This is a genomic window from Acinetobacter sp. AND/436 (genome assembly GCF_049546925.1).
GTDB lineage: Bacteria > Pseudomonadota > Gammaproteobacteria > Pseudomonadales > Moraxellaceae > Acinetobacter > Acinetobacter indicus.
Map to the genome: position 1 here is coordinate 1 of NZ_JBMXBO010000012.1, position 57,179 is coordinate 57,179.

Below are 57,179 nucleotides of genomic sequence, written 5' to 3' on the forward strand. Positions count from 1 at the left end.
GGCCTGAGCCTCTTTTTTAAAATTCTTCCGCTTTGGCCAAATTCCACATACGGAAATAAAAGTTTTCTTCATCTTTATTTTCACAGCTCAGTAATTCGCCTTCTTTCAACCAGAAATGCAGCTGGGCATAGTTTTTAATTTCCCGGTCGTTAATCCGCTGCGCCAGATGATGGGCACGAATGTCGGCCGGGTGTTTTAAACCGGCTGCCGCAATCATTTCCGACAGGGCATGCATGGTATTTTTATGGAAGTTGTAGACCCGTTCTGCTTTGGAGGGTACATGCAGTGCTTTTTGACGGTCTTTATCTTGGGTGGCGACACCGACCGGACATTGGTTGGTATGACAGCTTTGTGCCTGAATACAGCCAACGGCAAACATAAAACCGCGAGCGGAATTGACCCAGTCTGCGCCTAAGGCAAAGGTACTGGCAATATCAAAGGCACTGATAATTTTACCGCTGGCCCCGAGCTTGATTTTACTGCGCAGGCCGGCGCCAACCAAAGTGTTATGCACAAATAGTAAGCCTTCACGCAGCGGCGTACCAATATAGTCACTAAACTCAATCGGGGAGGCACCGGTACCGCCTTCCGAGCCATCCACCACAATAAAGTCAGGCACAATTTTGGTCACCAGCATGGCTTTGACGATACTCATAAATTGCCAGGGCTGACCAATACATAGTTTAAAACCCACCGGTTTACCGTCCGATAAATCGCGTAACTGCTGTAAAAACTGCAGCATTTCAATTGGGGTGCTAAAGCTTGGATGGCGCGAGGGCGATACACAATCGCGGTCACGCGGCACGCCACGAATCTGCGAGATTTCTTCTGAAATTTTATGTTTTGGCAAAATACCGCCATGACCCGGTTTGGCACCTTGAGAGAGTTTGAGCTCAATCATCTTGATATTCGGATTACCGGCCTGACGGGCAAATTTTTCCGGATCAAATAAACCTTCTGCGGTGCGGCAACCAAAGTAGCCACTGGCAATTTGCCAGACAATATCGCCACCATATTCCAGATGATACGGGCTAAGGCTGCCTTCACCGGTGTCATGATAAAAGCCACCAAGTTTGGCACCTTTATTTAAGGCACGGATGGCATTGGCACTCAGGCTGCCAAAACTCATGGCAGAAATATTTAAAATTGACGCGCTATAAGGCTGGCTGCATTGTTCATTGCCAATATGAATCCGAAAGGTTTTCGGATCAGCCGGTGGGCAGGGGCGCAAGGAATGCACAATAAAACGGTAGTCGGCTTCGTACACATCCAAAATCGAACCAAAAGGTTTATCGGCATTTTCATTTTTGGCACGTTGATAGACCAGACTGCGCTGCATGCGGGAAAAAGGCTGGGCATCCTGATCGGCCTCAATAAAATACTGGCGAATTTCGGGGCGGAAATCTTCAAAAATAAACCGGAAATGCCCCATAATCGGGTAGTTTTTCAGAATGGAATGCTTGGTCTGAATGACATCATACAGACCGACCAGACTCAGCAGCGTGGTGATTAGCCAGAGTGAATTAATTACACCATCGGACAGAAAATAATAAATATAATGTGGCTCATAAAATAGCCTAAGCCATGTAATCCCCAGCGCAATTAAAATACAGGCAAACCAGACCGAGTGACGGGAGAAGAACGTATTTAAAAGTTTATGGCGAATGGCTTGGGCTGGACTTGGCATTGTTATGATTTTTCCATTGCGAATTCAATCTTGTATTACTGTGCAGATTCTGAATAGGGCATACAAGTAATGATTTGTGAAATTTGGCAAGGGCTTTAGCACAGCTTAAAAATGAGCAATAAAATCTATAAAAATTAAAAAATAGCTGCTATGCTGAAATCATAAAAATAACAGTGCTAACACTCTGAAATTCCTTAATTCTAGGGATAGAGAACCGTTTAATAATATTGCTATATTGAAAGTTAAAAGATCGGGGAAGACAGTGGACATTACAGAATCAATATTACCGGCCCCTGTGCTGATTGTGGAAGATGAACCCATGATTCAGTCACGCCTCAGACATATCCTCCTTGAAATGGGCTACAGCAATGACATGCTGATTTTTGTTAGCCATTTAAAAGCAGCATTACAGAAAATTGAAGAACAGCCGGTGTCTTTGGCACTGGTCGATTTGGGGTTGCCAGATGGCAATGGGATTGAACTGATTGAACAGCTTCGGGCCAAAGACAGCAGTGTACTAATTTTGGTGATTTCGGCCTGGAGTACGCAAAACAGCCTGTTTTCGGCCATTCAGGCGGGCGCTACCGGTTATGTGTTAAAAGAACGCGACGATACTGAAGTGATCATGGCCATTCGCAGTATTTTAAGAGGCGGCGCACCGATTGATCCCTTTATTGCCCGGGAAATACTGTCACAGATTTCGGTGCAGAAGCCGCAGGAAATTGCCAAGCCGTTTAAAAAGCCCGATGAAGATATTGAACAGCTGACCAACCGTGAACATGAAATTCTAAATCTGGTCGCGCAGGGCCTGAGTAACCGGGAAATTGCTGAGCAGCTGTTTGTGTCGCGCTATACCGTGGAAAGTCATATCAAGCATATTTATCGCAAGCTCTCGGTGAGTAAACGCACCAAGGCAGTCAGTACAGCGCGCTCATTAGGCATTTTATGATCTACAGATTGCTCCAGTTTTGGTGCGGCTGTTGTCTTTATCTTTGTCTATCGAGTGCGTATGCAGAGCAAAGCTATGCCATAGACCCGTATTGTCAGGTTAATATTCAGTCGGTCAGCACCGTACAGACACCGGATATTCATAGCCATCCACATACAGGATGGCAACCTGTGACGTTGCCTGATCGCTGGAGTGAACGCTGGCCGGATTATAACGGTGGGGTGTGGTACAAAATTGTCTGGAACTGGTCCTGTCAGGAACCGGCCGTGCTGGATCAGTCGATTGTATTTTCTATTAATTATTTAAACAGTGCGGGTGCGGTGTTTTTAAACCGCGATTTAATCTGGTCAAACCGGCATCTGGAAGAACCACTCTCCAAAAGCTGGAATATGCCACGCTACTGGATTTTACCGATTAGCGGCCTGCGTCCCGACCAGAATGAAATTTTAGTTTATGTGCGGGGCTATGCCTTTCAATCTGCCGGTCTTGGTGATGTTTCCTTCCATAATGTCTATAACAGTTATACGGAATATCAGCAACAGATCTGGGATCGTCGTACCTTATTTGTGATTAATGCAATTTTATCGGCGACCTTGGGTGTGTTGTGTCTGGTAATCTGGCTGTTTCGGCGTAAAGAAGTTAGTTATGGCTGGTTTGCCTTAAGCTGTTTGCTGTGGCTGTTATTCGTCTCCAATATTATTAGTACAGAAACTTATCCCTTCCCGAATACCGTGATGGCGGCACAGGCCAATATTGCCTTTTTTGTACTGTATATTCTGTCGTTCATTGTCTATTTGCTACGTTTTGTGGATAAAAAATTTCCGATACTGGAAGAAACCGCCTTTATCTGTTCGGTGGCGGTGATTATGGGCATTTTCGTAACGCCACTCGATTATGCACAAACCGTTTTCGGGCTGGTATTTTTAGGCTATAGCCTGTTATTTTTCGGGGTTTTCCTGTACCTGCTGCGTTTAACCTTCCGCGTACCACGTGTAGAAAATATCCTGCTGGTGATCTGTTTAAGCCTGATTATTATTTTTGCCGCTTTAGATATTGCACTTTTGGCTGCACCGTTTGATACCGATTTACAGCCCTTATCGCCGTATACCTCACCGGTGGTGACGCTGTTTATTGCCTTAATTCTCGGGATTCGCACCACCAAAAGCATGCAGAAAATTGAGCAGTTTAACCAGCAACTTGAATATCGCGTGTTTGAGGTTCGTGAAGACTTAAAACAGAGCATGTCGGAAAAGCATTATCTGGAATTGGAAAATGTGCGTTTGCAGGAGCGGATTCATCTTTCGCATGATTTGCATGATGGCTTGGGTGCTTCGCTGGTACGCTCGATGATTATGGTCGACCAGAGCGAGCAGCCCATGAGTAACCGCCAGTTTCTGTCGATCTTGAAATTGCTACGTGATGATTTGCGGCAAATTATTGACAGTGGTTCCTCAATTGGTGCCAAAGTGCCGGAAACGCCGGTGTTGTGGATTGCGCCGGTGCGACATCGGTTCAGCCAGCTCATGGATGAAGTTGAGATGCGGGCCACCTGGAATATTGCCAGTGAATGGGTGGTGCAACCGACACCGCTGCAATGTCTGAACCTGATGCGGGTGCTGGAAGAAAGTCTGACCAATGTGGTGAAGCACAGTCAGGCCAAGCATGTACAGGTGACGCTAGATTTTCCCGATGAACAGACTTTATGTTTAAGTATTCAGGATGATGGAATTGGATTTGATACCCATGGAGTGCTCGATCATGGGATGAGTATTGGCGTACGCAGTATGAAGCTGCGTCTGGCGCGGATAGGTGCAGAGTTAAAGGTGAACTCTACACCCGGTTATACCTTAATCAAGGCGATTTTAGTGGTATCACCTCAGGATTAGGCCCTTATTCGGCCTCATCTTCTGCATCTTCGGCAGGCAGCAGCATCAGCACAGAATCATTGAGTAACTGGGCCACATCTTCCAGAATGTCTTCATGGTACAGGTCTTCATTCAGCTCGACCAATTCACCATCAGCAATCTGCTTCAGTAGCGGCGCAAACTCATCCGAAATATACAGACCTTCACCGTTGGCCCAGAACAGTAACTCGCCATCTTCTTCGGTATAGAGCAGGCGTGAAGCCGGTTCTAAAATCAGTTGATAGCCCTGATCTAGCGCATCTTCCAGATCGCCAGTACCAATTTCTTCTGCTTCTGGAATATTGTCTGGATATTTTGGCTCTGACATCAGGCTCATGATGGCATCTTCCAACACGGTCGAGTTGTGCAGTTGTGCCAGCAATTCGGCTTTTAAATATTCCAGTTCCGGCTGGGTAATTTGTCCAATCGGGCTGATCTGGTCGCGGATCAGATCTTGCAACGGATTTTTTAGCAACTGGTTGTCAGAAAACTTGTCACTGACGCGATCCATCATGTCGCTGATATTTGGCATACGGAAACCGAAAGAGAAGGTCAGGCAGTCATCTTCGGCCACGCCATAGTGCGATAAACCTGGTGGTACGTAAAGCAGGTCACCTGGTGCCAGCACTTCATCAAAATTGACGTCAATTTCTGGCAGTAATTTCAGCGGCTGGCCTGGAACAAATTCGGTTTCGGCATCACACATCTGGCCCAGTTGCCAGCGGCGATGACCATAACCTTGCACCAGAAATACATCATAAAAGTCGAAGTGTTTGCCGACCGAACCACCTTTCGGCGCATACGACACCATAATATCATCACGGCGCCACTGCGGAATAAACGGGAATTTTTTCCACAGTTCCGCCAGATCAAAAGAGTAGTGATCTACCGCTTGGACCAGCAGCGTCCACAGCTTTGGCATTTTCTGGAAATCGGCCTTTAACAGCGGTGAAGATTTTACAGACCACTGGTTCGGATCACGATCTTTCTGTTTAATTAAGCGGGCGCTGATATTTTCGTCCAGTGCCAGCTCCATGACATCACTCGGCTCAAGAATATTGGCGATTTCAGGCAGGGCATTACGCACCAGCAGCGGTTTTTTTTGCCAATATTCGGCAAGGAATTGTTCAGCGGTGATTCCGCCTAAAACGTCTAAAGGTTGAGACATGTCAAATAACTACAACATAAATTTAGCTGTTATTGTCCCTTGAGTTGTGCGGTGGTGCAAGTGATGAACTTCATCTTAAGGAAATTTAGAAAAGTGGCAGAAGGGAAAAGGTGGCGCAAAAAATGATCAGGACAGGCACCTGATCATTTTGGGTATTGCATTACCGTGTTTAGGGAATCTGCAGATTAAGCTGGCGGAGAATCTGGCACAGCTGAATTATTGGCATACCCATCAAGGTGGTCTGGTCCTGGCCAATCATCTGTTCAAACAGGCTAATCCCCAGACTTTCGCATTTAAAACTGCCGGCACAATGCAGCGGCTGTTCCAGTGCCACATAGCGCTCGATTTCATCCAGGCTCAGTTTACGGAATTTGACCTTATAGTGTTCAACCAGGGTTTGTTCAAAGCCGCTGGATTTTTGCTGTACGCTTAATGCGGTACTAAAGTAGACAATTTTGTCCGAGTTGGCCTGCAGCTGGCGAATGGCTTTTTCCGGGCTTAAGGGCTTGCCAATAAAAATATCGGGCGCACCTTCACGCCACGCCACCTGATCGGAGCCAATCACAATGGCTTCAGGATATTGCTCGGCAATACTCTGGGCTTTTTCAAAAGCCAGCCGTTTGGCCAGATCATCGGCATGGTTTTCACCTTGCGGTGATTCATCAATGTCGGGTGTCATGCACTGATAGTCGAGCTTTAAACGGTCCATCAGCTCTTTACGGGTCTGGCTGCTGGACGCCAGAATAATCGGACGCTTCATTAGACAGCATATTCCATCAAAATATCTAAGGGAACGTAAGACAGTACCGCCTGATGGCAGGCCTGAATTTTTACGGGTGGTGCTTTACCGGCCTGATAGGCTTCAACCCAGCGGGTCACACAAATACACCAGAAATCACCCGGTTTTAAGCCCGGAAATTCGACTTCAGGCAACGGTGTGATCAGGTCATTGCCAATTTTCTGGGAAAAGTTCAGAAATTCCGAGGTCATTTGTGCACAAACAGTGTGCTGGCCCAGATCCGTGGGCGCCGTATGGCAAAAGCCATTACGAAAATAGCCGGTAATCGGGTCAAAACAGCAGCTGGCCAAAGGCTCGCCTAAAACATTTAAACGGTTCAGGGTTGGATCTGGATGTATAGACATAGGCATAAAAATTATCAGGTCTGTTTTTTTCCTATCATAACAAAACTTTGGCAATCGTTAGCTTTTCTGCAAAAGAAGCTAACCTTTTTCTGCATAATCATTTAGAATCTTGGCGATTTTAATATCTAAAAAGTGAGCTATACATGAATTTTCAGCGTATGACTGACCTCGACCTGGCACAAAAGCGTGTTCTGATCCGCGAAGACTTAAACGTGCCGGTGAAAAATGGTGTGATTACCAGCGATGCGCGTTTACGTGCTGCCTTACCGACAATTAAAGCGGCTTTGGAAAAAGGCGCAGCCGTAATGGTGTATTCTCACCTGGGTCGTCCTGTTGAAGGTGAACCTAAAGCTGAACAATCACTTGCGCCTGTCGCAGCTTACCTGACCGAAGCACTGGGCCAGGAAGTCAAATTATTGACTGACTACCTGGATGGTGTAGAGGTAGAAGCAGGTCAAGTGGTGTTACTTGAAAACTGCCGCTTTAACGTGGGTGAAAAGAAAAACAATCCTGAGCTGGCAGCAAAATATGCAGCGCTGTGTGATGTATTCGTAATGGATGCATTTGGTACTGCGCACCGTGCAGAAGCGTCAACTGAAGGTGTTGCGCGTCTTGCTAAAGTTGCCGCAGCAGGTCCTTTACTGGCTGCTGAACTGGATGCCTTGGGCCGTGCACTGCAAACCCCAGAAAAACCAATGGTGGCCATTGTAGCCGGTTCTAAAGTATCCACCAAGCTGGATGTATTGACATCACTGTCTGACATTTGCGACCAATTGATTGTGGGTGGTGGTATTGCCAATACTTTCCTGGCTGCTGCGGGTTACAACGTGGGTAAATCACTCTGTGAAAATGATTTGATCGACACAGCCAAAGCCATTGCTGCCAAAGTATCTGTACCACTTCCAACGGATGTGGTAGTTGCTGATGCGTCTGAAATCAACTTTGATGACTTCTTGGGTTCACTGGCAGCTGCCAAAGCAACCGTGAAAAAAGTAGAAGATGTGGCAGACAACGACATGATTCTGGATGTCGGTCCAGAAACAGCAAAAGTATTTGCTGAGATCTTGAAAACTTCTAAAACCATTCTCTGGAATGGCCCAGTTGGCGTATTCGAAGTGGATCAGTTCGGTGAAGGGACCAAAGCCCTGTCTTTAGCGATTGCTGAATCAGAAGGCTTCTCAATTGCAGGTGGTGGTGACACCTTGGCTGCCATCGACAAATATGAAGTTGCAGACAAAATTGGTTATATCTCTACAGGTGGCGGTGCTTTCCTTGAGTTTGTAGAAGGCAAGACCTTACCAGCAGTTGCCGTATTGCTAGAACATGCTTAATTCACACACGCTTGCAAGATGACAAAAGGTTGACCTCGGTCAGCCTTTTTTATGCACTTCATTTTTTAGTCATAAAACTGTCATGTTTCTGAAATATTATGATCAAAAATCACCGGGTTGTAGGATATTCTGATGAACCAAAAATTAACTCTTGCCGCGTTACTTGCTGCATCTTTAGCTTTCACTGCATGTGCTAAAAAAGACGACAATGCAACAGCGACCACTGCAGATGCATCAGCAGCTGTAGCGTCAGAGCAAATTTCTGCAGAACAGCAAGCGGCGATTGATGCAATTGATCAGCCAGTACTTGATGAAAACAATACTGATGTGCCTGAAGAAGTGGCCAATGCACCAGCAGATGCCGCAACCTCAGACAGCGCAGCAGCGCCAGCATCTGAAGCGCAATAATTCTAAAAGCCCCGCAAATTGTAGTAATTTGTATAAAAGTCCCTGCATTGGCAGGGATTTTTTTTAAATACGACGTTTTGTTGCTGAATTGAAACAAATCCCCATGTAGAATATGCAGCATTACCTGGGAGGATATTATGGCTCTTATTTCAATGCGCCAGCTATTGGATCACGCCGGTGAACACGGATACGGCGTACCAGCGTTTAACGTAAACAACTTAGAACAAATGCGCGCAATCATGTTGGCCGCAGATGCGACGAATTCACCTGTAATCGTACAGGCATCTGCAGGTGCCCGTAAGTACGCAGGCGCACCATTCTTACGTCATCTTATTTTGGCTGCAATTGAAGAATGGCCACACATTCCGGTGGTGATGCACCAAGATCACGGTACCAGTCCTGACGTATGTCAACGTTCTATCCAGCTTGGCTTCTCATCAGTCATGATGGATGGTTCACTGGGTGAAGATGGTAAAACTCCGACCTCATATGAATACAACGTAGATGTGACCCGTCGTGTGGTACAAATGGCGCACGCATGTGGCGTTTCTGTTGAAGGTGAAATCGGTTGTCTAGGCAGCCTTGAAACAGGTATGGCCGGCGAAGAAGATGGTGTCGGTGCAGAAGGTGTACTGGATCACTCTCAATTGCTGACTTCGGTTGAAGAAGCACGTTCTTTCGTAGCAGACACCAATGTAGACGCACTGGCAATTGCAGTGGGTACTTCACACGGTGCGTACAAATTCACCCGTCCACCTACAGGCGATATTCTGGCGATTGACCGTATTAAAGAAATTCATGCGGCACTGCCAAATACGCATCTGGTGATGCACGGTTCAAGTTCTGTGCCACAAGAATGGCTGGCAGTCATTAACCAGTATGGCGGTGACATCAAGGAAACTTATGGTGTACCTGTTGAGCAGCTGGTTGAAGCGATTAAGCACGGTGTACGTAAAATTAACATTGACACCGACTTGCGTCTGGCCTCTACTGGTGCAATGCGTCGCTTCATGGCTGAAAAACCAAGCGAGTTTGACCCACGTAAATTCTTCGCTAAAACTGTCGATGCAATGAAAGATATTTGTGTTGCACGTTATGAAGCGTTTGGTACTGCGGGCAATGCCGACAAGATCCGTCCAATTTCTTTAGAGAAAATGGTAGATCGTTATAAATAATTCCTGGTGAAGTATTTATAAAAAAAGCCCACATTGCGTGGGCTTTTCTGTATCTGAACCGCTATAGTGCAGCAGAGCAGATCACATAATGCATATAAATAAGAGTAGATCATGGAACTGATTTTAGCAGCGGCCATTTGTAGTGTGGTGGTGTCGATTCTCTTGAAAGTCGCAAAGAATCGCGGCTATTCACCTTTGCAGATGATCAGCTGGAATTATGCCTCGGCCAGTGTGCTGTGTTTCTGGTGGTTTCAGCCTAATGTACAACAGCTGTCCCTCACCGAAACGCCGTGGCTGCTGATTCTGGCCTTAGGGGTATTATTGCCAAGCGTATTCCTGTTTTTAGCCAAAGCATTACAAACTGCCGGAATTTTAAAAACCGAAATTGCCCAGCGGCTGTCGGTGGTGCTGTCTTTAACTGCGGCCTATTTTATTTTCCAGGAACAGTTTAATAGCCTGAAAATTGTCGGGATTGCGCTGGGGATTGCAGCGGTACTGTGTATTTTATATTCGCATCGTGGCGGTGCATCGTCCGCCCAGGCGGGTATGCTGTATCTGGCTTTGGTCTGGGTCGGTTATGCGCTGATTGATGTGTTGCTGAAATACACTACCGGTTTAGGCCTGCAGTTTGCGCTGGTACTGAACCTGATGTTCATCTGCGCTTTTATTTTATCGTTGGGGTATATTCTGATTCAGCACAAAAGCTGGGGCAGTGGCAAAAATATAGCGGCAGGCTTAATTTTGGGGATGCTGAATTTTGCCAATATCGCGTTTTATGTCAAGGCGCATATGGCTTTAAAAGATTCACCGGCGGTTGTATTTGCCGGCATGAATATTCTGGTGGTGATTTTAGGGGTAATCAGCGGTTTGCTGTTCTTTAAAGAAAAATTAAAACCCAGCACCGCCATCGGGCTGGGTCTGGGTATCATCAGTGTGATGTGTTTAGCTTATGCGATGACGGCTTGAATTTGATGAAGCTGGCAGCAAAAATCAGCGGATGTTTGATCAGGTCCTGAAGTTCGGCAATGCCCAGTAGCAGACCGGCTTTCTGGCAGCTCGGACAATGAGGATAATGGCGTTTTTCCTGCTGATATTGATGCAAATACAGTTTATTGCATTGACGACATTCAAACTTCATTGGGAGCTGGGCAAGGATAGACATCTTTCTTCTCCGGTCTATTATTATTGTGTTGTGAAAGGGAAAGCAAAAATCAGGCCGAAATCAGGGACTTTCGTCCCTGTATTATGTAATGTAGTTCTTACAATTTGGTGAAAATTTCATCTTTATTCAGGCGTGACTTGGGAAGTTTAGCATTAAAGTCCTGCTCACTGCGATAGCCCAAGGTCAGCAGCACCGATGGAATTAAACCCTTGTCCTGTAATTCTAGTTCTTCTGTCAGAATCTGTTCATTAAAGCCGCCAATCGGGGTGGCATCTACACCTTCAATACCGGCAGCCAGCAACATCTGACCCAAGGCAATAAAGGTCTGGTTTTCGGCCCAGCGCTGAATATCACCTTTTTCATTGCGGTAATAATCCACATATCCGCTACGGCTGTCTTTCTGGCCCTGCTTGGCGCTGGCATCTTTAAAACGGCCGCTGACATCATCTTGCTGCAACAAATTGTCCAGATGTTCATCGCTAATATCGGCTTTGGTACAGAACAAAATGGTGTGAGAAGAATCTAAGACTTTAGGCGCATTGTAGGCATATTTCCCGACCAGGGCTTTGGCAATGCGCTGCTTGGCTGCATCATGCTCGGCAATAAAAAAATGCCAGGGCTGGATATTAATAGAAGAGGGGGTAAAACGGAGAATTTCGAGAAAGCGTTCAAACTGCTCTTGAGGAATTTTTTTTGCAGGATCATAGGCTTTGGTGGTATAGCGGCTGCGTACGACGTCGAGCAAATCCATAAAGATACTCCAGCAATAAGGATAAATTGAGAAAGGCTGAACCTTCAGCATCATACGCCATTTTGATGGCTTTGATGGCATATTCGCTGCAATTTTATTGTCAAAATTAACCTTAAAATGTGCTCATCGTATTTTCAGTTATTGCCCGATTAAGTGTTAAATCAAATCACAACAGCGGTTTTGAATATTGGCAATTTTTAAAAATCGGCATTTAATGGAAGTAGGTGTGGACTATAGCGAGCCTGTCGATGGACTATCGTAATCACTTTAAACATAAATTAAAAACCCAGCAGCAGATTGGTTTATGGGTCGGTCTGGCCGATGCCTATGGCACTGAAATTGCGGCCAATGCCGGTTATGACTGGTTGCTGATTGATGGGGAACATGCGCCCAGTGATTTAAGAACCACACTGGCCCAGCTGCAAAGTATTGCGGCCTATCCGTCACAGGCGGTGGTCCGTCCGCCAATTGGCAGTGTGCAGCTTATTAAACAGTTGCTGGATATTGGCGCACAAACCTTATTGATTCCGATGGTGGAAACCGTGGAGCAGGCCGAACTGATGGTTAAAGCAGTGCGTTATCCACCGGAAGGGATTCGCGGTGTAGGTGCGGCTTTGGCACGTGCCACACGCTGGAACAGTATTCCGGATTATTATGCCACTGCACATGAAAATATCTGTTTGCTGATTCAGATTGAGTCAGTTACAGGGCTGGAAAATCTGGATAACATCTTAAAAGTCGAGGGCATTGATGGGGTATTTATTGGCGCAGTAGATTTATCTGCCACTATGGGTTATGAAGGCAATCCGAACCATCCTGACGTGCAAAACGCAGTGGTTGATGCAATTCAACGAATTCGCGCATCGGGTAAAGCGGCCGGGATTTTATCGACTCAACATGACGTGACGCAAAAATATATTGAACTGGGTACCGAATTTGTCGCTGTCGGTGTCGATACCAGCGTATTAATGAATTCCTTGCGTGAGCTGCTGGCCAAATATAAAACCGGAGCGAGCTGGGTAAAACCTGAAGGGGGGTATTAAGCGGTCATTATTAACCTGACAGATGATGCAGGAGGTGGGGATTTATAGTCATCCACCTGCTGCTTAATAGGTCCAGCGTTTCAGTTGCAGGTGAGTGGTAGGCTGTTCAGGATCAATTTCCAGAATCAGTGCCTCATGCGCACGCCAGTCCCCCAGCACAATCCGCTTTTTGCCATTCAGCTCATGGATGGCTGGTCGATGGGTATGACCATGAATCAGTACATCCACCTCGGCCAAAGCCTGCGTTACCGCAGCCGGATTCACATCCATCACTTCATATGATTTGACTTCTTTAGAAGCGCGGCTTTGTTTGCGAAAACCGTTGGCCAGTTTGCTGCGAAAGGACAGCGGAGTTTTTCTTAACAGACGCAGCACGAGCGGATGACGGATAACTTTTTTAAAGCGCTGATAGGATACATCATCGGTGCACAAGGCATCGCCATGTTCCAGACGATAGCGGGTCTGGCCAATAGTGAGGGTGTCAATTTCAGGTAATAATTGCCCGTTAAACTGCTGTAAAAAAACCTCATGCAGTGCGAAATCGCGGTTGCCGACCTGAAAATACAGCTGATTGCCTGCGGCATTAAACTGTTTTAAAGCGCTGACAATTTCATCCAGCCAAGGGGCGGTGTAGTCATCGCCAATCCAGGCATTGAACCAGTCGCCTAAAATATACAGCTGGGTGTTTTGATCCTGATAAGCACGTAATAAATCTAAAAACCCCCGAACGAGTCGAGGGTGATCAGGTGACAAATGTAAATCTGAAATAAACAGATAGGTCACAATCTTTTCCTTGGAATCTCCCAACGCCCTTAAATAACGGGAGGTTGAGAGGGATTCTTATTCAGAAATGATCTTGGCAGATTCGATGACCACATTTTCTAGTGGAACATCAGCGTGGTAACCACGGTTGCCTGTACGTACGCCTTTGATTTCAGCAACTACATCCATACCTTCAACTACTTTACCAAATACGGCATAACCCCAACCTTGTGCAGTTTTGCCCGTGTGGTTCAGGAAGGAGTTGTTTTTCACGTTAATGAAGAATTGAGCAGATGCAGAGTGCGGAGCCTGGGTACGCGCCATTGCAATGGTCCCTTCGTCATTGCTCAGACCGTTGTCTGCTTCGTTTTCGATTGAATCACGGGTTGCTTTTTCTTTGAAGTTTTCATCAAAGCCGCCGCCTTGAATCATGAAACCATCGATGACACGGTGGAAAATTACGCCATCATAGAAACCGTCACGAACGTATTGAAGGAAGTTCTCAGCAGTTTTAGGTGCTTTTTCAGTGTTAAGCTCAAGAACAATACGACCTTTGTTGGTGTTTAATTCGACTTGAGGAAAACTCATTGTGTTATCTCCTAATCATGGACAAAAAAGCCATGGGTTTTTTGGTTGAGAGAAGCATAAGCAAACTGTAAACTACAAGGCAAGTAAAAACGTTATTTTCTTTGTTAAAAAGTGGGAATAGCGTTTTAATTATCCTAAATTTTTATCTAGAAGTGATTTATTAACTATGAAGCCGAATGATGCTGTTTCATCTCTGCCTAACACCCCGACACCAAGTAACCATGCCTCTGTCGATGCTGCGCAGCAAGAACAACAGCCGGGCTTAGATTTTGTGCGTCAGGTCATTACCGATGATCTGGCAGCAGGCCGTACTGAAAAAGTGATCACACGTTTTCCACCAGAACCGAACGGTTACTTACATATTGGTCACGTGAAAGCAATTTGCCTGAATTTCGGGATTGCCGAAGAATTTAACGGTTTATGTAACTTACGTTTTGACGATACCAACCCGGATGCCGAAGAACAAGAATATGTAGATGGTATTGCCAATGACGTGAAATGGTTGGGCTTTAACTGGAATGGCGAGCCACGCTATGCATCAAGCTATTTTGACCAGTTGTATAGCTGGGCGGTGCAGTTAATTGAACAGGGTGATGCCTATGTCGATTTGCAAACTCCTGAAGAAATCAAGCTGAATCGTGGTTCATTTGTCGAGCCGGGTAAAAACTCACCATACCGTGATGCGTCTGTAGAAGACAACCTGGCGCGTTTTGAACAGATGCGTAATGGTGAGCTGGGCGAAGGCCAAGCGGTATTACGTGCCAAAATTGATATGGCATCGCCAAACGTACATATGCGTGACCCAATTTTGTACCGTGTGCTGCATTCCGAGCATCACCAGACCGGTGACAAATGGAAAATGTACCCAATGTACGACTATGCGCATCCATTATCCGATGCGATTGAAGGCATTACTCATTCACTGTGTACGCTTGAATTCCAGGATCACCGTCCGTTCTATGACTGGGTGGTGGAAAAGGTAAAATCAGCGGCGGTACCACGTCAGTATGAATCCAGCCGTTTAAACGTCGATTACACCATTACCTCAAAGCGTAAGCTGCGCCGTCTGGTGGAAGGTGGTTTTGTTAAGGGTTGGGACGACCCGCGTATGCCAACTGTAGTCGGTATGCGTCGTCGTGGCTTTACTCCAGAAGGCTTGCGTGATTTCTGTAAGCGTGTTGGTGTGTCGAAATCTGACGGGATTGTCGATGTGGCAATGCTGGAATACTGCATCCGTCAGTCGCTAGAAAATACCGCAGCGCGTGGTATGGCTGTGCTGAATCCATTAAAAGTGACGTTAACCAATCTGCCAGCAGAAATGGATCTGACTCATTCGCGCCATCCAAACGTAGATATGGGTGAGCGTGTCATTCCGCTCACCTCTGAAATCTATATTGACCGTAAAGATTTCGAAGAAGAGCCACCAAAAGGCTTTAAACGTCTGATTCCGGGCGGTGAAGTGCGTTTACGTCATGCCTATGTGATCAAGTGCGACGAAATCATTAAAGATGACAACGGTGAAATTATTGAGCTGAAATGTTCAATCGACCCTGAAACTTTAGGTAAGAATCCGGAAGGCCGTAAAGTGAAAGGTGTGATTCACTGGGTATCTGCCACTAAAGGCGTGAAAGCTGAAGTGCGTATTTACGACCGTCTGTTCACCGAATCTGACCCAGAAGTCGGCGATGACTTCCTGGCGAATCTGAATCCGGACTCATTGAAAGTGGTACAAGCGGTTATTGAGCCGGCTTTAGCGCAAGCGCAAGCAGAAGATCGTTTCCAGTTTGAACGTGAAGGTTATTTCGTGGCGGATCAGTATGATCATTCCAGCGAAACGCCAGTGTTTAACCGTATTCTGGACTTAAAAGACAGCTTCAAACCGGGCAAATAAAAGCGCATTTTGCTAGATGATTGAAAAAGCCTGCTGGACTCAGCGGGCTTTTTTATGCGGTGTTGAAAATGGAAAGTAAACGTTGAAAGGAAGTAGCACGTTAAATTAAAAAAAAATTTGATTTACAGATGATCCGGTGTGTTATTTCTTTTCATCGTGTTTATAAAACAGATGGGTCGGCATCTGCATTTTGGCTTTGTCGCGCAATTTCTTTTTAATATACAGCACCAGGGCAAAACAGGTGGTGGTCAGGGTCAGCATCATGCTGTTCATATAGCTCATTAAGGAGCTGACATAACCAATGGTGGTTAAGCGGTTCATCATCCGGAAGACTTGCGGACTGCTTTCCACGCCGGTAATGGCCCAGGTGCATAAATGTTCGCAGTTGTTGATAATCAGGTGATAATTATTTTCATGCATCCGTGAACGCATCCGGCGCACCACTTTACGGCCTTTATATTTGGGTTGATCATAATGCTGCACATGCACCGGTTTGCCATGACTGAACTTGTCCAGGCTGGTGATTTCGATGGGATGTTTTTTAAATAAATGCGCAAAACCGGAATAATGAATAACACGACCACGTCCGGCATAAATCCCGTGGTGGGTGTAGCCGAAATGTTTGACAATCAGATGCGCCCCTAAAGGGAACCGTGTGTTCTGCTTGAGCATTGTGACATTAGTAAAGTGACAGGTGTATTTTAAAGCTCTAGTGTACTGCTTCTTGGCACAAGAATCGACAGGGTGGCGACAAGAATGGCTGAATTATACAACGATGAACAGGGAACAGTTGTAATGAAAAAGTTAGGACAGTACTTTGCGCAAGTCACGGCCAAGCCGCTGTTAAAACTGCTGATTCTGCTGAGTGCTTGCAGTGCAAACTGGGCGCAGGCACAGGCGCAAATCCACAGCTGGCAGCTGAAACATAGGCTGGGTGATTTTGATGTCACGGAAATCCGATCAATGGCGCAGCTGAAGCTGGTATTAAAGAATACAGCACAGCAGCCCTATCGTTATTTCACTGCGCTCCAGGATGATCTGCAACCGTGCCAGCAGCTGGAATTTGCCATGAATGCCGGGATGTTCCATGCCGATTATGCACCCGTCGGGCTGTATATTGAAGAGGGCAAGAGGGTAAGCCAGTTAAATACCCAGACCCAAGGCTGGGGCAATTTTCTGATTCAGCCGAATGGGGTACTGGCCTGGGACAAGCAGCCACTGTTGATGATCACCCAGCAGTATCAGCAGGCCAATGTGCAACCGAAATATGCCACCCAATCTGGCCCGATGCTGGTGATTGACGGAAAAATTAACCCAAACTTTATTCCGGATTCCGATTCCAGAAAAATCCGCAATGGCGTTGGGCTGAAGGATTCCACCCTGTATTTTGTGATCAGCCAGCAGCCAATAAATTTTTATGACTTTGCCCGGCTGTTTCAGCAGCAGCTTAAGACACCGAATGCGCTGTACTTGGATGGTTCAGTATCTTCTGTGTATATTGCGGCCTTAAAACGCCATCGCCAGTACCGCGCAGTTGGCCCGATGCTGGCGTATATTGATGATTCAGCCTGCGCGACTGAGCCAGAAAAATCTACTGGCCAATAATGCCCAGGGTCTGGGTTTGCTGGCTGCAGAGGCGTTTGGCATCTTCAGTCGACATTTCTTTGATTCCGGCCTCAAACTGTTTTTTCTGGAATTGACGTTGTTCTTCCGAAAGCCCCATTTTTGTGCTCAAGCTGTCCATCTTGTCCCAGGCTTCCTCACATTCTGCCGGCATACGGTCGCAGCCTGTGAGGGCCAGGCAGAGCAGTGGAAGGGTAAGAGCGCCGATCATTTTGTTATTCATAGCGGTATCCTTATTGTTATGTATTGAATTAAAAATACGATCAAGACTGATCTAAGCCCTTGAGCATACATGAAAAAAATGTCAAAACTAAGAAATCTGATTGAAATCAGACCAATAAAAAAGGCACCTAGAAATTCTAAATGCCTTTTTCTGTGGTCAGACTCTGCTATTGCAGGGGTAAATGTTGAAGTTCATTCAACTCTTTACGGCTATAGCCGCGCGAAGCGAGAACCTTTTTAATACCGATAATCACATCTTCATCTGTCGCTTTTGCTAAAGCTTCAAGAAGCTGTTCATTTGTCTTACAAGAGCAATCATTTTCAACACAAGCAATCTGATTCTTATGCTCGTTTTGCTGTTCCTGAGCGAACAGCTTTTGCCAAAAACTCATAGAGCCTTCATTTGCAACCTAACATAGCTCGAAATATAGCCAATTTAAAAATTAATGCAAGTCGACTAAAGTGATAAAAGCAGCAAACAGACTCTAGAAATTTCGATAGCTTGTAACAGTTTAAACGTAATTATGATTGCTATAAGCCTTGATTATAACTAAGTTGCTTGTTTTTATAAGAAAAAAGGAAGATTAAAAAATCTTCCTTTTCGGACTGAATAATATAATTTGAAACAAATTGTTTTAGATCTTTTCCAGTAAGACACCAGATTCCACATGATGGGTATAAGGGAATTGGTCAAACAGGGCAAATTGGGTGATCTTGTGGGTGCTGGCCAAAGTCTGCAAATTGTCATGCAGCGTATCCGGATTACAGGAGATATAAATAATCCGCTCAAAACGCTGCAACAGTTTTAAGGTTTCGGCATCAATACCAGCGCGTGGGGGGTCTACAAACACGGTATCAAACTGATAGCTGGACATCTCAATGCCGGCTTCCTGCAAACGGCGGAATTCACGCTCGCCATTGTAGGCCTGGGTAAATTCTTCGGCAGATAAACGCGCCACCTGAATATTGTCAATCTGGTTCTGCTCAATATTCCACTGCGCCGCATAAACTGAAGATTTGGCCAGTTCTGTGGCTAAGACGCGATTAAAACGGGTCGACAGCGGCAGGGTAAAGTTACCATTGCCACAGTACAGCTCTAACAGGTCCTGATTGGCGTGTCCGGCGGCTGTACAGGCCCATTCCAGCATGTGCTGGCAAACGCGCGCATTCGGCTGGGTAAAGCTGCTTTCAATCTGTTTGTATTGATACTGGCGTTCAAAGACTTGCAGTTCTTCCACCACAAACTCATCGCTCAGTACCAGTTTCTGGCCACGGCTCCGGCCAATAATTTTAATCTGCAGTTGCTCGGCCAGCTGTTTGGCCAGCGCTTCCCACTCTGCAGTTAATGGACAGCGATAAATCAGTGAAACTAGCATTTCACCTTTTAAGGTTGCCAGAAAATGCACTTCAAACAGGCGATTGGATAACAGCGGTTCTGCTTTTAAGGCATTCAGCAGTACCGGCATTAACTGGTTGATGCTAGCATCAGCAATTGGAAATTCATCAATTCGAATGACTTTTTTGTTCTGCTGCTCATCGCGTTCAAACATGGCATAAAACAGGTCATCTTCGGTATGCCAAATCCGGAATTCTGCACGCATACGGAAATGCTGTTCAGGCGAGGCAAACACCTCCAGCGCTGGAGGATTAAATTCGGCAAACTGTGCAGAAATACGTGCAACTTTGGCATCAAGTTGTTGCTGATAAGATGAAGTCATATGCAGTAAAAATCACAAACCCATTGAAACAGGGGATGGTAACAAAGTTTCAGGCAGATGCCTAAAGATATTCTGTGCAAACCTTAAATTGCGGTAGCGTGACGGGAGAAATCGAGCTTCGGCTCAACAGATCGGCAGATTAAAGCCGGGAAATACATCACTTGCGAGAGCAAAGATAAAAAAAGCCAAACCAACAGAGACCAGGGAGAATTGGTTTGGCAAAGAGGAATAACACCATGAAAAGGGGTGGCTTTAATCCAGCGTCATCAGGCTGGCGTTCCCTCCAGCTGCAGCAGTATTAATGCTGATGGCCCGTTCAATCACCAGACGTTCCAGCGGAATTTTCGGATCATTCGGTTTGAGATGGCTGATGCCGACAATCGCTCCGGCACGCTGCGCTACCGTTTGCTGTAACTCCAGCAATTGCGCCGAGCTGCCATGATGCAGCACTGCATCATAATCGCCATGCAGCAAGTCTGGGATCACGCGAATCCGCTGGGCAATCTCTGGCGGCATTTTCGGCAGATATTTCAGCATGAAGCGGTTTTCTGCCAGAACCACCGGCTGACTGCCGACTGCAAAAATTGCCAGTAACTGATGAATTTGATCCAGCTCCTGTTCAGCCAGGGATAGCACGGCATGACGTGGCAAAATCGTATACTGGTTACTTTCACCGGTTGGACCAGTCAGGTTAAAACTCTGACCCGTGGCAATTTTCTCCGGTAGTTGAATCAGCTGCTGCGGGAACTCGGCCTGTACCCAGTCCACCAATTGGTTATACAGGGCAGGCATTGCTGCTGCATGTAGAGTCTGCGCCGCAAATGGTTGAGCCAGTTTTTTCTGCGAGCAGTATTGCATTAAGCGGTAGAGATACAGTGGTCCACCGGCCTTAGGTCCAGTCCCGGACAGGCCTTCGCCGCCAAAAGGTTGCACCCCGACCACAGCACCGACAATATTACGGTTGATATACAGGTTGCCGACCTCGGCTTGGGCAATCACGCTATGAATGGTTTCATCAATACGGGTATGCAAGCCCATGGTCAGGCCATAACCTTTGGCATTGATTTGCGCCAGCAGTTGATCAAGCTGTCCATAACGGTAGCGAATCACATGCAGTACCGGGCCAAACACTTCGCGCTCCAGATCATCCAGATGCGGCAGTTCAATCAGCGTTGGTGGTACAAAAGTGCCGTGTTGCAAGCTTGCATCGCTTTGCTTATTCCACATCAACTGATGCACCGGATAGCCCTTAATGCGCATTTTTTCAATATGACGCTCAATATTGTTCTGCGCTTCCAGGTCAATCACCGGACCAATGTCGGTTTTCAGCAAATAAGGATTACCCACGCGCAACTGCTGCATGGCACCTTTGAGCATAGTCAGTACCGTGTCGGCATTATCTTCCTGCACACATAAAATTCGCAGGGCCGAGCAGCGCTGACCGGCACTGTCGTAAGCAGAGCTGACTGCATCCAGAATCACCTGTTCAGTCAGGGCTGAAGAATCGACAATCATGGCGTTTTGCCCGCCAGTTTCCGCAATGAGCGGAATGGCACCACCAGTCTGGCTTAAACGTTTGGCCACGGTCTGATTCAGGATTTTGGCGACTTCAGTCGAGCCGGTAAACATAATGCCCTGAATCCGTTCATCCTGACTTAGCTGCGCACCGACCGTTTCACCGCGTCCCGGCAGCAGTTGCAGTACATTTTTCGGAATGCCGGCATCCCATAAAATCTGCACCGCTTGCGCTGCAATCAGCGGGGTCTGCTCGGCCGGTTTGGCCAGAACGGTATTGCCAGCCACCAGCGCTGCGGCAATCTGGCCGCTAAAAATCGCCAGCGGGAAATTCCATGGGCTGATACACAGCACCGGCCCTAGCGGAATGATCTGGGTATTGATGTCCAGATCACGCATTTGCGCGGCATAGTAGCGCAGGAAATCAATTGCTTCACGCACTTCGGCAATGGCATTGGCATAGGTCTTGCCACTTTCGCGGCAGAGGAGCAGCATGAGCGGTTGCAGGCGTGCCTGCATTAAATCGGCAGCACGTTCCAGACATTGTGCGCGTTCATGTTTGGAAATATTGGCCCAGACGGCTTGTGCCTGTACCGCATTTTCTAGGGCCTGATTGACCTGTGCTGCTGTGGCTTCCTGTACATGACCAACAATATCCTGATGCTGAGCCGGGTTTAAAATCGCGTGTACATCGGCACTGTCTTCGGTGGTTAAGCCTTCACCCATGGGCAGGGCAGTCCATTGATGCTGATGCAAACTCTGCGCGGTTGTATTTAATGCCGCCAAGTCCTGATCATTGGCTAAGTCCAGGCCGGCAGAGTTGTCGCGCTGCTCGCCATATAACTCATGCGGTAAGGGAATTGCCGGATGTTTCTGGCCGACTTTCTGTTCCTGTTGAGCCGTGGCTAAAATGGTCTGATGCGGATTTTCGATCAGATCTTCAATGTTTAGGGTCTTATCGGCAATACGGTTGACGAAAGAGGTGTTGGCACCATTTTCCAGCAAACGACGTACCAGATAGGCCAGCAGGGTTTCATGGTTACCGACCGGCGCATAAATACGGCACGGCACGCCGAGCTTCTGCTGCTGTTTCGAGCCGACCACATTTTCATATAATGGCTCGCCCATGCCATGCAGGCATTGGAATTCGTATTGGCCAGCGTAGTAACGCGCTGGATCGGCCAGATGATAAATCGTGGCCAGCGTCTGGGCATTGTGAGTCGCAAACTGTGGATAAATCTGTTCCGGTGCTGCCAGTAATTTTTTCGCACAGGCAATATAGGACAGATCGGTATGCACTTTACGGGTAAACACTGGATAATCCGACATGCCATCAATTTGCGCTTTCTTGATTTCGCTGTCCCAATAGGCGCCTTTCACTAAGCGAATCATCAGGCGTTTCTGGCTGCGTTTGGCCAGATCGACCACATAATCCACCACATAGAAGCAGCGTTTCTGGTAGGCCTGAATCACAAAGCCAATGCCTTTCCAGTTATCCAGCGCCGGTTCAAAACACAGACGTTCCAGCAGCTCTAAGGACATTTCCAGTCGTTCAGATTCTTCGGCATCAATATTCAGGCCAATATTGTAGTCCTTGGCCAGCACAGCCAGTTGCAGCACCTTGTCATACAGTTCGGTATGCACGCGGTCAATCTGGGCACGCTGATAACGTGGATGCAGGGCAGAGAGCTTGATCGAAATCCCCGGACCGGTATAAACATCTTTATCTTTAGAGGCCTGGCCAATGGCATGGATGGCATTTTGATAGTCATCAAAATAACGCTCTGCATCGTGTTCGGTCAGGGCCGCTTCACCGAGCATGTCATAAGAATAACGGAAACCTTTTTCTTCTAACGGTTCGGCATGTTGCAGGGCTTCGCTAATGGTTTCACCAGTCACGAACTGCTCACCCATCATCCGCATCGCCACATCTACCGCTTTACGGATAATACCACGGCCACTGCGCGCCAGCAGGCCAGTCAGAATACCGCTTAAACTGTTCTGTTTCGGGGTTTCCATCAGCTTGCCGGTTAGCATTAAGCCCCAGGCGGCAGCATTTACAAACATCAGGTTACTTTGGCCTAAATGCTCTTTCCAGTTGCCCTGGTTGATCTTGTCGCGGATCAGCAGATCACGGGTTGCGGTATCAGGAATACGTAATAGCGCTTCGGCCAGACACATCAGGGCGATGCCTTCTTGTGAAGAGAGGGAGAACTCTTGCAACAGGCCTTGCACCAGACCGGCTTTACCGCTGGAATTTTTACGTTCACGCAGGGAGTGGGCCAGCTGAAAAGCCAGCTCATAAATTTGGCTGTTGAGTGCATCAGGAATTTCACTGTGCTCGAGTAAATGGCTGACACATTCACTTTCAGGGCGACGCCATGCGGTATTGATGGCAATTTCTGCCTCATTTTTTTCTTTGAATTCAGTGATGTAATCCAAATGCGGTTTTGCGTCGTCGAAATGGGTTTCGCTATCCATCATGTTCATGCCAACATCCTGTGACGATATATTTTAGTTGAACGGTGTACCTTATATAATTTATGATCACAGAAAATATGCCGAATAACTCACTATAATTTTTGTTATTTTTAGAGATAAATACGGATTATGAATGGAATGATGAGTCTAGATCGCACTGACATTAAAATTCTGGATATTCTGCAAAAAGATGGCCGGATTTCAAATATTAAACTGGCCGAAGCCGTCAATTTATCGCCAACTGCTGCGCTGGCACGGGTACAGAAACTGAGCAAAGATGGTTTTATTCTGGGCTATGAAGCCAAGCTGAATCCGGAGTTGCTGAATAGCAGCTTTGTGGTATTTGTGGAAATTCTGCTGGATAAAACCACGCCGAATGTACTGGAAGAATTTTCAGATGCGATTTTGCAGCATCCGGAAATTGTGGAATGTCACATGATTAGTGGTGGTTTCGATTTTGTAGTAAAAATCCGCTGCGCCAATATGGAAGAATTCCGCAAGATTTCCGGGCAAATTTTATGGCAGTTGCCGGGGGTGAAAGAAACCCGCAGTTATCCGGTGATGGAAGTGATTAAGGAAAGCTCGCAATTGAAACTGAAATATCAGCACAAGGCCAAATAAACCGTCATCTTTGTCTGTATTTTCCGTTAAAACCCAAAAGGAGCCGAAGCTCCTTTTTTTATGGATGATCAATCAATTCGGTAGATTGCTGTGCTAGCTGTTCATTTCCTGCATGGCTTTTTTGTACTCGGCATCTGACTGTTCAAAGCGTTCAATCACCTCTGTACTTGGTGTCCGGTCGAGCAGACTGACTATTACAATACTCAGGCTGGCCAGAATAAAGCCGGGAATAATTTCATAGAGTCCGGTATCGGCCATGACATTTTTCCAGACAATCACGGTCATCGCACCGACTAGCATCCCGGCAATCGCGCCTTTCAGGGTCATGCGTTTCCAGAACAGCGACAGAATAATGAGAGGACCAAAAGCCGCGCCAAATCCGGCCCAGGCATAGGCCACCAGCCCCAGGACTTTACTCGATGGATTGCTGGCCAGCCAGATTGCCAGCATTGCAATCAACAGCACCATAAAACGGCCGACCCAGACCAGCTCTTTTTGTGAGGCATTTTTGCGTAAAAAAGCCTTGTATAAATCTTCAGTTAAGGTACTGGAGCAGACCAGTAACTGGCAGCTGAGTGTACTCATGACCGCGGCTAGAATGGCGGCCAGAATAATCCCGGCAATCCACGGATTAAACAGGATTTTGGTCAGCTCCATAAACACGGTTTCCGGGTTCTGATTCACCACAGCCGCCAGTTCTGGAAATTGCTGGAAATAGGCAATGGCAATGAAACCGGCACTCACCGCACCGCCCAGACAGAGAATCATCCAGCTCATACCAATTTTACGCGCCGCCGGAATGGTTTTAACCGAATCGGCCGCCATAAAACGCACTAGAATATGCGGTTGTCCAAAATAGCCTAAGCCCCATGCCAAGGAAGATAAAATGGCAATAAAACTTAAACCGGACAGCATTTGTGTGGCATGTGGACGTGCGGTTTCCAGTAACAGACCAATTTGCTGGCTATGATCACCCAATGCCAGATAGGTCATGATGGGGGTAATCAGCAGGGCAAAAATCATCAGCCCGGCCTGGAAGGTATCGGTCCAGCTAATTGCCAGGAAGCCGCCAATACAGACATAGCTGATGGTGGCAATCGCGCCAATCCACAGCGCCGTGGTATAGGACCAGCCAAACAGGCTTTCAAATAAACGCGCACCGGCCACCATGCCGGATGCACAGTAAATCGCGAAAAATACCAGAATCACCAGTGCTGAACTGACGCGCAGAATTTTCTTGCGGTCGCCAAAACGGCTGGTGAAATAATCCGGCAGGGTCAGGGCATTGTTTTGTACTTCGGTATGAACCCGCAAACGCCCGGCGACCAGAAGCCAGTTTAACCATGCACCAATAATCAGGCCGATGGCGATCCAGGCTTCAGATAATCCGGCCAGATAGATTGCACCGGGTAAACCCATCAGCAGCCAGCCGCTCATATCCGATGCGCCGGCAGAAAGCGCAGTCACCACGCTGCCCAGACTGCGGCCCCCAAGAATATAATCCGAGAAATCTGTGGTGGCCTTGTAGGCATACAGCCCGATACCGATCATGGCCACGATATAAAATATAAAGGTAATTAATGTGGGATTCAGTTGACTCATATGCCCATCCTTTGTCTGTAAGCGTTCATCCATCCGAGATGATTTTTTGCGCATTTTTTCAAGGAGCTGATTCAAGCATGGAATTAAAATTACGTTCTGTAACATTTCGACGGGATTTATAGCGGTCTTGTGTTGCAGTTTGTAGCTTTAGATACAATTGCAAAAATGGCTGCAATGAGTGGAAAATTATTAAGTCAAAATTTTGAATAAAGTGGTGAATATTTTTATTTTTGCAAATATGGAGAGAATCTGTTAAATCTGGCTTAAAAATGGAGTAAATTTACATTATGTTACATCCCGTACATTTAGAAAGAATGTGTAATTAAATATTTCAAAAAGCGTATCAATCTTGTGTAGTTTCAGGCTGGCACAGGTTTAAGATTTTCTTATGCACAATATTGGTGCGAAATAGTGAGTAAACAGTGTGATTACGGTTCAGACAGAGAAAACAAGAATAGAGCATGATTTGCTGGGTGCTAAAGAAGTGCCGGCAGACAGTTATTATGGTATTCATACCTTGCGTGCCTTGGAGAACTTCCAGATCTCCAATCAGCAGGTCGGTGAAAACCTGCATTTCATTCGTGCTTTGGCGCAAGTGAAAAAAGCATCTGCACAAACCAATTTACAGTTTGAGAAAATCTCCCCGCAGGTGGCTGAGGCGATTCAGTATGCCTGTGACCAGCTGATTGAACAGCCTGCTGCATGGCGTGCGCATTTTCCTTTAGATGTTTATCAGGGCGGTGCCGGAACGTCGATTAACATGAACAGCAATGAGGTGATTGCCAATATCGCCTTAGAACATCTGGGGCTGGAAAAAGGCAGTTATTTTTCTATTCATCCGAATGATCATGTCAATAAGTCGCAATCGACCAATGATGTCTATCCGACGGCCTTGCGTTTAGCCACCTATTACAGTCTGGATGATCTGTTCGTGCAGATGCGTAACCTGATTGACAGTTTCTACAAGAAAGTAGCTGAATTTCAGTATGTATTAAAAATGGGCCGGACCCAGCTGCAAGATGCCGTGCCGATGACCTTGGGGCAGGAGTTCCGTGCCTTTGCCACCTTGTTAAAAGAAGATTTAAAACTGATTGACCGGACCCGTCAGTTGTTACTGGAAATTAACCTCGGCGCTACCGCGATTGGTACGGGTGTAAATACTCCCAAAGGCTATGCCCAGGAAGCGGTGCAGGCTTTAAAAGAGATTAGCGGCTTGCCATTAATTGGCGCAGAAGATTATGTTGAAGCCACCAGCGACTGTGGGGTTTTCATCATTTTATCCAGCACACTGAAACGTCTGGCAGTGAAATTATCGAAAATCTGTAATGACCTGCGTTTATTAAGTTCTGGCCCGCGTACTGGTCTGGGGGAAATCCGGTTACCGGAGTTGCAGGCCGGTTCTTCGATTATGCCGGCCAAGGTCAATCCGGTCATTCCGGAAGTGGTGAACCAGATTGCCTTTAAAGTGATTGGCAATGACCTGACCGTGACCATGGCGGCCGAAGCCGGGCAGTTGCAGTTAAACGTGATGGAACCGGTGATTGCCGTGTCGATTCATGAATCCATCCAGTTATTGACTCAAGCCATGAAAAGTCTGGATGAGAAATGTATTCAGGGCATTCAGGCCAATGAACAGGCTTGCCATGATGCGGTGATGCGTAGCGTCGGTATTGTCACTTTGCTTGATCCGATTCTAGGTCATGCCAAATGTGATGAAATCGGGAAACTGTGTATTGCTGAAAACAAAACCATTCAGCAGGTGGTACTGGAGCAGGAATTACTGACTCAGGAACAGCTGGATGAAATTTTTGCCCTGCATAATCTGGTCAGTGAGGTAACACCACCGGAAGCAGTTTTTGCCCAAGTCAGCTAAGACACTGACTGCTTCAGTAAAACAGCAAAGGCTCAAGGTCATATATTGGTTTTGAGCCTTTTGTGTTTGGCCGATGGTTTTGATTCAACTTACAGGGCAGCCAGCAGACGTGGTTTTAACTGTACCAAACCTTGGGTTGCAGTGGCGGCAATACATTCATATTGCGCCGGTAAACGCTGCTGATTGGCTTTCGGGTCAATATAATAGGCCTGACAGCTGGCCGGAATTTCATGAACCAGACCGGCCACCGGGTAGACCGCCAGACTGCTGCCAATCACAATAAAAATATCGGCATCCTGCACCCATTCAATCGCTTGTTCATAGGCTGGTACCGCTTCACCAAACCAGACCACGTGTGGCCGTAGCGGATAACCCGCATCACAGACATCGCGTTCCAAATCCAGCTCGGCGCCTTCAATCGGGTAAAAGCGGGTAGTGGTTTGTGCATCGGGTCCGGAGGTTTTGGCCAGCCGGATATTGCCATGCAAATGTAATACCTGCTGGCTACCGGCACGTTCATGCAGATCATCAATATTCTGGGTAATAACAGCCACATCAAAATACTGTTCCAGTTCGGCAATCAGTTGATGTGCCGCGTTGGGCTGGGCATTCAGAATATTTTTGCGTCGTTCATTATAAAAACGCTGCACCAGCGCCGGATTTTTGGCCCAAGCTTCCGGTGTGGCCACATCTTCCACCCGATGCTGTTCCCACAATCCATCACTATCACGGAAGGTATTGATCCCGCTTTCGGCACTCATTCCGGCGCCGGAGAAAACAATCAGTTTAGGCATAGGCAGATTCCTGTGTGGCGATACTGTGCGTGACTTCCTGTTGCATCCATTCTACAAATTTCTGAATTAAAACTGAATTTTCCTGACTAGAATGCACCAGATAATAGGAGCGCCGGTCGCTGAGCTGCTGATCTGAGGCCAGCACCAGTTCACCGCTGGTTAATTCCTGCTGAATCAGCATTTGCGGGATGAGTGCCATGCCCATGCCATGACTGGCGGCCACAGCCAGCATCGAAAACAGTTCATGACGCTGTCCATCATACGGATGGGCATGCTCAATCTGCTGGGTCTGGAACCATTCCTGCCAGATGGTCGGTCGTGTGGTTTGCTGTAATAAAGGCAGTTGCTGTAATTGTTCAGCAGCCAGGTTATAACCATAGCGATGGCTTTTTTGTGCCGCAGGAAAATGCCGAGCAATCAGCTGCGGTGAGCACACCGGTACTACATCTTCCTTCATTAAAAAATGGGTGTGGATTCCGGGCCAATGATCAATCTGCTGCTGCGTACCGGCATAAATGGCCGCATCAAAAATATTTTCATTAAATAAAAACGGCTTGGTGCTGGTTTCCAAATGGATGGTAATTTCCGGATAGCGCTGGTTAAAACGATGCAGCTTCGGCACCAGCCAGCGCGTGGCAAAGGTCGGTACCACACCCAGTTTTAAGGTGCCACCTAATCCTTTATGCGACATCACATCGAGCGTGCTTTGCTCCAGCCCCAGTAAATAGGGTTTGATACTTTTATAATAATGCTGTCCTGCAGGCGTCAGTTCGACTCCATGCCGGGTCCGGATAAACAGGCTTAAGCCAAGAAATTCTTCCAGCTGCTGGATTTGCCGGGAAACCGCACTCTGGGTAATAAACAGTTCTTGCGAGGCATGAGTATAACTGCAATGCTTGGCTGCCGACTCAAAGCAGAGCAAGGCCTGTAAAGAGGGAATATTACGCCGCATTTCAGATCATCCTTTATCTGCACAGGTATTTGAAAATAGCATAGATGAAGGCACTATGATCGCCAATTTGTTTATTTTTTATTGTTTCTTCACAGGTTTTAGAGCGATGCGCAGCTCCAGTATGAATATGCTTATTTAAGATATGCGGAGAATGCATATCTGCATTAAAAAATCTCGTTTGAAAATATTATTTTTCACACATAGTATCAACACAAACAACGAGAACATCATTCAGGCAGAGGAAGCTATGAATCAAATGGTAAATTCACATTCAGGCCGTAAAGTACATTTTGACTGGCAAGACCCATTCCTGCTGGAGCAGCAGCTGACTGCAGAAGAACGCATGATCCGTGATACTGCTGCGGCCTATTGTCAGGACAAGCTGATGCCACGTGTATTAGAACAGTTCCGTCATGAAAAAACCGATCCGACCATTTTCCGTGAAATGGGCGAGCTCGGTTTGCTGGGCCCGACCATTCCTGAGCAATACGGCGGTGCCGGTTTAAATTATGTCAGCTATGGTCTGATTGCCCGTGAAGTTGAGCGTGTTGATTCAGGCTACCGTTCTATGGCCAGTGTACAAAGTTCGCTGGTGATGGTACCGATTAATGAATTTGGCTCGGAAGAACAAAAACAGAAGTATTTACCAAAATTAGCTACGGGTGAATATATTGGCTGCTTTGGTCTGACCGAACCGGATCATGGTTCTGACCCGGGCAGCATGATTACCCGTGCCAAAAAAGTCGATGGCGGTTATCGTTTAACAGGCGCAAAAATGTGGATTACCAACAGCCCAATTGCCGATGTATTTGTGGTCTGGGCCAAAGAAGTTTCACCTGAAGGCAATGTCGGTGACATTCGCGGCTTTATTCTGGAAAAAGGCTGGGAAGGGCTGTCTGCGCCTGCGATTCTCGGCAAGGTCGGTTTACGTGCTTCCATCACCGGTGAAATTGTAATGGATAACGTATTTGTCCCAGAAGAAAATGCTTTCCCAGAAGTCCGTGGCTTAAAAGGTCCATTTACCTGCCTGAACAGTGCCCGTTACGGCATTGCCTGGGGTGCGATGGGTGCGGCGGAGTTCTGCTGGCATACCGCACATCAGTACACCATGGACCGTAAACAGTTTGGTCGTCCTTTGGCTGCCAATCAGTTAATCCAGAAAAAACTGGCCGATATGCAAACTGAAATTGCTTTAGGTTTACAGGCCGCATTACGTTTTGGCCGCATGAAAGATGAAGGTATTGCTTCGGTTGAAGGGACATCTTTAATCAAGCGCAATAACTGTGGCAAGGCGCTGGATATTGCCCGCTTGGCTCGTGACATGATGGGTGGTAACGGCATTTCGGATGAGTTTGGTGTAGCGCGTCATCTGGTGAATCTGGAAGTGGTGAATACCTATGAAGGCACGCATGACGTACATGCCTTAATTCTAGGCCGAGCACAGACCGGAATCGCCGCATTCTGTAATTAATGCAGAGGAATGGGTACGCCGGATTCATGCGGTCAAAGTGCCGGTCGGGGTAATTAACTCGATTGAAGATGTCCTGGCAGAACCGCAAATTCAGCATCGTCAGATGCTGGTTAATTTGCCGCACAGTTTAAATGCGCAATTTAGGATGATTGCATCACCAATCAAGCTGTCAGATACACCGGTCGAATACCGGCAGTCACCACCGCAACTGGGTGAACATACGGCCTATATTTTGTCCCGCTTTAAATCTACCGAAGAACTGCAAGCTTTAAAACAGCAGGGCATTATTGATGGGAAAATTGCCTAGCGCTTTGCCTTGATTGCTGATTTTCACTTGCTTTTTGCCGAACCTCATACTGTTCGGCTTTTTTTATTGAGTGCGCTATAAATATTGATGTAGATACTTACTGATGCTGCAACAAAAAGTGTTTAATTTCACGGGCAAATTTCAGCGGCTCAGTCAGTAGCGGAGTATGCCCTGATTTTTCAAATAACACCTGCTGTGCCTGTGCCACACTCTGGGCAATCAGGGTTTGCCCCTGTACTGGATAGAGTACCGATTGCACCCCGCTAAAAAACACCGTAGGACAGTTTAGCTGGCTTAAGGCCTCGCGATAATCTTCGGTATGCTCCAAATAGTTACGGATATACCAGGCCATATAGTCCAGTCGAGATGAGGGTAACAGCAGATGTTGCAAACGTGGCTGTTGCAGGATTTTACGAAAGATGGCTCGCTGGCGAGGGTTGTTATTTTGCAGCTCAATAAACTGCATCCATAAAGCAAACAGTTGATCTTTGGCTGTGTTATTTAAATCGTGAATCCACTGAAGATGTGCGTGTTCCGTAAATAGCGCGGACAGTTCAGATAAAATCTGTTTAAAGCGGCTGTGCTGCTGGCCAAACAGGCCATAAGCCCAGTGTTCATCTACCAGGATTTTTGGGGTCTGATCAATATGCAGATAGGCTTTTAACTGCGTTGCCAGCTGTCCATATTGCATGCCATGCATGGCGGTGGTCGCGCCCATCGAATAGGCAATGATTATAAACTGTTGCAGCTGCATTTGCTGAATTAAGGATTGCACATCCTGCCAGTGGCTGGAAATGGCATCCAGCTCCGGAATCCGGCACTGTTTCGAACCGCCAAAGCCGCGCCAGTCGGGAATAATAAAACGGAACTGTTTGCGTAGCGGCCACAAAAACGGCAGCCATTGCCAGCTGTGCATGCCCAAACCGGACAGCACCAGCACCGGTTGGCCCTGACCAAATTCACGTACAAATAAACCTTCGCCATCGGGCATGACATAATACGGCATGAGATTTCATTCCTTGAAATTTTATTGTTGTTGATCAAAAGCTTTTAGCGCAGGAATCACCGCGTCCAGCCAGCGAATCCAGCCGATTTCCTGCTCGATACCCAGCTGTAAAATCATTTTATGAATATATAAGGTACGATTTTCGTCGGTCTGCTGGGCAAAGTCTTTGGCATAAATGGCCTGATACAGCTGTAATTTTTCCTGATGCAACTGTAAATGCCGCTCTAGCTCGGGCAAAACCTCATTACCGCCGAGTTGTGCTTCGGCCCGTAAACGCACCATCAGTTCTTCACGGAGCTGCGCCGGAGGACCTTGCTTGACCATCCAGTCGGCCAGTTCGACCCGGCCTGCGGCCTCAACCTGATAGGTTTTTTTACGGCCTTGGGCATCTTCTTCAGCCAAAGTGGAAATCCAGCCTTTGCTGAGCATGCTGTTTAATTCACGATAAATCTGCTGATGGGTAGCATTCCAGAAAAAGCCCATCGAGCGATCAAAGCGCCGGGCCAGTTCAATGCCCGTACTGGGTTTTTCAATCAGGCTGGTGAGTAATACATGGGCTAAAGACATAGACGAGATCATGCAAGTATGAATCTAAAATATTATGCAACATGTTGCATAAAAGTCAAAATTCGCATATAAATTTATGCAACAAGTTGCATTAACATAAAAATAGCCCGCTTTTGGCCAGCCAAGGAGAGAATATGTCGAATTATCCGCATCTGTTAGCCCCGCTTGATTTAGGCTTTACCACCTTAAAAAACCGCGTACTTATGGGTTCTATGCACGTGGGTCTTGAAGAAGCACCAAATGGTTATGCACGGATGGCAGCATTCTATGCAGAGCGTGCCAAAGGCGGCGTAGGCCTGATTGTAACCGGCGGGATTTCTCCAAATGATGCCGGCTTAACCTTTGCAGGTGGCAATAAACTTGACACCTTGGCCGAAGCTGAAAAACATAAAGTGGTCACCCAAGCCGTGCATGAAGCGGGCGGTAAAATCGCCTTGCAGATTTTGCATACCGGACGATATTCCTATCAGCCGGATATTGTGGCGCCATCCGCGATTCAGGCGCCTATTAACCCGTCTAAACCGCATGCACTCACCTCGGCCGAAGTGCAGCAGACCATTGCCGATTTTGCCAACTGTGCCAAGCTGGCCAAATATGCCGGTTATGACGGTGTTGAAATTATGGGTTCGGAAGGCTACTTGATTAACGAGTTTATTGCCAAGCGCACCAATCATCGTGATGATGAATGGGGCGGTAGCTATGAAAACCGGATTCGCTTTCCAATTGAAATCGTGAAACGTACCCGTGCTGAAGTCGGCGAAAACTTCATTATTATCTATCGTCTGTCGATGCTGGATCTGGTCGAAGGCGGATCAAGTTTTGAAGAAGTGGTGCAGCTGGCCAAAGAAATTGAAAAAGCGGGTGCGACCATTATTAATACCGGTATTGGCTGGCATGAAGCACGTATTCCGACCATTGCCACCAAAGTGCCGCGTGCGGCTTTTAGCTGGGTCACAGAAAAGCTCAAAAGTGAAGTCAAAATTCCTTTAATCACTTCTAACCGGATTAATACCCCAGAAATGGCAGAGCATGTACTGGCGACCGGTCAGGCCGATATGGTGTCGATGGCGCGTCCATTTTTGGCAGATGCCGATTTTGTGGTGAAAGCCGAGCAGGGCCGTAGCGATGAAATTAATACCTGTATTGCCTGTAACCAGGCCTGTCTGGACCATATTTTCTCCATGAAAATTGCCTCCTGTCTGGTCAATCCGCGTGCCTGTCATGAAACCGAACTGATCTTTAAAGAAGCCAGCCAACCAAAAAATATTGCGGTGATTGGAGCGGGTCCAGCCGGTTTAAGCTTTGCAATTTATGCGGCAGACCGTGGTCATGAAGTGACGATTTTTGAAGCCTCTAACCAGATTGGCGGGCAGTTTAATATTGCCAAGACCATTCCGGGCAAAGAAGAGTTTTATGAAACCTTGCGTTATTTCAAACGTCAAATTGAGTTGCAGCCACGCATTCAGCTAAAACTGAACCATACGGCCAGCTTTGATGAGCTGAGCAAAAGCAGTTTTGACGAAATTGTGGTGGCAACCGGGGTGACTCCACGTCAGCTGGAGATTGAAGGAATTGATCATCCTAAAGTTCTGAGCTATCTGGATGTGCTGAAAGAGCGTCGACCGGTGGCGAAACGGGTTGCGATTATTGGTGCTGGTGGAATTGGTTTTGATACCGCAGAATACTTAAGTCATGCCGGTGAAAGTGGCAGTCTGAATCCGGAAAAATTCTATGATGAATGGGGGATTGATACCGAATATGAGCATGTCGGTGGCCTGAAACCGGCACAGGTAGAAGCCTCCAATCATGAAATCTATTTATTGCAGCGTAAAGCATCTTCGGTGGGAGCAGGCCTGGGCAAAACCACCGGCTGGATTCATCGTACCGGCTTAAAAAACCGCGATGTTAAAATGATGGCAGGCGTAAGCTATCAGAAAATTGATGATCAGGGCCTGCATATTACGGTCAATGACCAGCCGATGCTGCTGGAAGTTGAAAACGTGGTGATCTGTGCCGGACAGGAATCATATACCGCCATGTACGATCAGCTGCAAGCTGCGGGTAAAAATGTGCATCTGATTGGCGGTGCCAAGGAAGCCGGTGAGCTAGATGCCAAACGCGCAATCCGTCAGGGCGCAGAGTTGGCGGCGAAAATTTAATGCAATTCCTTCACCCTCTCCCTATGGAAGAGCGCTGGGGAGAGGGTGAATAACCGCCTCTGCCCTGTGCAGCAGGGTTGCTCATCTTCTGGAAGCTGAGGGAATTCACTGAATAGAATCAACTCCTTCCTTTGAAAAAGGGAGGTTGGGAGGGATTCTTGTAGAAAAACCCTTCTAAATCCCCCTTTCTTGCACTTCGTTTTAAAGCAATGCTTTAAAACTTGCTCAGGGGGAGTTTATATAGCAATGAAATATCAAAACAAAAAAGGACCCCAAAATGACCTTACACATCACCAAAACCGCGATTGCCCGTTGGCACCAGATGCTTGAACAGCGTGATATGGCCATCCTGAATGAACTGCTGGCCGATGAGGTGGTGTTTCGTTCTCCGGTGGCTTATCAGCCTTATGCCGGCAAGCAGGTGGTATTTTTTATTCTGACCAACGTGATTCAGGTCTTTGAGAACTTTAGCTATCACCGTGAATTTTATGCTGCAGACGGTAACAATGTTGTGCTTGAGTTTTCTGCCCAGGTGGGAGATAAAAAACTCAAGGGTATTGATATGATCCGCTTCAATGATCAAGGTCAGATCATTGATTTTGAAGTGATGATTCGTCCTAAAAGCGGCCTCGAAGCTTTGGCTGCCGAGATGGGACAACGGATGGCACAATTTATGCCCACCTGATCTAAGCCCTGAACTCAACTGACTTCATAACATGAGAGAACTAGCATGATATAAGCCAAACCATAAAAGGGGGGAACAAAACATGAAATTTGTGATCCAGAAAATGGCCCAGCTCACCCAGCGCTTGATTGATGAATGGACCGGCGCCGCAGAACCGACCTTATATTTTAATCCCGAAGGTCAAATCCGGCGCTGTATAGATGTTTTACCGCAACTGAAACAGAAATACCGGCCAACCCCGTGGCTGTCCAATACCCATGCGCATCTGCTTTATTTTGACTTAATCAAGAAAAAAACCATCCGCCTGCATTACGATGCCATTGAGCAGCTGAACATGTCCGATGGTGGCGTAACGGCTATTGCCTGGTACGGTCTGCATCTGCCACCACGCACCCCAACCATTATTGTAATGCACACCATTGTCGGAACTGCCGAGAGCATGAGCGAGCTGGTGCGGGATTTACATCAGCAGACCGGCTGGCGTATTGCCTTATGTTTACGCCGTGGTCATGCCAACTTGCCTATGCCGGTTCCGAAAATCTGCCTGTTTGGTTCCACCGAAGATTTACGGGAACAGATCCAGTTTATTCAGAAAAAATTCCCGGTTTCTGCCCTATATGGGGTAGGTTCATCGGCCGGTACCGGTTTGCTGGTGCGTTATTTAGGTGAAGAAGGCGACAAAACGCCGCTAAAAGCTGCTTTTGCACTGTGCCCGGGGTATGACACCGAAATCGGCTTTAACCATGTTCATCCGTTTTATAGTAAGGTCATGACCAAAAAGGTGATTCAGGCCTTTATTGATCCTTATCGGAGTAGCTGGCAGAAAACCAAATCGCTGGCCAAAGTCATTACCGCGCAAAACCTGGCCGAATTTGAACAGGCCTATTTTGAGATGGCCGGCTATCATGATTATGAAAGTTATAGCAAAGCCATTAACCCGATTTATGTGTTCCAGAATGTCAAAATTCCCCTGATGATTTTAAACGCCGAAGATGATCCGGTTTGTCATATTAAAAATCTGGAACCGTATAAAGAACGTATTCAGAAAATGCCGAATATTATGGTGGTGACCACCAAAAAGGGCAGTCATTGCGGTTTTTATGAAGGTTTAGGTGCGCCACAGTCCTGGGCCACACGTTTAATGGCTGATTATTTAAAGAACCAGCATCAACAGGGTGAACGTTCTTATTCCTGAATGGAACAGCTTCATAAAAAGGCCAATAAAAAACCCAGTACATGGACTGGGTTTTTTTATGCAACAGTGCTTGAAGGCTGAAATCAGTTTTCAAGCGCTGGGGTTGCTGCGGCAATGGCTGCGGCAACAGCGTCATCTTGTGACTGGCTGTCCGGGTCCGGGTTGGCTGGACGGGCTTCTACCGGCTTGTCTTCAGCAGGAGCGGCCTGAGCTGGCTGAGGGGCTGGCGCAGGTTCACGTGGCGTCACTTCACGACGAATTTCAGTTGTGGTGTTTTCAGTTTCAGTACGTTCAACTTCGTATTCCACTGGCGCTTCAGTTTCAGACACTTCTGGCGTTTCTGCTTCAAGTGGCTCGAACTGGGCTGGCTCAGTGATCTGCTCAGTTTGCTGAACCTCAACTTCAACCTGTTCTTCTTCCTGAGGTGCTTCTTTTTTAACACAGGCACTCAGGAATAAACTGGTTGCAATTGCACCACAAATCAAAAATTTTTTGTTCATAATCTAAAAAAGGAGGGTTCAACGAGATGCGCGTATTATAACAGCAAAAAATCAGATGAAAATCCTATGAATAAAATCTAATTTTTTATCGGAAATGCTGATAGAATAGCCAATTGTTTATTGTTCTATGAATTGATGCGGAATGACTTTGCTTTATAGGTGCAGAGTAAAGTAAAATTGCGCAACATTGCAGGCCAGTTTAGGCTCGATTGTACGAGAAACCCAATGACCCATTTTATTTTCGTGACTGGTGGTGTTGTTTCATCACTAGGTAAAGGTATTTCAGCTGCTTCAGTTGCTGCACTTTTAGAAGCCCGTGGTTTGAAAGTAACCATGGTCAAAATGGATCCATACATCAATGTCGATCCAGGGACGATGAGTCCTTTCCAACATGGTGAAGTTTTTGTCACAGAGGATGGTGCTGAAACTGACTTAGACTTGGGTTATTACGAACGTTTCTTGCGTCGTGCGAAGATGACGAAGTTAAACAACTTCACATCAGGTCGCGTGTACCAAGACGTCTTAAATAAAGAGCGTCGTGGTGATTATCTGGGCGGTACCGTTCAGGTGATTCCACACATCACAGATAATATTAAAGAGCGTGTCCTTCGCGCAGGTGAAGGTTATGACGTTGCCATTGTTGAGATTGGCGGCACGGTCGGTGACATTGAATCTCTCCCATTCATGGAATCGGTCCGTCAGCTCATGGTTGAGCTCGGTCATAAACGTACCATGCTGATGCATTTAACCCTGTTGCCATACATCAAGTCTGCAGCAGAGTTAAAAACCAAGCCAACCCAGCACTCGGTTAAAGAATTACTGTCAATCGGTATTCAGCCAGATATCTTAATCTGCCGTACTGAGCACGATGTAGACGCAGATACTACCCGCAAAATTGCACTGTTCACCAACGTTGAAGCGCGTGCAGTGGTGGTATGTAAAGATGCCAAAACCATTTATCAAATTCCACGTACCTTCTATGAGCAGGATGTTGATGATTTGATCTGTGAACGTTTTGGTTTTGATGTGCCAGAAGCAGACCTGTCTGACTGGGATAACGTGGTTGAAGCCTTACTGAATCCGGAATACACCGTACGTGTAGCGATGGTTGGTAAATACGTTGAACTGCCAGATGCCTATAAATCGGTGAACGAAGCATTATTGCATGCCGGTATTCAAAACCGTGTCAAAGTACAAATTGACTATGTCAATGCAGAAGACCTGGAAAGCCAGGACGTTGCAGCCGTACTGAAAGATGCTGACGCAATTCTGGTCCCTGGCGGCTTTGGTGAGCGCGGTACTGAAGGCAAAATGGCGGCAATCCGCTATGCACGTGAAAACGGTGTTCCATTCCTGGGCATCTGTTTAGGTATGCAGCTTGCCGTGATCGAATACGCACGTAATGTTGCCGGTATTGCAGATGCGACTTCAACTGAATTTAACCGTTCAACCAAATCTCCATTAATTGGTCTGATTACCGAATGGTTAGATGAGCGTGGTGAAGTACAGCAGCGTTCAGTTGATTCTGACCTCGGCGGTACCATGCGTTTAGGTGCACAAAAATCAGAACTGGTTGAAGGCACCAAAACCTGTGAAGTGTACGGTTCAGCAGAAATTATTGAACGTCACCGCCACCGCTATGAAATGAATAACCGTTATATTCCTGTTCTTGAAGAAAAAGGCATGAAAATCTCAGGTTATTCACCAGTACAGCACTTGGTGGAAACAGTTGAAATCCCTCAACATCCTTGGTTTATTGCGGTACAATTCCACCCAGAATTTACCAGCTCGCCACGTGATGGACACCCGCTGTTTGCAAGCTTTATTGATGCTGCCAAAAAGCAGTACCAAAACAAGCACTAAGCGGTAAAAGGAATAAACCAGGAAGTTTAAATGTCACAATTAAAAGCACAAGAAGTTGTACGTTTAGGCGATATACAAATGGCAAACCACTTGCCATTTGTACTATTCGGCGGCATGAACGTACTTGAGTCCAAAGATTTGGCCTTTGAAATTGCAGAAACCTATATTGATATCTGCACACGTTTGAATATTCCTTACGTTTTTAAGGCCAGCTTTGATAAAGCCAACCGTTCAAGCCTGAACTCGTTCCGTGGCCCAGGCCTGGAAAAAGGGATTGAGTGGCTGGCAGACATCAAAAAACACTTCAATGTTCCGATTATCACCGACGTGCATGAGCCGTATCAGGCTGCGCCGGTGGCTGAAGTTGCTGACATTATTCAGCTTCCTGCCTTTTTAAGCCGTCAGACCGATTTAGTTGAAGCTATGGCCAAAACACAGGCCATCATCAACATTAAAAAAGCCCAATTCCTTGCGCCGCATGAAATGCGTCATATCCTGCATAAATGTCTGGAAGCTGGTAATGACAAACTGATTCTTTGTGAACGGGGCTCAGCCTTTGGTTACAATAATCTGGTTGTTGACATGCTGGGCTTTGACATCATGAAAGAGATGAATGTGCCGGTATTCTTCGATGTGACCCATGCGCTGCAAACGCCGGGTGGCCGTGCCGATTCAGCAGGTGGTCGCCGTGCGCAAATCACCACACTGGCGCGTGCCGGTATGGCGACCGGGCTTGCAGGTTTATTCCTGGAAGCGCATCCAGATCCGGATGTGGCCAAATGTGATGGCCCGTGTGCGCTGCGCCTGTCACAGCTAGAGCCATTCTTGGCGCAATTAAAAGAATTGGATACTTTAGTTAAAGGATTCAAAAAGTTAGATACTCATTGATGCCCGCAACAGCATCTATTATTCAATCAACTGAGGAATTGTTCATGAGCCAAATCGTTGACATTCGTGCACGTGAAATTTTGGACTCTCGTGGTAACCCAACCATCGAAGCAGACGTAATCTTAGCATCTGGCGTAGTTGGCCGTGCATGTGCACCATCTGGTGCTTCAACTGGTTCTCGTGAAGCTTTAGAACTTCGTGATGGCGATAAAGCACGTTACTTAGGTAAAGGTGTGAAAACTGCCGTAAACAACGTTAACACGCTAATCCGTGATGCGCTGGTGGGTAAATCAGTATTTGAGCAAAAAGACATCGACAATACGATGATTGCTTTAGATGGTACTGAAAACAAAGAAAAATTAGGTGCAAACGCAACGCTAGCCGTATCTTTGGCTGCTGCACGCGCTGCTGCTGATGAAAAGAAAATTCCTCTTTTCCAATACATCGCAGATTTACGTGGTCAAACCATTTTGACTATGCCTGTGCCAATGATGAACATCCTGAACGGTGGTGCGCACGCAGACAACACTGTTGACATCCAAGAGTTCATGATTGAGCCAGTAGGTTTCACTTCATTCGCTGAAGCATTACGTTCAGGCGCTGAAGTATTCCATGCGTTAAAATCAGTATTAAAGAAAAAAGGTTTGAACACAGCTGTAGGTGATGAAGGTGGTTTCGCGCCGAACTTACGTTCAAACGAAGAAGCAATTACCGTAATTCTTGAAGCAATTGAACAGACTGGCTACAAGGCAGGTTCTGACATGATGCTTGCGCTTGACTGTGCATCTTCTGAATTCTACAAGAATGGTCAATACGTACTGGAAGGCGAAGGCAACAAAGCATTCACCAGCAACCAGTTTGCTGACTATTTAGCTGGCTTGGTAAACCAATATCCAATTATCTCAATTGAAGATGGTTTAGATGAATCTGACTGGGAAGGCTGGTCTTACCTGACGTCAATTCTTGGCGACAAGATCCAGTTGGTCGGTGATGACCTGTTCGTGACTAACCCTAAAATCCTGCAACGCGGTATCAACGAAAAAGTGGGTAACTCGATTCTGATTAAATACAACCAGATTGGTACCTTGACTGAAACTTTAGATGCCATCTACCTTGCAAAAGCCAATGGTTACTCGACTGTTATTTCTCACCGTTCAGGTGAAACTGAAGACTCGACCATTGCCGATCTTGCAGTAGGTACAGCAGCAGGTCAAATCAAGACTGGTTCTCTATGCCGTTCTGACCGTGTAGCGAAATATAACCAATTACTTCGTATTGAAGAATTGACGAATGCTGCATATCGCGGTAAAGCTGAGTTTAAAGGTTTAAACTAAGCGACAGATGTCAATGTTAAGTGTATTCGACTCGAAATCGAGTAAAGTACTGTTGGGCCTTGCGATCGTTCTGATCGCAGGGTTTCAATATTTATACTGGTTTGGTGAAGGTGGTTATCGTGAACATCAGGAACTGACCCAGAAAATACAACAACAAACCGAACTCAATAATGAATTAAAAGAACGTAACCGGGTTTTGGCCGCGGAAGTTTATGATTTAAAAAATGGTGTAGAAGCCATCGAAGAACATGCCCGTCTTGATCTGGGCTTAATTAAACCGCATGAAACTTTTGTACAGATGAGTACCATCAGTACCCAATATAAGCCGATTTATATCAATCCGAATGCCCAGGTAGATTTACGTACCAATGAAGCACCACAGCCAGCTGCAACAACCCCTACACCATAAACTTTGGGCCGTTATTCCGGCAGCAGGCTCGGGCAGTCGCTTTTCCAAATCCGAACTCAAGCAATACCAGATGATCCAAGACCACACGGTGCTGGAGCATACGGTAGCGCGTTTAAACCAGTTGCCGCTGGCAGGTTATGTGCTGGCCATGGGTGCGCAGGATGATGTGGCCCAGCGTTTGCCGTTTGCACATCAGGATAAAGCTCATTTTTGTCTGGGTGGCGCAGAGCGGGTCAACTCGGTACTGAATGCCTTGCAGTATTTATCTGCTATTGCATCGGATGAAGACTGGGTGCTGGTGCATGATGCCGCGCGTCCCTGTGTGGCGGTTGAAAACTTATATGCGCTGGTGAATCAGGCGGTACACAGCAACCAGAGTGCCATTCTGGCCATTCCGGTCCGTGACACCCTCAAGCGCGTAGAGACGCAGCAGCAGATTCAGACCACAGTAGACCGTGCCCAGCTGTGGCAGGCGCAAACCCCGCAAATGGCGCGCTTAGGTGAGCTAAAACGCGCGATTGAACAGGCATTGGCGCAAGAGGTGAATATTACCGATGAAGCCAGTGCGCTGGAGCATGGTGGCTATCCGGTACAGGTGGTACAGGGACGCTCGGACAATATTAAAATTACCTATCCCGATGATCTGGAGCTGGCGCGTTTAATTCTGCAAGCCCAGCACGCCGGAAGTACTGCATAAAAAATCTTTGCTGAAATCATGAGTCGGGTGTGTATTTCCGATTCACTCTGCGCATAGTTCATCCTATAATTGCCGATGATTTGTTATCTGGATTGAATGGGGCGCAATGATACCTTCTCAGCAGTATCGTTTTTTACGTCACTCTTTACGTGATGGAAGAAGCATTAAAAGCGATACCTCTCGCTGGACCAAACTACACCTCGATCCTTGGCTATTATGCTTCCTGATCCTGAATGCAATTTTAGGGCTGATGGTGGTGTATAGTGCCACCGCACAGGATATGGGAATGGTGATGCGTCAGGGCATCAGCTTTGGTATCGGCTTTATTGCCATGTTTATCTGTGCGCAGATTCCTCCCAAGGTCTATCAGGCCGCCAGTCCCTATTTTTATGCCCTGGCCGTGCTCATGCTGGTACTGGTGCTGCTGATTGGTGAAACCCGCATGGGTGCCAAACGCTGGATCAGTCTGCCCGGTATTGGCAGTATGCAGCCCAGTGAATTCATGAAATTTACCATGCCACTGATGATGGCCTGGTATTTTGCTCGTAAACCGTTTCCACCCAAATTCCTGCAAATCGTCGGTGCGCTAGTGCTGCTCGGCATTCCTTTTGTGCTGGTGGCGCTACAGCCGGACTTGAACATTGGCCTGATTATTCCGGGCATTTTTGTATTGTTTCTGAGCGGCATGTCCTGGCGTTTAATTGGCGGGGCATTTGCGGCGATGGCCATTGTTGCACCGCTGGCCTGGATGTTTTTATTACAGGAATATCAAAAGAAACGGATTTTAACCCTGTTTGATCCGGAATCTGATGCACTCGGCGCTGGCTGGAATATTATTCAATCTAAAATTGCCATTGGTTCGGGTGGTCTGACCGGTAAGGGCTATCTGGAAGGCACTCAGTCGCATTTGGGTTATTTGCCGGAGCATCATACTGACTTTATTATGTCGACCTATGCTGAAGAATTTGGCTTCTTTGGCGTATTTTTACTGTTCGCGCTGTTTGCTGCAATTATTATCCGCTGCCTGATTATCAGCCTGAGCTGTTTTCATAATTTCGGTCGCCTATATGCCGGTGCAGTTGGCTTGACCTTCTTCTTCTTTGTGTTTTTAAACTCCGGTATGGTCAGCGGGATTTTACCGGTAACCGGCGATCCATTACCGTTAATGAGTTATGGCGGTACGGCTGTGGTCAGTCTGCTGGCCGGGATGGGTATTGTCATGTCAGTACATACCCATCGTTAAACACGATCCTGCTGTTATAAAAAAGCCTCATCTGAGGCTTTTGGGTTATGAGCTTTTCACAAAGCCGGCTTCCTGGGAAGACGGGTATTTGGTCAGCAGGGTGCTACGATACTGCGCGGCCAGTGCATCATTCTTGTCGACATTTTTGGCAATGCTATACAGACGATACACCGCATTGGAGGCTTTAGACGAATTTGGATATTTGCTGGCAACAATTTCAAAATTCTTTTTGGCTTCGCTGTAATTGGTCGGTTCAATTGCCAGATTAAACTCGGCCAGCCAGAAATAGGCATTGCTGATATACACGCTATTCGGATGGTTTTTAATAAAGTTCTGCATCGGGGCAATGGCTTTTTTGGCCCCGCCTTGTTTATAGGCATCCAAAGCGATGGTATAGGCGGCTTTTTCCAGTTCTTCCGTCGAGCTTTGTGTGCTAACCACGGTGGTCGCTGCTGGTGCTGGGGCAGCGGTATTATTTACGGGGTTACTGGTGGGTTGGCTGCTGCTGGCTGTACTGGGAGAACTATCCTGTTGATTATCCTCCTCTACAGCAGGTGCTGCTTCCGGATCAATTTTCTGATTGAGCAGTTCAAGACGCTGGTCTAAATCGGTATAACGGTTGGTCAGTTCATGCTTGAGCTGGGCAATCTCGTTTTCCTGTTCTTCCATTTTGCCACGCAGGGTGCGAATATCATTTTCAAGCTGCTGGTTTTTTTGCATCAATTGCCAGTTCAGGTTGGTGGTGACCGGAGCGCCGCTATTGGAGGCGCCAATGGCCGCCGGGGTGCTGGCGCTGCCGCTGTTCTGACTTAAGCCGCGTGATTCAATGGGAATATTGGCCAGTGCTGGCGCAGAGCAGAGCAGGGTGAGTGCACAGAGCGTATGCTTTTTTAGCATCATTTTCATATCCATCTTTTATCTTTACTGGGAATGTGCGGTCAGGAAAGGGCTCATTCCAAATCATCATGTGCACATTAAAAACGGCCCGAACCCGAATTGCAATAAGCTTTTACAAAGTTGTCATGAATTAGGCGTCTGTCAAAATTCTCGGAATTCTGTTGCAAAATAACCAATTAAATACAAACTGTTTTTTTAATAATCAAATAGATGGCTGATTTATATAAAAGCGCAATCAGGACTTGCAAGTTCAATAAAATTGTCTATACTCTGTTTCTGCAATGGTAGCCCTGCCGGTTACTTCGCAATTTCACCCTGTGAACCCCGCCAGGACCGGAAGGTAGCAACGGTAGCAGACGTGGGATGTGCCGAAGCTTTGCTGGTAGGGTTGCCACCATTTTTATAATTCTTAGAATATCGCTTTTTTCTTTTTAATTTCCTTTCGATTTAATCCCTATATTATTTTCTTATATTTGTCGATGTTTCATCCTAGTTAGATGCTTATCTACATCTCTAGATTCAGTTTTTAATCTTCTGCTTTACGGTTAATCGCCTTCATAATCGCATCCATTTCAAAACCACGATACATTAAAAAGCGGATCTGTCTGGCTTTCAGTTTTGGGTCTTTCGTGACATCAGGACCAAATTTTTTAACTTTTAATTCGTAGGCCTGCTGCACCCAGTCGGTTTCTTTCAGTTCTTCTGAAATTAAAGCGGTATCAATTTTTTTGCTTTTCAGCTTCATTTTAATCTGATTGGGGCCTTTGCCTTTGCGCTTTTGGCTGGACAGCAGGGTTTCCGCCACGCGCTGGTCACTCTGGTAGTTTTCGCGTGACAGTTCATCGACCAGGGCGACCACTTCTTCACGGTTTTCTGCATACAGCGCCAGTTTCTCAATCAGTTCGGCTTTGGAATATTCTTTACGGGTTAGGACTGCAAAAGCATAAGAGCGCAAACGCGAGCCGCTTAAACCCGGTTTGTGCTCCTGACTGTTATTATGATCGAATAAACGTTCTTCAGGATTAAATTCAGGCGGGGCAGTTGCAGATACAGATGGTGCTGGCTGATCTTCTGCATCGCCAAATTGCTGCTTTAAGGTTTCATAGTCCAACAGTTTAGTGAATTTCGCATCTGACATAAGCATCTCGCAGAAAAGGGCCATCAGCATAATAACAAAACGCCCCGTAGGGCGTATTGTGTAATGTCTAAAGTCTCAACAGTTGAGTCTTACAGATCTAATGAAAAGTCAGGTTCCTCTTCGTCTTTTTCTTCAACCACGTTGCCTGTGGTTAATAGCTGTTCACGAATCAGTTTTTCAATGGTCTGTGCCAGTTCAGGATGTTCTTCCAGATGGCGAATGGTATTGTTTTTACCTTGGCCAATCTTTTCACCTTGATATGAATACCAAGCACCAGCTTTTTGCACAATCTCTTGCTGCACAGCCAGGTCGACCAGTTCACCTAAATGGTTCACACCTTTGCCGTACAGAATCTGGAACAGCGCTTCACGGAACGGAGGTGCCATCTTGTTCTTCACCACTTTTACTTTGGTTTCAGAACCGACAATTTCATCACCTTCTTTGACCTGACCAACACGGCGAATATCTAAACGTACTGAGGCATAGAATTTCAGTGCGTTACCACCAGTGGTGGTTTCCGGGCTACCAAACATCACACCAATCTTCATACGGATCTGGTTAATGAAGATCACCATACAGTTAGAACGTTTGGCATTACCGGTAATTTTACGTAGCGCCTGGCTCATCAGACGAGCCTGCAGGCCCATATGTGAATCACCCATTTCGCCTTCAATTTCGGCACGAGGGGTCAGGGCCGCAACAGAGTCGACGACGATCAGGTCAATTGCGCCTGAACGTACCAGCATGTCGGCAATTTCCAGTGCCTGTTCACCGTTGTCCGGTTGTGAAACCAGCAGGTTGTCAATATCTACACCCAGTTTGCGCGCATATTGAGGATCAAGAGCATGTTCGGCATCAATAAAGGCACAGGTGCCGCCGGCTTTTTGACATTCCGCAATGGCTTGCAGGGTCATTGTGGTTTTACCTGAAGATTCAGGGCCATAAATTTCAATAATACGGCCTTTGGGTAAACCGCCAATACCGAGCGCAATATCCAGCGTTAATGAACCGGTAGATACTGCTTCTACAGCCTGTACGGTATTGTCACCAAGACGCATTACTGTGTTTTTACCAAACTGTTTTTCAATCTGGCTTAGGGCAGCATTTAGCGCCTTGCTTTTATTCTCATCCATCTTACAACCTCAATACGATGTCACCAAACAATATACTCAAGTGGATGTATGTACTTCAAACTCTTTCCACCCGAGTATAGTGACAGAATTTATGTTTCTCTTCTATGAAAATCAGTGGCCTTGCGACACATTCTGACGCCCAAAATTAATCATCATGATATGACCAGGACTGGTCATAGGACTGATCATTTTCTTGTTTAAATTTACTGATTTGTCGTCGGTCTTTTTTACTTGGACGATGATCAGGCCGTGCTAGATTATGCAACTTTCTTTGTGATGCAATCAATTCCCGACGAGCAATACTGACCTCAGTTTCTTCATAAAGTTGCTGGGCCACCGGTGCCGGACCGCGGACTGCTGATAAAGACAGTACTTTGACCGTTTTGCGGTCAAAGCCCTGTTGTACGGTCAGCTCCATACCAACCCGGATTTCCTTGGAAACTTTGACGCGCTCACCATTATGATGCACCTTGCCGCCTTCAATGGCTGCTTTGGCAATTGAACGGGTTTTAAAAAAGCGGGCCGCCCAGAGCCACTTGTCAATACGCATGCTTTCTACAGCTTCGTGTTGAGCAGATTTAGGCATATATTTTGTTTTCCTCAGCGTGTTGCAATAGGGGAATCAGGTCGGTCAGCGCATGCAGCATCGGATAACGGCTGTCTGCACGGGCTGCTTTGCCTGATGAAGGCTGCTGAATGGTCAGCAGCTGTTGAATACCGAATTTTGCTGCACCATTGAGTACTTTTTCGGTATCATCAATAAAGTAACAGCGGGCAGGATCAAAAGGATGCTGCTGTGCCAGGTGTTGCCAGAACGCGACAAATTCTTTGGCATGTCCAACGCTTTCACTGCTGATCATGACATCAAAATAGTCGGCCAGACCAGTCTGCTCAAGTTTAAAGGCCAGGCCGGCGCAGTCGGCATTGGTGGCCAGCCAGATTGGATAGCCATTGGCTTTTAGGTAATCGAGCAGCTCGATACAGCCCGGTCTTAAAGCCACCTTATGTTTGTGCTCAATCTGCATGGCCAGTACATCGACCCCGACTTTACTGGTCCAGAAGCGCGATGAATACCAGTTGAGGGTATGGTTGTGTTCCTGATAAAACTGGAACAGGGTATCCCGGCTTTCGGCCAGACTGCATTGATGCAGCTCGGCATAGCGCACCGGTAACAGCTCATTCCAGATGAAATCATCATAGGCAAGGTCAAGCAGCGTACCATCCATGTCAAAGATGATGGTGGGTTGATCAGAATAATTCGACATATAAGGCTATCTATGTTTAAAAAAACCACAGCACCACAAGATCCACTGATTTTGCAGCTGATGCCCATTGTGACACAGGCATGTGAAATCTTGCGAGAAGAATATCAGCGTTATTGTTCCGGTGCCGATTTTGATATTGAACACAAAAGCGATGAATCGCCCGTAACCCAGGCCGATTTTCGGGTGAATGCCTTCATTACAGAACAGCTGGCCCAGCAGTTTCCAGATGTGCCGCTACTGTCAGAAGAAGGCGCAGTTTATGATCGGGCGCGGTGGGACACGTTCTGGCTGCTTGATCCACTCGATGGCACCAAAGAGTTTTTACATCAACGTCCGGAATTTACCATTAACCTGAGTCTGGTCGAAGGCATTCATACCACCTTTGCCATTCTGGCGATTCCGGGCGAGAAAACGGTGTATATCTGCCCCAAACAGGGCCTGCCGCTACGGTTTAATATCCAGCAACAGCAATGGTACGCCTATCTATATGTAGACAGTGGTCCGCAGATTCAAGTCGGTTTAAGTCAAAGTAGCCAAAATAAACCGGTCTATGAGCAGTATCTACAGGCGCTCGCTACGATTGAACAGGACTATACGGTTTTTCGTGCTGGCAGTGCTTATAAGTTCTGCATGATGCTGGAAGATAAAGTGGATTTATATCCGCGTTTTCACCCAACCAGTGAATGGGACACCAGTGCTGGCCAATGCCTGATTGAACGGATTGGCGGTGGCCTGATTGATTTTCAGGGACGGCCATTTTTATATAACCATCGTGATACGCTGTTAAATGGCAATTTTATTGCCTATAAAAATGCCGAAATGAAAGAGATTGCCTTGCGTGCTCTAGCACTTATGGCGAATGAACATTGAGCTAATTTGCCAACATGCTATAGTGGGCTTAACACCTTTGTATTTGGCTTGATCCATGGCGTTAGAGCTGCTTCCACCGAGTATGTTAAAGGCAATTGATTTGTTGCCCGATGTGCATACTCCCGTGACCTTGTTTACCCGGCATTCCATTCGTGAAAATGTGGCTGGACAGGGACTGGCGGGCTATGATTTGCAGTTAACCGGTCCGGGACGTGAACTGGCGCAAAAATGGGGGGCTTATCTCATTGACCATAGCGGACGCGCCATTCAGCATTGTATCTCTAGTCCGATCCAGCGCTGTGTCGATACTGCCGCTTTAATGATTGAAGGCGCAGATTCGGTACATATTGCGCCAAATACCCATCATATTGAAATTGTCGAGCAGGGCTTGCTGGTCGAGCCAGGCAGTTTTGTGCTGGACATCAAGCAGGCTGGTCCGTATTTTCGCCAGCAGGGTGCGTTGGGCTTTATTAACAGCTTTGTCAATAATGCCTTGCCGGGCATGAAACATCCGATTCATGGCGTGGTGGATGTGCTGGAACTGATTTATAACACTCATCCTAACAGTCCGGGCGGCCTAAGTCTGGCGGTCAGTCATGACACCATTCTGGCTGCGATTATTGCGGTAATTTCAGGGCGTAATGAGGTGTCACAGGAAGACTGGCCACAAATGATGGAAGGGCTGTTTGTCTGGTTTGAAGGTGAAAATTTTCTGGAATCACAGTTGAAATGGATCTGGCGCGGCAAAGTACATACCTTGGATATCTCGCAGTTTCATCAAAAAGTTTAATATAAATTTGCGCTGGGGATGGTTTGTGAAGGTGAGCTATGGCTGGCTTTAATATATCTTGCTCACACTCAAAAAAAATCTACCTAAAATGACTATGTGTTACGCCTATTTCTATTGGGGTGCAAGAGTCTTGTTTGTCTAAAAACCGCCTAAATCAAAATTTTCTTTTCTGCTGCATTTTTGTCCATCATTTAAAAAAAATAAAAATAAGCTGTCTCTTTCTCTGTCCAATAAAGTACAACACATTGCTTTAGATTTTAAATTACTCTAATTTAATTTCTTAAATCATTGAAAATATGTGTTTATTTTTTTATTTTTAGTCATAAATTGACATTGGGGTAAAATAAATAGTGAAAAGTGTGATCAAGTTTCCGCTTAGTTTGTTAAGTGTAAGTATATTGTCGTTTATGCTGACGGCATGTGGCGGTGGTGGTAGTGATGGAGAAAGTCAACAGCCGAACAATGGGACAGCACCAGATGCTCCGCTGCATGGAAGTCATTATCCTGAGCCAACGCAAGATGTGGTAAGTCCATCTGTTTTGGGTTTTTATGATTTTAATGCCCAGTCTGAATCACGTGAAGTGCGTAATGATTTAACAGGTTCTTTGCAGGCGATGGTGCAGTTTGCCCAAGGCCATGTGGTTGACCCGAATGGTAACGAAGAGAAAAAAATGCCACGTTTAACCGCAGAACGGGAGGCATTGTTATTAATCACACCGATGCAGGAGATGGATCAGATTAATGCACTGCAGGTTGAGGTGTATCAGAATGAACGGCTGTTACGCCGTATCAACCTGGCTGATCCGACTCAAATTCCGGCCTCGGACCAGAGCAATCGTGATGGCCGTGCAGAAGTGCGCTACAGTAAACGGGCCTGGTCAGCGCGCTTAAACTGGGATGAAGTACGTCCGGGCTTAAAATTACGGATCATTGACAGCAAAAACCGCAGTGGTGATTTACTGGCAGAGCAGATTGATTTTGCTGCGCCTGGTGAACTGGTACTAAATAATATCCGGATTGGACTGCTCACTGCGCCGCCACATTCAACAGGACATGCCATGCTGCTTGAACCGGAAAATTCAGGCACAGACTATTTCCAGACCATTCCGGCAGCGCACATGACGGTGGCTAAATATGATGATATTCAGCTGGATCGGGTGATGGTGGCCAACGGCACCATCTACGACAGTCAAAGTGCAGGCGAAGGCGGTGTTTATTCGGGGGATATGCGTGAAAACACGGCGAAATCGACCTTTAGTGTGGGAATTAACTTGGCCAACTGGGGGGTGACCAGTGCTTCGATGCTCAGTCAGCAACAGCCTCAACTGACTCAAACTGTGGTAACTCACCATGCGCGGGGTAAATATAGCAATGGTGAACAGACCCATGGCTTGAGTGGCGGTAACGGCATGTTGACCCTGTATAACTCGGTGGGTAACGAATTTAGCCATGAAATTGGCCATCATTATGGTTTAGGCCATTATCCGGGCTCTTTTAAAGTAGATGATACCACCACCAATTATTTCTGGTCGGCACATCATGCCGATAGTGGCTGGGGCTATATAGGCTATCGCAACAAAATGCGCGGTAATTTGGCCTGGCAATCCTCCAATCTGGGCGATGGCAAAAACGGGGTGCCAAATTTCCTGAAACTGTATCCGTATGGTTGGGATGCCATGTCAGGCGGTGCCACCAATAGCAGTATTTCACGTTATACCCATTACACCGGTTATAGTACCTTTTTGCGTATCCAGCCGCATTTTACCAATCGTCATGTGTGGGATGAAAGCTCGCCATCCGGCTATAAACGCTGGAATCCGGACAGCCGCCAGATGGAAGTGGTCTATCCGAAAGTGCCGAATTCAAGCGAGGTCTGGTATAACAGCGCCGATGGCTATTATTTAAAACCGCGTTTATTTGGGGTGCCGGTGATTACCATTATTGGCGGCTATGATCCGGAAACCCAGCAAGGGGTGTTGTATCCGGCAGCACGCAGCAACTGGGGCAATGTCTATGATTTTCCGGCTGCACAGCGTGGCGCAGAACAGGCGGCTTGCTGGTTAGATGTTCAATATACCAATCGCAGCCAGAACGTGGCTTTGGCACCTCATCGTATGCGTGGTAATGCCAATAAGCTGCATGTGAACCTGGCCATTACAGATCAGCCGCAACAGGTTAATTTGTACTGCAAAAAAGCCAATGAAGCCGAGAAATTATTATCGACACTTACGATTCCTCAATACGGCACTGCCATTTCAGCTGCTGTAAAAATTGGACGTGAGGATGGTTATACGGCGCTTAGAAAAGTGGAATTGCCGGAATTCCAGCAGCAATTGGAAGCACAGGCCAATCAGGCGGTGATCGCTTTAAAGCCAGCTGCACAATTACTATATGATTCTTATGCAGAAAATCGTCATGAATTGAGTGCACTAGCTCAGCAGCAGTTGCAGCGTTATGAACAGCAGCAACAGAACATCTACCGTTTGAATCGCTGGATGAATGTCTACCGTGCCGATCTGGAGCATGCAAAACCTGAAGCGCAAACAGCGCTGGAAGGCTTCGTGACGCAGTTGGGACTGGCCAATGAAGATCTTCTGGCTGAAGCAACGCTACTTAAAAACAGAAATAACTGTTTGAAAGTGGAAACTCTGGCGACAGGTCAGAAAAATGTCTATATCAGTGGTGCAAGCGCCTGTACCGGAGATGACACCGAGCAATGGATTTATGATGGTTTGGGCCGGATTCATAGTAAAGCCGAGATGGATCTGTGTTTAAGCAATAACGGCAATATGGTAACACTGGCCAGCTGTAGCACCACACAGGACAGTCAGGTGTGGACAATGCATACAGAAACCGGAACCATCCGCCAGGGTGCTCAATGTTTTGATCTGGAACATGGCTATTTAAAAGACAATCGTGCCCGTTTAATCCGCTATGGCTGTACCGGTGGGGCAAACCAGCAATGGACCCAGTTAAGCGCTAATAATAGTCTGCAACTGGCTTATTTAACCCCAGAAAACTTAAGACTGATGCTGAAATAACAATTCATATTCAACATTCTAGTCTGAATTATATAAACACCTTCTAAGTAGTTTAGGAGGTGTTTTTTTATGGGGGATGTTGTGGCAATCAAAAATATAGGGGGACAGATTTATTTTCTAGTGATGGTAGGTCGTGTGATGGTTAGATGTTTTTTAGACGGTTTAGTGTGGAATTGAGATGGAATCGATCGGGACGTAAACGTATTGAGGATAAGATCGGACCAAAATAAAATCTACAGATACAAAAAAAGCCCTGAATCAGGGCTCTTTCTGCTTTGCGATTAGTTAGAAGCTAATGCTTTAACTTGCGCGTTCAAGCGGCTCTTATGACGAGCAGCTTTATTTTTATGGATGATGCCTTTATCAGCCATGCGGTCGATTACAGGTACAGCTTTTTTGTAAGCTTCTGAAGCAACAGCATAGTCACCAGCAGCGATAGCAGCTACTGTACGTTTAAGATAGGTACGAACCATAGAACGCAAGCTTGCGTTATGTTTACGTGCTTTAACGTTTTGACGAGCACGTTTTTTAGCTTGAGCAGAGTTTGCCACTCGTGCACTCCTTGAAATAGATTGGTCTGGGCGGGCCGCAATTCAACTGAAAACCACATCAGCAGAATTTCACCAGCCCGTAAACAAGTGCCATATTTTGATTAAACAATGCGTCGAAGTCAAGTCTTGACAAGCTTTGACAACATTTAAGATGCAGAAAAAAATGAAAGAAAACGTTAGATTAGTGTGAGTGCCTGAATATTGGATAAAAAATGACTCAAATCATAAAAAAAGCCATTGTCATTGGATCGACCGGTTTGGTCGGCCGGGCACTGGTTTCTGCCTTAAATGATCATCCTGCCTGTCAGCAGGTTACGGCGGTGGTGCGTCGTCCGGATGCAGCCTTTGAACAGATGGCCAAAGTACAGCCATTGGTGCTGGAAGATTTACTGATGCTGAATGATCAGGATGTCAGCGAGCATAGTCATGGCTTTAGCTGTTTGGGTACCACCCTGAAAAAAGCCGGCTCAAAAGATAACTTTTATGCGACTGACTTTACTATCAATGCCCATTTTGCCGAGCTGTTGCAGCAAACCTCTGCCCATTATCTGCTGGTCAGTGCCTTGGGGGCCAATGCCAGATCGCCATTTTTTTATAATCGGGTCAAAGGTGAACTGGAACAGTACATTCAGAACTTATCTTTAAGCAAAGTTTCACTGCTGCGCCCATCGTTATTGCTAGGCGAGCGTCAGGATGCACGTTTTCTGGAAGATCTGTCACAGCAGCTGTTTCAGCGCTGTTCATCTTTTTTGCCTAAAAATTTTAAACATCGGCCAGTGACAGCCGGGCAGGTGGCTCATACTATGGTCGAGGCTGCCTTAACTCAAACTGAAAAGTTTGAAATTTATGATAATTTACGCATACAACATACAAAATGAGGGAAACACACGTGTCTACAGTCGCTTTCGTTACTTGTGATTTGCTGGATGATAACCCGGATAAACAGCTGCAAGTGGTCACCCCATCAATGGATGGCAAATTTTTCAAAAGCTATGGCGCGCGTAAAAGTTTTGGCGGTCAGGTGGTGACGGTAAAATGCTTTGAAGATAATTCGCGTGTAAAAGAATTACTGGCGACTGAAGGCCGGGGCAAAGTGCTGGTGGTGGATGGTGGTGCGTCAATGCGCTGTGCACTTATGGGCGACCTGATTGCCGAATCTGCAGTAAAAAACAACTGGAATGGTGTGATTATTTATGGTTGTGTACGTGATGTCGATGCCATTGCTGAACTGGATTTAGGCGTACATGCGCTGGCAGCAATTCCACAAAAAAGTAACCGTAAAGGCGTGGGTGAGGTCGATATTCCGCTCAGCTTTGGTGGTGTGAATATTCAGTCGGGTGATTATATTTATGCCGATAATAATGGTATTGTGGTGGCCAAAGAAGCATTGGTGGAGCTGTAATCAACCCGATTCGGCATTCATCTTCTAGAACATAACAAGAACAGGAAGGTCATGATGTTGCATCATCAAATTAAAGTGGTACAGGCATTGGCTTCTGCTTTGACCGAAGGCGGGCGCGGAAGCAATGGCACAGCATTTCCCAAGCAACCTGAGCAGCCGCTCAAGTTGTATGAGTTTGAAGGTTCACCATTTTGTCGACGTGTCCGCGAAGTCATGACCTTGCTGAATCTGGATTATGAAGTCTATCCCTGTCCTAAAGGTGGTAAAAAATACCGTCCGCAGGTCAAGGAATTGGGCGGTAAACTGCAATTTCCATTTCTGGTAGATGAAAATACTGGAGATCATCTCTACGAATCGCAGCAGATTATTCATCATCTGTTTAAACACTATGGCAAAAGCGGGAAAACCCCGCGGCGCTATGCACATTATCCAAAAATTCCCTTTGTGGCCTTTGCTGGTACGCTGCTTAATGGTGCACGCGGGGTCTGGGTCAAGAAAAAGATTAAAAACCGTGCGGCACCAGAGCAACTGCTGGAGCTGTGGGGTTTTGAAGCCAGTCCGTATACGCGCATTGTGCGCAGTACCTTAACCGAGCTGGAATTGCCTTTTATTTTCCATAATGTGGCCAAAGAGCGCTGGCAGGATCAGGGGCTGGCCAAATTACGTTTAAAGTCAGGTAAATATGTACCTTTAAAGGGCGGTAAACGTGAGAAAGTCTTGGCACTGATGGGAGAGAATATTCAGGTGCCTTATCTGGTCGATCCGAATACCGGCGCTCATATGTTTGAATCGGATGATATTGTGCATTATTTGCAGCGCCAGTATGGTTAAAACTCTCAAGTTAAAAGCATCTTCGGATGCTTTTTTGTTTTTATGAAGATATCCGCGTTCAAACGCTGGATCTCCATGCTAAAGCCGATACACTAGGCACAGCGAATTTCAGGATATAACCATATGTTCAATAAAGTGGCGCAACTGTTTAAAAGCAAGCCCTCTCCAGAAGCAGAATTTCTGGCTGAACATCAGATTCAGTTTGATCCGCAACACGGCTATATCGTCGATGGTATTGTGCTGAATGATGCTTTATCGGAGCGGCTGGAGTATTTGTCTAATCGGCGTATGAACCGTTTTGATGACCTGAAAGAACTGTATTTTACCGCCATGCTGATCAATGAAAAAATTGATCTGGAAATTGCCACGCAAAGCTTTGTGACGCGTTTGGGCAACACAGAAGAAAACCTGTTGCAGTTTAAAAGTATCGTGAAACGCCTGAATGATTATTATCGTCAGTTCTTGCGTGAGAAAAAGTAAGCTTCAATCCATCTTTTCAGCTAGATGCAGTCTCATTTTTCAGATAAAGATTAAGAAAAATTAACGTAATGGATGGAAATGCTCGTGTTAGTATAAGCCGCATGTTGATTAGACCTAAAAGCTATATACATGTTCCAACACGAAAGCTCCCAACTCAATCTGAAACAATTAAAAACGGGCGAAAAACGCTGGGTGGGCAATTTGCAGGGCTCATCCGCGGCCTTGCTGATCAAGCAGCTGAGCACCCTGCATAAACAGTTATTGATTGTGGTGGCGCGTAACAGCCAGCATTTGGGGCAGTTGGAAAGCGAATTTGAGTTTTATGGTATTCAACCGACCATTTTCCCGGATTGGGAAATTTTACCTTATGACCGTTTATCGCCGCATCAGGATATTGTCTCTGAGCGTCTGGCGATTTTATCGAATATGCCACAGCAGGGCGTACTGCTGGTGTCGGCTGCAACCCTGGCGCAGCGTGTGGCGCCAACCTCTTGGGTCTTAGGTGAGCATTTTGATATTCAGGTTGGCCAGAAATTTGAACTGGAACAGCAAAAGAAACGCCTGATTCAGGCCGGTTATCATCTGGTCGATACAGTCTATGATCATGGTGAATTTGCAGTACGCGGCAGTATTATGGATATTTTTGCTTCAGGGCAAGAAGCGCCGATCCGGATTGACCTGTTTGATGATGAAATTGAAAGCCTGAAGTTTTTTGATCCGGAAACCCAGCGGACCACCCAAACCATTCAGCAATTTTCAGTACTACCCGCCAAAGAGTTTCCTTTAAAAGAAGGCCGTTCGCTGTTCCGCGATCGTTATGCAGAATTATTCCCAAGTGCAAATCCAAAGAAAAGCCCGGTGTATCAGGATGTGCTCGATGGCATTGCCTCGCCAGGGATAGAGTTCTATTTTCCGTTATTCTTTAGCGCTCAGGCAATGGCTGCCGAAAGTACCTTAATGGCGTACTTACCTGAGAATGGCATTGTCATTACAGATAAAGGGCTGGAAGAAAGTTTAAACAGCTTCTGGCAGGAAGTAAACCGCCGTTATGAAGATCGCCGGCATAATATTGACCAGCCTATTTTACCGCCCGA

General features: G+C 46.6%; 54 protein-coding genes, 1 other RNA gene and 1 pseudogene (1 of these 56 running past the window's edge). 31 read left to right on the plus strand and 25 right to left on the minus strand.

The window, feature by feature from the left end:
* Positions 1-16: 16 nt before the first annotated feature.
* A complete protein-coding gene (locus ACPEPR_RS10145; RefSeq protein WP_423562387.1) occupies positions 17-1,687 on the minus strand; it encodes an FMN-binding glutamate synthase family protein in 1,671 nt (556 codons plus the stop codon).
* A gap of 262 nt (positions 1,688-1,949) precedes the next feature.
* Here ACPEPR_RS10145 and ACPEPR_RS10150 point away from each other — a divergent pair, with 262 nt between their 5' ends.
* The gene (locus ACPEPR_RS10150) at positions 1,950-2,636 is read left to right on the plus strand and encodes a response regulator (RefSeq protein WP_423562388.1); all 687 of its coding nucleotides are present in this window, start codon (positions 1,950-1,952) and stop codon (positions 2,634-2,636) included.
* Complete coding sequence (locus ACPEPR_RS10155; RefSeq protein WP_407646722.1) at positions 2,633-4,522, plus strand: sensor histidine kinase; 1,890 nt, start codon at positions 2,633-2,635, stop codon at positions 4,520-4,522. Before ACPEPR_RS10150 ends, ACPEPR_RS10155 begins: the two co-directional genes overlap by 4 nt.
* A 4-nt stretch (positions 4,523-4,526) precedes the next feature.
* Here ACPEPR_RS10155 and ACPEPR_RS10160 read toward each other — a convergent pair whose 3' ends face one another.
* The 3 genes from ACPEPR_RS10160 to ACPEPR_RS10170 form a co-directional block, all read right to left on the minus strand.
* Entirely contained in the window at positions 4,527-5,708 is a 1,182-nt protein-coding gene (locus ACPEPR_RS10160; RefSeq protein ID WP_423562389.1) for a JmjC domain-containing protein, read from the minus strand.
* 169 nt (positions 5,709-5,877) lie between these two features.
* A complete protein-coding gene (locus ACPEPR_RS10165; RefSeq protein ID WP_423562390.1) occupies positions 5,878-6,468 on the minus strand; it encodes a Maf family protein in 591 nt (196 codons plus the stop codon).
* Positions 6,468-6,851, minus strand: a complete 384-nt coding sequence (locus ACPEPR_RS10170; RefSeq protein ID WP_034597805.1) for a DUF2237 family protein — start codon at positions 6,849-6,851, stop codon at positions 6,468-6,470. Before ACPEPR_RS10170 ends, ACPEPR_RS10165 begins: the two co-directional genes overlap by 1 nt.
* 143 nt (positions 6,852-6,994) lie before the next feature.
* Here ACPEPR_RS10170 and ACPEPR_RS10175 point away from each other — a divergent pair, with 143 nt between their 5' ends.
* The 4 genes from ACPEPR_RS10175 (at position 6,995) to ACPEPR_RS10190 (ending at position 10,731) form a co-directional block, all read left to right on the plus strand.
* Entirely contained in the window at positions 6,995-8,182 is a 1,188-nt protein-coding gene (locus tag ACPEPR_RS10175; RefSeq protein WP_423562391.1) for a phosphoglycerate kinase, read from the plus strand.
* 132 nt (positions 8,183-8,314) lie between these two features.
* Positions 8,315-8,590 carry a hypothetical protein gene (locus ACPEPR_RS10180; protein ID WP_423562392.1) on the plus strand — a complete coding sequence of 92 codons (276 nt, stop codon included), beginning with the start codon at positions 8,315-8,317 and terminating at the stop codon, positions 8,588-8,590.
* A gap of 137 nt (positions 8,591-8,727) precedes the next feature.
* Positions 8,728-9,765: a class II fructose-bisphosphate aldolase gene (gene fba, locus ACPEPR_RS10185; protein ID WP_005178575.1), complete on the plus strand. Its 1,038-nt coding sequence runs from the start codon at positions 8,728-8,730 to the stop codon at positions 9,763-9,765.
* Positions 9,766-9,876: 111 nt separating this feature from the next.
* On the plus strand, positions 9,877-10,731 hold the full coding sequence (locus ACPEPR_RS10190) for a DMT family transporter (RefSeq protein ID WP_127801441.1): 855 nt from the start codon (positions 9,877-9,879) through the stop codon (positions 10,729-10,731).
* Here the strand turns inward: ACPEPR_RS10190 and ACPEPR_RS10195 are convergent.
* Together ACPEPR_RS10195 and nfsB are read right to left on the minus strand one after the other, a co-directional pair.
* Positions 10,694-10,927, minus strand: a complete 234-nt coding sequence (locus ACPEPR_RS10195; RefSeq protein WP_005178570.1) for a hypothetical protein — start codon at positions 10,925-10,927, stop codon at positions 10,694-10,696. The two genes, ACPEPR_RS10190 and ACPEPR_RS10195, sit on opposite strands and share 38 nt — an antisense overlap.
* 97 nt (positions 10,928-11,024) lie before the next feature.
* Positions 11,025-11,678 (minus strand): oxygen-insensitive NAD(P)H nitroreductase, encoded by a 654-nt coding sequence (nfsB, locus tag ACPEPR_RS10200; protein WP_005178567.1) that lies wholly within the window; start codon positions 11,676-11,678, stop codon positions 11,025-11,027.
* Positions 11,679-11,926: 248 nt separating this feature from the next.
* Here nfsB and hpaI point away from each other — a divergent pair, with 248 nt between their 5' ends.
* A complete protein-coding gene (hpaI, locus tag ACPEPR_RS10205; protein WP_075166833.1) occupies positions 11,927-12,721 on the plus strand; it encodes a 4-hydroxy-2-oxoheptanedioate aldolase in 795 nt (264 codons plus the stop codon).
* Between the two features lie 63 nt (positions 12,722-12,784).
* Here hpaI and ACPEPR_RS10210 read toward each other — a convergent pair whose 3' ends face one another.
* Both ACPEPR_RS10210 and ACPEPR_RS10215 read right to left on the minus strand, forming a co-directional pair.
* Positions 12,785-13,504, minus strand: coding sequence for a UDP-2,3-diacylglucosamine diphosphatase (locus tag ACPEPR_RS10210; protein ID WP_016659048.1), 720 nt, complete (start codon positions 13,502-13,504; stop codon positions 12,785-12,787).
* 57 nt (positions 13,505-13,561) lie between these two features.
* Positions 13,562-14,071, minus strand: coding sequence for a peptidylprolyl isomerase (locus tag ACPEPR_RS10215; protein ID WP_005178561.1), 510 nt, complete (start codon positions 14,069-14,071; stop codon positions 13,562-13,564).
* A 166-nt stretch (positions 14,072-14,237) separates the two neighbouring features.
* On the opposite strand from ACPEPR_RS10215, the gene ACPEPR_RS10220 reads away from it, so the two are divergent.
* The gene (locus ACPEPR_RS10220; protein WP_104489213.1) at positions 14,238-15,962 is read left to right on the plus strand and encodes a glutamine--tRNA ligase/YqeY domain fusion protein; all 1,725 of its coding nucleotides are present in this window, start codon (positions 14,238-14,240) and stop codon (positions 15,960-15,962) included.
* A gap of 141 nt (positions 15,963-16,103) precedes the next feature.
* Here ACPEPR_RS10220 and ACPEPR_RS10225 read toward each other — a convergent pair whose 3' ends face one another.
* Positions 16,104-16,634 carry a lecithin retinol acyltransferase family protein gene (locus tag ACPEPR_RS10225; protein WP_016659043.1) on the minus strand — a complete coding sequence of 177 codons (531 nt, stop codon included), beginning with the start codon at positions 16,632-16,634 and terminating at the stop codon, positions 16,104-16,106.
* An 84-nt stretch (positions 16,635-16,718) separates the two neighbouring features.
* Here ACPEPR_RS10225 and ACPEPR_RS10230 point away from each other — a divergent pair, with 84 nt between their 5' ends.
* Positions 16,719-17,567, plus strand: a complete 849-nt coding sequence (locus tag ACPEPR_RS10230) for a phosphodiester glycosidase family protein (RefSeq protein WP_423562393.1) — start codon at positions 16,719-16,721, stop codon at positions 17,565-17,567.
* On the opposite strand, the gene ACPEPR_RS10235 is transcribed toward ACPEPR_RS10230, so the two are convergent.
* From ACPEPR_RS10235 to putA, 4 genes are all read right to left on the minus strand, one after another.
* Positions 17,554-17,808 carry a hypothetical protein gene (locus ACPEPR_RS10235; protein ID WP_045795440.1) on the minus strand — a complete coding sequence of 85 codons (255 nt, stop codon included), beginning with the start codon at positions 17,806-17,808 and terminating at the stop codon, positions 17,554-17,556. The two genes, ACPEPR_RS10230 and ACPEPR_RS10235, sit on opposite strands and share 14 nt — an antisense overlap.
* A 166-nt stretch (positions 17,809-17,974) precedes the next feature.
* Positions 17,975-18,199, minus strand: coding sequence for a hypothetical protein (locus ACPEPR_RS10240; protein WP_005178553.1), 225 nt, complete (start codon positions 18,197-18,199; stop codon positions 17,975-17,977).
* A 243-nt stretch (positions 18,200-18,442) separates the two neighbouring features.
* Positions 18,443-19,525 carry a tRNA (uridine(54)-C5)-methyltransferase TrmA gene (trmA, locus tag ACPEPR_RS10245; RefSeq protein WP_087662276.1) on the minus strand — a complete coding sequence of 361 codons (1,083 nt, stop codon included), beginning with the start codon at positions 19,523-19,525 and terminating at the stop codon, positions 18,443-18,445.
* Between the two features lie 252 nt (positions 19,526-19,777).
* Entirely contained in the window at positions 19,778-23,530 is a 3,753-nt protein-coding gene (putA, locus tag ACPEPR_RS10250; protein ID WP_423562394.1) for a trifunctional transcriptional regulator/proline dehydrogenase/L-glutamate gamma-semialdehyde dehydrogenase, read from the minus strand.
* 129 nt (positions 23,531-23,659) lie between these two features.
* Here putA and ACPEPR_RS10255 point away from each other — a divergent pair, with 129 nt between their 5' ends.
* Positions 23,660-24,142 carry an Lrp/AsnC ligand binding domain-containing protein gene (locus ACPEPR_RS10255; protein ID WP_005178547.1) on the plus strand — a complete coding sequence of 161 codons (483 nt, stop codon included), beginning with the start codon at positions 23,660-23,662 and terminating at the stop codon, positions 24,140-24,142.
* A 93-nt stretch (positions 24,143-24,235) separates the two neighbouring features.
* Here the strand turns inward: ACPEPR_RS10255 and putP are convergent, their stop codons facing one another.
* On the minus strand, positions 24,236-25,744 hold the full coding sequence (gene putP, locus ACPEPR_RS10260) for a sodium/proline symporter PutP (RefSeq protein ID WP_423562395.1): 1,509 nt from the start codon (positions 25,742-25,744) through the stop codon (positions 24,236-24,238).
* Between the two features lie 424 nt (positions 25,745-26,168).
* Here putP and aspA point away from each other — a divergent pair, with 424 nt between their 5' ends.
* The gene (gene aspA, locus ACPEPR_RS10265) at positions 26,169-27,617 is read left to right on the plus strand and encodes an aspartate ammonia-lyase (protein ID WP_016659035.1); all 1,449 of its coding nucleotides are present in this window, start codon (positions 26,169-26,171) and stop codon (positions 27,615-27,617) included.
* An 89-nt stretch (positions 27,618-27,706) separates the two neighbouring features.
* Here aspA and ACPEPR_RS10270 read toward each other — a convergent pair whose 3' ends face one another.
* On the minus strand, positions 27,707-28,411 hold the full coding sequence (locus ACPEPR_RS10270) for an SIR2 family NAD-dependent protein deacylase (protein WP_423562396.1): 705 nt from the start codon (positions 28,409-28,411) through the stop codon (positions 27,707-27,709).
* Positions 28,404-29,363, minus strand: a complete 960-nt coding sequence (locus tag ACPEPR_RS10275) for a LysR substrate-binding domain-containing protein (RefSeq protein WP_423562397.1) — start codon at positions 29,361-29,363, stop codon at positions 28,404-28,406. Before ACPEPR_RS10275 ends, ACPEPR_RS10270 begins: the two co-directional genes overlap by 8 nt.
* Positions 29,364-29,610: 247 nt before the next feature.
* On the opposite strand from ACPEPR_RS10275, the gene ACPEPR_RS10280 reads away from it, so the two are divergent.
* Together ACPEPR_RS10280 and ACPEPR_RS10285 are read left to right on the plus strand one after the other, a co-directional pair.
* Entirely contained in the window at positions 29,611-30,834 is a 1,224-nt protein-coding gene (locus ACPEPR_RS10280) for an acyl-CoA dehydrogenase (RefSeq protein WP_423562398.1), read from the plus strand.
* A gap of 1 nt (position 30,835) precedes the next feature.
* A pseudogene (locus tag ACPEPR_RS10285) lies at positions 30,836-31,141 on the plus strand (CoA transferase); the annotation flags it as partial.
* Positions 31,142-31,238: 97 nt separating this feature from the next.
* On the opposite strand, the gene ACPEPR_RS10290 reads toward ACPEPR_RS10285, so the two are convergent.
* The gene (locus ACPEPR_RS10290) at positions 31,239-32,147 is read right to left on the minus strand and encodes an alpha/beta fold hydrolase (RefSeq protein ID WP_160241246.1); all 909 of its coding nucleotides are present in this window, start codon (positions 32,145-32,147) and stop codon (positions 31,239-31,241) included.
* 21 nt (positions 32,148-32,168) lie between these two features.
* Positions 32,169-32,714, minus strand: a complete 546-nt coding sequence (locus tag ACPEPR_RS10295; RefSeq protein ID WP_005178523.1) for a PadR family transcriptional regulator — start codon at positions 32,712-32,714, stop codon at positions 32,169-32,171.
* A gap of 134 nt (positions 32,715-32,848) precedes the next feature.
* Between ACPEPR_RS10295 and ACPEPR_RS10300 the strand changes: the two genes are divergently transcribed.
* The 3 genes from ACPEPR_RS10300 (at position 32,849) to ACPEPR_RS10310 (ending at position 36,753) form a co-directional block, all read left to right on the plus strand.
* Positions 32,849-34,873 carry an NADPH-dependent 2,4-dienoyl-CoA reductase gene (locus ACPEPR_RS10300; RefSeq protein ID WP_005178520.1) on the plus strand — a complete coding sequence of 675 codons (2,025 nt, stop codon included), beginning with the start codon at positions 32,849-32,851 and terminating at the stop codon, positions 34,871-34,873.
* A 277-nt stretch (positions 34,874-35,150) separates the two neighbouring features.
* On the plus strand, positions 35,151-35,558 hold the full coding sequence (locus ACPEPR_RS10305; protein ID WP_075166817.1) for a nuclear transport factor 2 family protein: 408 nt from the start codon (positions 35,151-35,153) through the stop codon (positions 35,556-35,558).
* Between the two features lie 82 nt (positions 35,559-35,640).
* The gene (locus ACPEPR_RS10310) at positions 35,641-36,753 is read left to right on the plus strand and encodes a YheT family hydrolase (RefSeq protein ID WP_168381445.1); all 1,113 of its coding nucleotides are present in this window, start codon (positions 35,641-35,643) and stop codon (positions 36,751-36,753) included.
* An 83-nt stretch (positions 36,754-36,836) separates the two neighbouring features.
* Here ACPEPR_RS10310 and ACPEPR_RS10315 read toward each other — a convergent pair whose 3' ends face one another.
* The gene (locus ACPEPR_RS10315) at positions 36,837-37,253 is read right to left on the minus strand and encodes a hypothetical protein (protein WP_005178512.1); all 417 of its coding nucleotides are present in this window, start codon (positions 37,251-37,253) and stop codon (positions 36,837-36,839) included.
* Positions 37,254-37,478: 225 nt separating this feature from the next.
* On the opposite strand from ACPEPR_RS10315, the gene ACPEPR_RS10320 reads away from it, so the two are divergent.
* The 6 genes from ACPEPR_RS10320 to rodA all read left to right on the plus strand — a co-directional run bounded on the left by ACPEPR_RS10320 (position 37,479) and on the right by rodA (position 43,687).
* Positions 37,479-39,116 (plus strand): CTP synthase, encoded by a 1,638-nt coding sequence (locus ACPEPR_RS10320; RefSeq protein ID WP_005178510.1) that lies wholly within the window; start codon positions 37,479-37,481, stop codon positions 39,114-39,116.
* A gap of 30 nt (positions 39,117-39,146) precedes the next feature.
* Positions 39,147-40,004: a 3-deoxy-8-phosphooctulonate synthase gene (gene kdsA, locus ACPEPR_RS10325; protein WP_005178509.1), complete on the plus strand. Its 858-nt coding sequence runs from the start codon at positions 39,147-39,149 to the stop codon at positions 40,002-40,004.
* A gap of 44 nt (positions 40,005-40,048) precedes the next feature.
* Positions 40,049-41,338, plus strand: coding sequence for a phosphopyruvate hydratase (gene eno / locus ACPEPR_RS10330; protein WP_016659026.1), 1,290 nt, complete (start codon positions 40,049-40,051; stop codon positions 41,336-41,338).
* 7 nt (positions 41,339-41,345) lie between these two features.
* Positions 41,346-41,747 carry a septum formation initiator family protein gene (locus tag ACPEPR_RS10335; protein ID WP_075167982.1) on the plus strand — a complete coding sequence of 134 codons (402 nt, stop codon included), beginning with the start codon at positions 41,346-41,348 and terminating at the stop codon, positions 41,745-41,747.
* Positions 41,707-42,444 (plus strand): 2-C-methyl-D-erythritol 4-phosphate cytidylyltransferase, encoded by a 738-nt coding sequence (gene ispD / locus ACPEPR_RS10340; protein ID WP_423562399.1) that lies wholly within the window; start codon positions 41,707-41,709, stop codon positions 42,442-42,444. The genes ACPEPR_RS10335 and ispD overlap by 41 nt, the downstream gene beginning before the upstream one ends.
* A 106-nt stretch (positions 42,445-42,550) precedes the next feature.
* Positions 42,551-43,687: a rod shape-determining protein RodA gene (gene rodA / locus ACPEPR_RS10345; RefSeq protein WP_005178500.1), complete on the plus strand. Its 1,137-nt coding sequence runs from the start codon at positions 42,551-42,553 to the stop codon at positions 43,685-43,687.
* Between the two features lie 45 nt (positions 43,688-43,732).
* Here rodA and ACPEPR_RS10350 read toward each other — a convergent pair whose 3' ends face one another.
* A complete protein-coding gene (locus tag ACPEPR_RS10350; protein WP_016659024.1) occupies positions 43,733-44,587 on the minus strand; it encodes a YbgF trimerization domain-containing protein in 855 nt (284 codons plus the stop codon).
* A gap of 288 nt (positions 44,588-44,875) precedes the next feature.
* Here ACPEPR_RS10350 and ffs point away from each other — a divergent pair.
* Positions 44,876-44,972, plus strand: an RNA gene (ffs, locus tag ACPEPR_RS10355) — signal recognition particle sRNA small type.
* Between the two features lie 138 nt (positions 44,973-45,110).
* On the opposite strand, the gene ACPEPR_RS10360 is transcribed toward ffs, so the two are convergent.
* From ACPEPR_RS10360 to ACPEPR_RS10375, 4 genes are all read right to left on the minus strand, one after another.
* Positions 45,111-45,722, minus strand: a complete 612-nt coding sequence (locus ACPEPR_RS10360) for a regulatory protein RecX (RefSeq protein WP_423562400.1) — start codon at positions 45,720-45,722, stop codon at positions 45,111-45,113.
* Positions 45,723-45,811: 89 nt separating this feature from the next.
* Positions 45,812-46,855: a recombinase RecA gene (gene recA, locus ACPEPR_RS10365; protein WP_005178495.1), complete on the minus strand. Its 1,044-nt coding sequence runs from the start codon at positions 46,853-46,855 to the stop codon at positions 45,812-45,814.
* 145 nt (positions 46,856-47,000) lie between these two features.
* Positions 47,001-47,441, minus strand: a complete 441-nt coding sequence (locus ACPEPR_RS10370; RefSeq protein ID WP_005178493.1) for an RNA-binding S4 domain-containing protein — start codon at positions 47,439-47,441, stop codon at positions 47,001-47,003.
* Positions 47,434-48,120 (minus strand): HAD-IA family hydrolase, encoded by a 687-nt coding sequence (locus ACPEPR_RS10375; protein WP_005178491.1) that lies wholly within the window; start codon positions 48,118-48,120, stop codon positions 47,434-47,436. The genes ACPEPR_RS10370 and ACPEPR_RS10375 overlap by 8 nt, the downstream gene beginning before the upstream one ends.
* A gap of 12 nt (positions 48,121-48,132) precedes the next feature.
* Between ACPEPR_RS10375 and ACPEPR_RS10380 the strand changes: the two genes are divergently transcribed.
* The 3 genes from ACPEPR_RS10380 (at position 48,133) to ACPEPR_RS10390 (ending at position 52,821) form a co-directional block, all read left to right on the plus strand.
* Positions 48,133-48,990 (plus strand): 3'(2'),5'-bisphosphate nucleotidase CysQ family protein, encoded by an 858-nt coding sequence (locus tag ACPEPR_RS10380; RefSeq protein ID WP_423562401.1) that lies wholly within the window; start codon positions 48,133-48,135, stop codon positions 48,988-48,990.
* Between the two features lie 55 nt (positions 48,991-49,045).
* Entirely contained in the window at positions 49,046-49,780 is a 735-nt protein-coding gene (locus ACPEPR_RS10385) for a histidine phosphatase family protein (RefSeq protein ID WP_005178488.1), read from the plus strand.
* Positions 49,781-50,142: 362 nt separating this feature from the next.
* On the plus strand, positions 50,143-52,821 hold the full coding sequence (locus ACPEPR_RS10390) for a M66 family metalloprotease (protein WP_423562412.1): 2,679 nt from the start codon (positions 50,143-50,145) through the stop codon (positions 52,819-52,821).
* Positions 52,822-53,102: 281 nt separating this feature from the next.
* Here the strand turns inward: ACPEPR_RS10390 and rpsT are convergent, their stop codons facing one another.
* On the minus strand, positions 53,103-53,372 hold the full coding sequence (gene rpsT, locus ACPEPR_RS10395) for a 30S ribosomal protein S20 (RefSeq protein ID WP_005178484.1): 270 nt from the start codon (positions 53,370-53,372) through the stop codon (positions 53,103-53,105).
* 212 nt (positions 53,373-53,584) lie between these two features.
* Here rpsT and ACPEPR_RS10400 point away from each other — a divergent pair, with 212 nt between their 5' ends.
* The 5 genes from ACPEPR_RS10400 to mfd form a co-directional block, all read left to right on the plus strand.
* Positions 53,585-54,250 carry an NAD(P)H-binding protein gene (locus ACPEPR_RS10400; RefSeq protein ID WP_075167976.1) on the plus strand — a complete coding sequence of 222 codons (666 nt, stop codon included), beginning with the start codon at positions 53,585-53,587 and terminating at the stop codon, positions 54,248-54,250.
* An 11-nt stretch (positions 54,251-54,261) separates the two neighbouring features.
* Positions 54,262-54,774 (plus strand): ribonuclease E activity regulator RraA, encoded by a 513-nt coding sequence (gene rraA / locus ACPEPR_RS10405; RefSeq protein ID WP_005178481.1) that lies wholly within the window; start codon positions 54,262-54,264, stop codon positions 54,772-54,774.
* Between the two features lie 54 nt (positions 54,775-54,828).
* Positions 54,829-55,605, plus strand: a complete 777-nt coding sequence (locus ACPEPR_RS10410) for a glutathione S-transferase N-terminal domain-containing protein (protein ID WP_423562402.1) — start codon at positions 54,829-54,831, stop codon at positions 55,603-55,605.
* Positions 55,606-55,728: 123 nt separating this feature from the next.
* Positions 55,729-56,085 carry a hypothetical protein gene (locus tag ACPEPR_RS10415; RefSeq protein WP_005178476.1) on the plus strand — a complete coding sequence of 119 codons (357 nt, stop codon included), beginning with the start codon at positions 55,729-55,731 and terminating at the stop codon, positions 56,083-56,085.
* A gap of 129 nt (positions 56,086-56,214) precedes the next feature.
* Positions 56,215-57,179 carry the beginning of a transcription-repair coupling factor gene (gene mfd / locus ACPEPR_RS10420; protein WP_127801746.1) on the plus strand. The gene runs 2,497 nt beyond the window's last position, so 965 of the gene's 3,462 nt are visible here — the first part of the coding sequence; its start codon is at positions 56,215-56,217; the stop codon falls past the right edge of the window.

What these genes read in the sequence shown, in the direction of transcription:
- ACPEPR_RS10375 (WP_005178491.1), bottom strand. Translation starts at nt 48,120, where the DNA reads ATGTCGAATTATTCTGATCAACCCACCATCATCTTTGACATGGATGGT.
- ispD (WP_423562399.1), top strand. Translation starts at nt 41,707, where the DNA reads ATGAAGCACCACAGCCAGCTGCAACAACCCCTACACCATAAACTTTGG.
- ACPEPR_RS10255 (WP_005178547.1), top strand. Translation starts at nt 23,660, where the DNA reads ATGATGAGTCTAGATCGCACTGACATTAAAATTCTGGATATTCTGCAA.
- ACPEPR_RS10415 (WP_005178476.1), top strand. Translation starts at nt 55,729, where the DNA reads ATGTTCAATAAAGTGGCGCAACTGTTTAAAAGCAAGCCCTCTCCAGAA.
- ACPEPR_RS10220 (WP_104489213.1), top strand. Translation starts at nt 14,238, where the DNA reads ATGAAGCCGAATGATGCTGTTTCATCTCTGCCTAACACCCCGACACCA.
- ACPEPR_RS10215 (WP_005178561.1), bottom strand. Translation starts at nt 14,071, where the DNA reads ATGAGTTTTCCTCAAGTCGAATTAAACACCAACAAAGGTCGTATTGTT.
- ACPEPR_RS10310 (WP_168381445.1), top strand. Translation starts at nt 35,641, where the DNA reads ATGAAATTTGTGATCCAGAAAATGGCCCAGCTCACCCAGCGCTTGATT.
- ACPEPR_RS10300 (WP_005178520.1), top strand. Translation starts at nt 32,849, where the DNA reads ATGTCGAATTATCCGCATCTGTTAGCCCCGCTTGATTTAGGCTTTACC.
- ACPEPR_RS10385 (WP_005178488.1), top strand. Translation starts at nt 49,046, where the DNA reads ATGGCGTTAGAGCTGCTTCCACCGAGTATGTTAAAGGCAATTGATTTG.
- ACPEPR_RS10320 (WP_005178510.1), top strand. Translation starts at nt 37,479, where the DNA reads ATGACCCATTTTATTTTCGTGACTGGTGGTGTTGTTTCATCACTAGGT.
- ACPEPR_RS10170 (WP_034597805.1), bottom strand. Translation starts at nt 6,851, where the DNA reads ATGTCTATACATCCAGATCCAACCCTGAACCGTTTAAATGTTTTAGGC.
- putP (WP_423562395.1), bottom strand. Translation starts at nt 25,744, where the DNA reads ATGAGTCAACTGAATCCCACATTAATTACCTTTATATTTTATATCGTG.
- putA (WP_423562394.1), bottom strand. Translation starts at nt 23,530, where the DNA reads ATGAACATGATGGATAGCGAAACCCATTTCGACGACGCAAAACCGCAT.
- ACPEPR_RS10280 (WP_423562398.1), top strand. Translation starts at nt 29,611, where the DNA reads ATGAATCAAATGGTAAATTCACATTCAGGCCGTAAAGTACATTTTGAC.
- eno (WP_016659026.1), top strand. Translation starts at nt 40,049, where the DNA reads ATGAGCCAAATCGTTGACATTCGTGCACGTGAAATTTTGGACTCTCGT.
- recA (WP_005178495.1), bottom strand. Translation starts at nt 46,855, where the DNA reads ATGGATGAGAATAAAAGCAAGGCGCTAAATGCTGCCCTAAGCCAGATT.
- ACPEPR_RS10370 (WP_005178493.1), bottom strand. Translation starts at nt 47,441, where the DNA reads ATGCCTAAATCTGCTCAACACGAAGCTGTAGAAAGCATGCGTATTGAC.
- ACPEPR_RS10270 (WP_423562396.1), bottom strand. Translation starts at nt 28,411, where the DNA reads ATGCCTAAACTGATTGTTTTCTCCGGCGCCGGAATGAGTGCCGAAAGC.
- ACPEPR_RS10290 (WP_160241246.1), bottom strand. Translation starts at nt 32,147, where the DNA reads ATGCCGTATTATGTCATGCCCGATGGCGAAGGTTTATTTGTACGTGAA.
- ACPEPR_RS10180 (WP_423562392.1), top strand. Translation starts at nt 8,315, where the DNA reads ATGAACCAAAAATTAACTCTTGCCGCGTTACTTGCTGCATCTTTAGCT.
- fba (WP_005178575.1), top strand. Translation starts at nt 8,728, where the DNA reads ATGGCTCTTATTTCAATGCGCCAGCTATTGGATCACGCCGGTGAACAC.
- ACPEPR_RS10225 (WP_016659043.1), bottom strand. Translation starts at nt 16,634, where the DNA reads ATGCTCAAGCAGAACACACGGTTCCCTTTAGGGGCGCATCTGATTGTC.
- ACPEPR_RS10160 (WP_423562389.1), bottom strand. Translation starts at nt 5,708, where the DNA reads ATGTCTCAACCTTTAGACGTTTTAGGCGGAATCACCGCTGAACAATTC.
- nfsB (WP_005178567.1), bottom strand. Translation starts at nt 11,678, where the DNA reads ATGGATTTGCTCGACGTCGTACGCAGCCGCTATACCACCAAAGCCTAT.
- ACPEPR_RS10155 (WP_407646722.1), top strand. Translation starts at nt 2,633, where the DNA reads ATGATCTACAGATTGCTCCAGTTTTGGTGCGGCTGTTGTCTTTATCTT.
- ACPEPR_RS10400 (WP_075167976.1), top strand. Translation starts at nt 53,585, where the DNA reads ATGACTCAAATCATAAAAAAAGCCATTGTCATTGGATCGACCGGTTTG.
- ACPEPR_RS10275 (WP_423562397.1), bottom strand. Translation starts at nt 29,363, where the DNA reads ATGCGGCGTAATATTCCCTCTTTACAGGCCTTGCTCTGCTTTGAGTCG.
- ACPEPR_RS10380 (WP_423562401.1), top strand. Translation starts at nt 48,133, where the DNA reads ATGTTTAAAAAAACCACAGCACCACAAGATCCACTGATTTTGCAGCTG.
- ACPEPR_RS10295 (WP_005178523.1), bottom strand. Translation starts at nt 32,714, where the DNA reads ATGTCTTTAGCCCATGTATTACTCACCAGCCTGATTGAAAAACCCAGT.
- ACPEPR_RS10195 (WP_005178570.1), bottom strand. Translation starts at nt 10,927, where the DNA reads ATGTCTATCCTTGCCCAGCTCCCAATGAAGTTTGAATGTCGTCAATGC.
- trmA (WP_087662276.1), bottom strand. Translation starts at nt 19,525, where the DNA reads ATGACTTCATCTTATCAGCAACAACTTGATGCCAAAGTTGCACGTATT.
- ACPEPR_RS10410 (WP_423562402.1), top strand. Translation starts at nt 54,829, where the DNA reads ATGTTGCATCATCAAATTAAAGTGGTACAGGCATTGGCTTCTGCTTTG.
- ACPEPR_RS10175 (WP_423562391.1), top strand. Translation starts at nt 6,995, where the DNA reads ATGAATTTTCAGCGTATGACTGACCTCGACCTGGCACAAAAGCGTGTT.
- hpaI (WP_075166833.1), top strand. Translation starts at nt 11,927, where the DNA reads ATGGACTATCGTAATCACTTTAAACATAAATTAAAAACCCAGCAGCAG.
- ACPEPR_RS10235 (WP_045795440.1), bottom strand. Translation starts at nt 17,808, where the DNA reads ATGAATAACAAAATGATCGGCGCTCTTACCCTTCCACTGCTCTGCCTG.
- rodA (WP_005178500.1), top strand. Translation starts at nt 42,551, where the DNA reads ATGATACCTTCTCAGCAGTATCGTTTTTTACGTCACTCTTTACGTGAT.
- ACPEPR_RS10190 (WP_127801441.1), top strand. Translation starts at nt 9,877, where the DNA reads ATGGAACTGATTTTAGCAGCGGCCATTTGTAGTGTGGTGGTGTCGATT.
- ACPEPR_RS10165 (WP_423562390.1), bottom strand. Translation starts at nt 6,468, where the DNA reads ATGAAGCGTCCGATTATTCTGGCGTCCAGCAGCCAGACCCGTAAAGAG.
- kdsA (WP_005178509.1), top strand. Translation starts at nt 39,147, where the DNA reads ATGTCACAATTAAAAGCACAAGAAGTTGTACGTTTAGGCGATATACAA.
- ACPEPR_RS10350 (WP_016659024.1), bottom strand. Translation starts at nt 44,587, where the DNA reads ATGATGCTAAAAAAGCATACGCTCTGTGCACTCACCCTGCTCTGCTCT.
- ACPEPR_RS10230 (WP_423562393.1), top strand. Translation starts at nt 16,719, where the DNA reads ATGGCTGAATTATACAACGATGAACAGGGAACAGTTGTAATGAAAAAG.
- ACPEPR_RS10315 (WP_005178512.1), bottom strand. Translation starts at nt 37,253, where the DNA reads ATGAACAAAAAATTTTTGATTTGTGGTGCAATTGCAACCAGTTTATTC.
- ACPEPR_RS10335 (WP_075167982.1), top strand. Translation starts at nt 41,346, where the DNA reads ATGTCAATGTTAAGTGTATTCGACTCGAAATCGAGTAAAGTACTGTTG.
- ACPEPR_RS10145 (WP_423562387.1), bottom strand. Translation starts at nt 1,687, where the DNA reads ATGCCAAGTCCAGCCCAAGCCATTCGCCATAAACTTTTAAATACGTTC.
- ACPEPR_RS10305 (WP_075166817.1), top strand. Translation starts at nt 35,151, where the DNA reads ATGACCTTACACATCACCAAAACCGCGATTGCCCGTTGGCACCAGATG.
- ACPEPR_RS10360 (WP_423562400.1), bottom strand. Translation starts at nt 45,722, where the DNA reads ATGTCAGATGCGAAATTCACTAAACTGTTGGACTATGAAACCTTAAAG.
- ACPEPR_RS10240 (WP_005178553.1), bottom strand. Translation starts at nt 18,199, where the DNA reads ATGAGTTTTTGGCAAAAGCTGTTCGCTCAGGAACAGCAAAACGAGCAT.